Here is a 57671-nt window from a genome sequence, read left to right as displayed (position 1 = left end):
CGCTTCAGCGACGAGTCCTTCGTCTTCCGCACCGTGCGGGCGGCGGTGGAAAAGGCCCTGTTCACCGAACAGCAGAGGCCGGAGACGGCGGGGAGTTTCAACCCTCAAAACACGGGCTACCAGCCCTGGACCGGGCCGGAGAAGCCGGGCCAACTGCAGATACAGGAAGCCATGGCCCTGTTCTCCTCCGGAAATCCGGAGCAGGCCGGCCTTAAGAATCTGATGTCCATCCAGCCGGTGGTGGCCTACTGGCAGCTGCACCAGCGCTACATTCTGGCCGCCATCCGCGACGGCCTGGTGATGATAGACCAGCACGCGGCCCACGAGCGGATACTATACGAGGAACTGCTTGCCGCCCGGGACCACAGGCGGGCCCAGCAGCTTTTGTTCCCGGTGACGGTGGAGCTCTCTTCCCGTGAGATGCAGGTCTACCAGCAGTACCGCGAGGTCTTCGGCTCGCTGGGCTTTGATGTCAAGCAATTCAGCGGACAGACCCTGGTGATGGAAGGCCTGCCGGTCTCCTGGGAGCAGAGCGGCGACGAGGCGGCCCTGGTGCGGGGCATTCTGGCCGATCTGGCCGATACCTCGGACGTGAACCTGGAGCCGGCCCAGAGGCTGGCCCGCTCATTCGCCTGCCGGGCCGCTGTCAAGGCCGGAAAAGCGCTGAACCAGGAGGAGATGAACCACCTGGTGGACCGGCTGTTTGCCACCAGCTCGCCCTATCTGGATCCCCACGGACGCCCGTCGGTGATAAAATTCACCCTGGAAGACCTGGAACACCGGTTCGGCAGGATATGAAGCAGGACCAGAACAATGAAGTACTGGTGCTGGCCGGGCCGACTGCTGTGGGCAAAACAGCTGTCGGCCTTGTCTTGGCTCAAAGGCTGAAGGCCCACATTATCTCGGCCGATTCCCGGCAGATATATAAAGGCTTGGAGATCGGCACTGCCAAGCCCACGGCAGTGGAACTGCAGTCAGCGCCTCATCACATGACGGATATCCTGACGCCAGATCTGGCCTACAGCGCCGCAACCTTTGCCGCCGGGGCCCGGCGGGTGATGGATGAGTTGGATGAAAATGATCAGGCTTATATCATCGCCGGAGGCTCCGGCCTTTACCTGAAGGCCCTGACCGAAGGGCTGGTTGACATACCTTCGGCTGACCACAGCCTCCGCCGGGAACTAAAGGACTTTTCCCAAGCCAAAGGCAATCAGGCTTTGCTGCAAAGGCTGGACGAATGCGACCCGGAGACCGCCCAAAGGCTGAAGTTAAACGACGAAGTGCGGATCATCAGGGCTTTGGAGGTCTTCATGCTGACCGGAAAACCGTTAAGCCTATGGTTCCGGGAAAAACGCCGGGGAGACAACAGGAACTATAAGCTGATTGTGATGGACCTGGACCGGAAGACCCTCTATCAAAGGATCGATGACCGGGTAGAAGCGATGATGGCCCAGGGCCTGCTGGATGAAGTAAAAAAGCTTATGGAATGCGGGTACGGGCCCGATTCCCCAGGAATGCAGACGGTGGGATATCAGGAACTGATGGCTCATCTGGCGGGGAAAACAGACCTGGCGGAGGCGGTCCGGCTGATAAAAAGAAACACCAGGCATTACGCCAAACGACAGCTTACCTGGTTCCGCAAGATGAATTATCAGCAATGGATAAACTGCACTCCAAATGACGGCCCTGAAGATATTGTCAATAAATTATCGGTTTAACAATGGTTCCCTAACATTATACCGGCCTTGTGATTATTGATATTGACAGGGCCGTTTTTTCGTGTTAATATAAAAGTTATAACGATTCTGCCACAAAGACACCAAGGCACTAAATACAATTAACTATTTACAAATGGTTTGGTGCCACTTCGGCACCGCTCAGTGCAGGCTTAGTGTCTTGGTGGTGAAAAAATATTAAAATTCAATGAAGATACTGTTGATCGGTTCGGGCGGACGGGAACATGCCCTGGGCTGGAAGCTGACCCAAAGCCCTTTGGTAAAAAAAATATACTGCGCCCCGGGGAATCCCGGTCTGGCGGAACTGGGCGAATGCATTGATTTTAAGGCCAGCGACAACACCGGCCTGGCGGATTTCGCCCTGAAGCACAGCATTGACCTGACAGTGGTCGGTCCGGATGACTGTCTGGCCGCCGGAGTGGTTGATGTCTTTCAAAAAAAAGGCTTGAAGATATTCGGACCCACCCAAAAAGCCGCCCAGATAGAGACCTCCAAGGCCTTCTCCAAGGACCTGATGCGGAAGGCCGGTATACCCACCGCCGATTACGCTGTTTTTGAGGATCATAAAAAGGCCCTGGATCATCTTAACGGACAAAAATACCCTTTGGTCATCAAGGCCAGCGGCCTGGCTCTGGGCAAGGGCGTGATCATCTGTCAAAATAAGGAACAGGCCAAGGCCGCTTTGCAGACGGCCATGGTGGATAAAGCATTCGGGGCTTCCGGGAACCAGATCATAATTGAAGAATTCCTGGAAGGGCAGGAGATCTCCATCCATGCTTTCTGCGATGGCCAGAGGGCCGCATTGTTCCCGGCCTCACAGGACCACAAGCAGGCTTTAGACGGCGACCTGGGGCCAAACACCGGCGGCATGGGAAGCTATGTCCCGGTGGGCTGGGTGACCCCGGAGATGATGGCTGAGATAGATAATACCATCGTACTGCCGGTCTTGAAAACTCTCTCCGATCTTGGTGCGCCGTTCCAGGGCTGTCTTTTCCCGGGGTTGATCCGCACCTCTCAGGGCTTCAAAGTGCTGGAGTTTAACGCCCGTTTTGGCGACCCCGAGACCCAGAGCTATATGCGGCTTTTGGAGTCCGACCTGGCAGAGATACTGTTGTCCTGCGCCGAGGGACGCCTAAAGCCTGATGAGATCGAATGGTCCGCCCAAAGCGCCGCCTGCATCGTGGCCGCTTCCGGCGGATACCCCGGCAGTTACCAGAAAGGTTTTGAAATAACAGGGATGGAGAAATCTCTGCAAAATCTGGATATCAAAGTATTCCAGGCTGGGACGGCGCTCAAAGACAACAAACTTGTCACCGCCGGAGGCCGGGTTCTGGGGGTAACGGCAGTTGCTTCAAACCTGAAAGAAACATTGGAGAAGGGATACCAAGCTGTTTCTGAAATAAGATTTGAAGGTATGCAATACCGCCGGGACATAGGCGCCAAGGGGCTAAAACGCTAAGGCATCCACAAACAAACTCCGAAAATGAAATCATGTAAATCCTGTCTGTTCTCGTAGCGGCAAAAAATCCGGCAAGGGAGATTCAATTTTATCTGAGGTGATAAAATGAAAAAGTTCTTTCTGCTTCCCGCCGTCCTGGCTTTGCTTTGCTTGAACATCGGAGCCCAAACCAAAACCATGGTGGTGGCCACCGGAGATTATCCGCCCTTTGAGTTCAGGGATGAAAAAGGGGAACTGGCCGGTTACGATATTGAGCTGGGCCAGGAGATAGCCCGCCGGATGGAGGTAAGAATCAAATGGGTCCAGATGGATTTCAGCAAACTTCTGCCGGCCCTGGATGCCGGACAAGCCGATCTGGTGATAGCGGCCGTCCATGCTACTGAAGAACGCCGTCAGCGTTACGAGATGAGCCGGAAATACGTGAATTCGGGTCTGGTGATGGTGGTGAAAAAAGGGAATAAAAAAATAAATTCTTTAAGCCAATTAAAGGGCTGCCGGGTGGCGGTCAAGCAACGGGCCACCGGGGAAAAGTATGCCCGGGAAAATGCCGCCCAGCTGGGTTTTGAGTTTAAGAGTTTTTCCACCACCGATCAAAGCTTTGCCGCCCTGCACCGGGGGGAAGTGGATGCGGTTTTCAACGATTATTTATCTTCGCGGTTTTTCATCAAACAAAACCCTGAATACAAGATACCCATTGTTCCCTTTACCCCCTGCGGAATGGCGGTAGCCGCCGCCAAGGGCAGGAAGTCGTTGATCATGCAGGTCAACCAGATATTGGACGAGTTGGAACGCACGGGTTTCTTGAAACAATTATATCAAAAATGGCTGTTATAAAATATCAAGCATGAAACTATCACTTAAAATAGGCTTGATCACTGCCGCGGTGGCCGGATCCATTGCCGTGTCCATCTCCCTTAATCATACCTTTTGGGAGGGGCAGGCCTGGCGGACCGAGCTCAGGTCCCACGCCGCCACTGTGGCCGACATGCTGGCAGTCACCGTTCAGGAGTCGGTGCTGAAGAACGATTTTTTGGCGCTGGAACAGAATGTCATCAGGTTCAGCCAGCGTCCGGAAATTGCTTATGCGGTGGTATACGACAACGCCGCCACTCCTTTGGCTGCTACCGGCAGTCAGGCAGGGCGGCAGGCCATAGAATTGTATCAGGAAAACCCCAAAAAACATCAAAAGGACATTCACAAACACGTAATTGAGGGTCAGGATATTTACGAGCTTCTGATCCCGGTCAGCATTGACGGCAGGGATTGGGGTATGTTGCAGGTGGGTTTTTTTGAGAACAAAATACTGGCGATCTACCACCGGACCAACGTGTTCAATTATCTGATCCTGCTGCTGGGTTTGGGAGTCAGTTTAACCGCCGGCTGGCTGGTGGCCAGGTACCTGGGAAAACCGATCGAGGCCCTGATAGAGGGCACCGACCAACTGGTCAAAAACAATTACGACCACCGGATAAACATAACACGAAAAGATGAACTGGGGCGTCTGGTTTCGGCCTTTAACACCATGGCCGGCACCATCAGGCAGGACATGGTGGAACTGGGATCAAAGAACCGCCAGCTGCTGAAGGCCCAGGAACGTCAGGTGTGGCTGGCCCGGATTGCCGAGCAGGTGGGCGAAGGAGTGGCGGTCTGCGATTTGGAAGGGATATTGACCTTTGTCAATCATTCATGGGCCGCTATGCACGGTTATACCCCGGAGCAATTAGTGGGCAAGCACATCAGCATATTTCATTCTCACTCCCAGCTGGAGAGGGAACTGCTGCCTTTTAACCAAAAAGTCATTGCCCAGGGTCTCAATGCCGGGGTGGTGGGTCATATCAAAAAGGATCGTACAGTATTTTACGCTGAAACGACCACTACCATCTTAAAAAATGCCGACGGGGAAGCAGTCGGTTTCATCGGGGTGGCCAGGGATATCACCGGACAGAAGAAAGCCCAGGAGGATCTGAAAAAGGAAAGGGATGTCATCAAAAGCATCTTTGCCGCCACCCCGGATGCCGTAATCATCACCGATCTCAGCGGCAAATTTACCGAAGCCAATGACAAAGCCATCGAATTGCTGGAGCTTGATTCCCGGGACGAACTGATGGGCAAGAATTTTTCCCTTTTCATCGCCCCAGATGACCGGGGCCTGGCTCTGCATAATTTCCAAAAGACCTTGGATTACGGGGGAGTCAACAATGTCCAGGTGAATGTGATGACCGCCAGGAACGGCCAATTCCCGCTGGAATATTCCACCAGCCTGCTGCACAGCATTGAAGGGAGGCCAACCCATATTGTGTCGGTGGGGCGAAACATCATCCTTCGCAAACGATCTGAACTGGCCCTGGCCGAGAGCGAACAGCGTTACCGCGCTCTGGCCGAGTCTTCTCCGGACATCATATTCGTGGTGAACCGGGAAGGAACAATAAAATATGCCAACTCTAAAGCCGCGTCCATCGCCGGTCTGGCGGAGGGCCAGGCCAATGGCCGCAATATCACCGAATTCTTTGATCAATGCATCAACGAAAAACAAAAGGAACAATTGCTCAGCGTATTTCAGACCGGCCGCACCGCCCACTATGAACTGCCGACGCCCATCAGGGGGAGGGAACTGTGGCTGGAGACCTGGCTGGTCCCGCTGACCGGCCAGGACGGAACCGTGGCCGAGGTGATGGGGCTTTGCCGCGACCTGACCGAACGCCGACAGGCGGAGCTGGCGGTACGGGATGTGAACCAGCGGTTTGAGTACGCCCTGGGGGCCACCAAGACAGGATACGACATCATAGACACTGAATACAATATCCAGTACATTGATCCGGAATGGAAAAAATCTTATGGCGAGCCGGCCGGGCGCAAGTGCTATGAATATTTTATGGACCGGAAAGAAATTTGTCCTGCTTGCGGCATTACCAAGGCTCTTCGCGATAAACAGAGCGTGGTGACCGAAGAATATCTGGTAAAGGAAAAGCGCTGGGTGGAGGTTCACACCATTCCCTACCAAAACTCGTCCGGCCAGTGGCTGGTGGCTGAATTCAACATTGATATCAATGAACGTAAGCTGAATGAACAAAAACTGAAGATCTCCGAACAAAAATACCGGGAACTGGCCGATACCCTGCCCCAGACTGTGTTCGAGATGGACGATCAGGGCATTTTGGTATATGTCAATAACACGGGCCTCAGTCAGTTCGGCTATACCCAGGAAGAATCAAGAAGCGGCCTTAAGGTTCTATCCATGCTGGCGCCCCAGGATCGGGAGCGGGCCGGCCAGAACATAGTCCGAAGATTGAAAGGCAACCCAGCCGAGAATCAGGAATACCTGGCTTTACGCAAGGACGGCAGCACATTCCCCATCAGCATCTATGCCAGCCCGGTGTTAGAAGAAGGGCAGATAAGTGGTTTAAGGGGCGTGATAGTTGACATCAGCGAAAGAAAGAAGGGCGAACAGACTCTGAAGGAAAGCGAGACCAGGTTCAGGGCGCTGGCCGAGGCCAGCCCGGCCGGGATCTTTGCCTATCTGGAAAAATTCATCTATGCCAATCCAGCCTGCCAGGTTCTTACCGGGTACAGCCCGGAAGAATTGTTGAAGATGAATTTCTGGGAACTGGTCCACCCAGAACACAGGGAAATGGTTAAAAAAAGAGGCCTAGCCCGGCAAAAGGGGGTGAATGTTCCGGCCAATTACGAATTTAAGATTATCCGCAAGGACGGACAACTGCGCTGGGTGGATTTTGCTGGGACCCTGACCCAGTTTGACGGCCGGCAGTCCGGCCTGGGGATGATTTTGGACATAACCGAACGGAAGTCCATGGAAGAGATACTCCAGGCTTCCGAAGCCCAGTACCGCACCACCATAGATTCCATCGGCGACGCCATCCATGTGGTAGACAGCGGACTGAACATACTGCTGGCCAATGCCGTATTCAAAGCATGGTGCCGTCGCCTGGATCTGGCCGAAGATCCGGCCGGGCGAAATGTATTTGAAGTCTGTCCTTTCCTAAGTCCCCAGGTGCGGCAGGAATACCAGCAAGTGTTCGAGACCGGCCAGCCGGTGACCACCCAGGATGAAAACACCGTTTCGGGAAAAGTGCTGATCACGGAGACCAGGAAAATTCCCATATTTGAAGGCACCAAGGTAAGCAGGGTCATCACGGTGATCCGGGACATTACGGAGGAAAAGGAATCAGAGCGGAAGCTGGCGGAGTCGGAGCGCAAGTACAGCCAGATATTTGAAGACATCGTAGAGGGCATTTACCGCACCACGCCTTCCGGGCAGGTTTTGCTGGCCAATCCGGCCCTGGTAAGAATGCTGGGTTTTGAAAATCTGGAACAGTTGATATCATTGGATCTGAACAAATCAGGATATATGGATATCAGCAGCCGGAACCGTTTCAAAGAACTGATGGAGCGGGACGGCCAGGTGCTTGGGTTTGAGGCCCGTTGGAGACGTCCCGACGGCAAGATACTGATGATCAGCGAAAACGCCAGGGCGGTCAGGGACCAGCAGGGCAAAGTTCAATATTACGAAGGGACCATTGAGGACATCACCGAGAGGCAAAAAGCCGAAGAAGATCTGTTGAACGAAAAGAACAAACTGTCCGATCTGTTCCGGGTGAGCCTGCAGGTGGCCCGGGCCGGCGATATTCAGAAAAAGCTGGACCTGACCATGGAGGGAATAGCAGGCACCGGGCTGTTCTCCCGGGCGGTGCTGGTGCTTAAAAATGAGGAGGGACGTAACAGTCATATCGCCCATTTTGGCATGACCTCAAAGGAGATCGCAGCCATCCTCAAGGCCGGTCCGGCCCAGGCCGAAAAACTGGAGAAGATATTCAACAAAAAATACCGTTACAGCAGTTCATATTTCATCCCTCATGATGCTCCGGGGGTAGATTTTTCCATCAAATTGATAAACAAGCAGTATCAGCCCACCGGCGACTGGCATTCGGACGATGTTCTGCTTGTTCCGTTGATGGTCAAGGACAAGCATATCGGTTATTTAACGGTGGATGAACCTGTGGACGGTAGGATCCCCAGCCTGGAAACGGTCCGGCTGCTGGAGTTGTTCTGTTATCAGGTGGCGGTGGCCATAGACAATCTGAGGCTGTACAATGATCTGGAACAAAGTTATTACGGGACGCTCAAAGCCTTCGTGGCGGCCATGGACGCAAAAGATCCATATACCAAGGGTCATTCCGAGAATGTCCGTTTTCATGCTTTGAACATAGCCCGCCAGCTTAAACTGCCGGAGGAGCAGGTGAAGCTGATAGATTTCAGTTCGCTGCTGCACGACATAGGCAAGCTGGCCATCAGGGACGAGATACTGACCAAGCCCAGCCTGCTTTCCGACCACGAATATCAGGAAGTCAAACTGCATCCGGTTATCGGCAGTCACCTGGTGTCCGAGGTGGAGTCACTGCTGAAAGTGGCCCCCATCATCCACAGTCATCATGAACATTTCGATGGATCGGGATATCCCCAGGGCATCAAGGGCGATGAGATCCCGCTGGAGGCCAGGATCATCGCCGTGGCCGATGCCTTTGAGGCCATGACCTCGGACCGTCCCTACCGCAAGGCTTTTGACCTGAAAGTGGCCGTCAACCGGCTGCAGGAGGCGGCCGGAACCCAGTTTGACAAAGAGATCGTCAGGGTATTCATTAAACTTCACCAGGAAACCCATGGATAAGAACAAGAAGAACATATCCGGCCCAGGCCCCCGGCCAGGGCCGGCCGTAAGATCCAAGAACCAGCCTTCAGGCCTGCCGGTCAGGGCCAGCATTGCCCAGGTCCAGAACCTGGAGAAAAGACTGGAAGAAATCTCGGTGCTCAGCCAGATCGCCCAGTCCATGGCCCGGGTGATGGACATGGAGGAGCTTTGGCCCCGGCTGCACCGCGAGGTCAGCCGTTTGCTGGATGCCCGGAATTTTTACGTGGCTTTGTGGCACCGTCAGGAAAAAGAGGTGGAGTTCATTTACGAGGTGGAGGAAGGCAGGAAACAACCAAGGTCCAGAAAGCCCTGGGGTCAGGGATTGACCGAACAGGTGCTGGAATCAGGCAAACCATTGCTGTTGAAGAATAAGGAAAGAAATCTAAAAGGCCGGCCGGTAAAGGTGATAGGCAAGCCGGCTCTTTCCTGGCTGGGTGTACCCATCCGGCTGAGGGAGAATACTTTGGGAATGATTGCGGTCCAGAGCTACCGGAAGACAGAGGCCTATGATTCAGAACATCAGGAATTGTTGGTCTCCATAGCGGGATATGCGGCGGTGGCTTTGGAGAATTCCCGGCTGCATGCGGCCGCCCTGCAAAAAACCAAAGAAGCAGAAGCGCTTCACCAATTGAGCGAAGCCGCAGTGACCGAGACCGATCTGGACAAACTGCTCCAGAAGATACCCTTGTTGATCAAGGAGACCTTTGGTTTTTTGAATTGCGCCATTCTGCTTTCCGATCAGGAAAACAAATATCTCTATCTTAAAGCTGCAGTCGGATACCGGGCCGAAGTGATCCGTGATACCCGTTTGGCCATCGGCCGGGAGGGGATAACCGGCTGGGTGGCGGCCCAGGGGAAGACCCTGTATGTCCCCGACGTCAGCAAGGAAAAACGCTATGTGGAATCCGAGAGCGGCTGTCGTTCGGAAGCAGCCCTGCCGCTGAAGTTCCGGGATAAGGTGATAGGAGTGCTGGATATCGAAAGTTCCAGTTTGGACGGATTCAGCCCATATGATATCAGGCTTTTGGAGAATTTTGCCAATCAGGCGGCGGCCGTCATTCAGAAGATCAGGATGGAGCAGGTGGCCCAGCAGAAGATCAAGGAACTTTCCACACTTTATCAGATGAGCCAGGCCGTGATCAATGCCACCGACGAAAATGAAGTGATGTCGCTGGGTCTCAAGATCATCAGTGATATCATCAGCGCCGATGCCATATCCCTGATGCTGATCGACCCGGCCACCGGAGATCTGGTTATAAAAGCGTCCCTGGGCCTTTCCGAAGAAACAGAAAAACAGGCCAGGTTCAAACCGGGCCAGGGACTGGCCGGTTGGGTTACGGAATACATGGAGCCAGTGCTGACCTCCGACCTGGGAAACGACCCCAGGTTTACATCCTTGCCCCAGAAGGAGGACCTGGGCGCGGCTATCCTGGTTCCGCTGCAGGCCAAGGCCCAATTGCTGGGAGTTTTAAACATTAATAATTTTCGGGGCAACTTCCGCAGATTCACGAACGAACAATTACAGCTGGCTCAGATTTTGGCTAGCAGCATTGCCATGGCTCTGGAAAGGACCGAGCTGGTGCTGGCGTTGGACAGCCGGTCCTCGGCCCAGAAAGCATTGTTGGAAACCAGCGGACTTTTATTGGGCTCCCTGCAAATCGAAGATGTTCTGGCTAAAATCTCGCAGGAGATAGAGAGCCTGATCCCTTTTCACCGGCTGGCCATTTACAAAGTTGACTGGAAAACCAGGAGCCTTTCACCGATGCTGGCCTTGGGCCCTTATCAGAATGAGATAATGGCCGACCCCCCATTTTCCATGGACGAAGGGATTGTGGGCAGCATCGCCCAGACCGGCCGGGCGGAGATAATACCCGATACCGCCTGCGATTCAAGAACAGTGCACGTGGCCGGCACCAGCGATGATTCGGAGGCGGTGCTGGTGGCCCCCCTGGTTATTGACGGCCGCAGCGAAGCGGTCCTGATCATCGGGCGTAAGGTTTCCAGGGGATTTTATTCCAGGGAACTGGAGGTAGCTTCCCTGTTCGCCAACCAGGCGGCGGTGGCCTGGAAGAACGCCAGCATGTTTGAGGAGATCAACCGCAATCAGGGAGAACTTTCCGAAGCCAACAGCCGGCTCAATCTGGCGCTGAAACGTCAGATCGAGGTTAATACGGAGCTTTCCACCCTGCAGTATCTATCCAGCACTATCCTTTCTTCCCTTAAACTGGAGGAGATCCTTTCGGTGATAGTAGAGGGTATCCGTACCAGCTTAAGTTTTGACAGGGTACTGATCAGCAGCACCGAGCCTGACGGTCTCAATCTGATCCACCAAGCGGCTTCAGGGATCCCCCCGGAAGAATTTCAGGAAATGCAGTTAAAGAAAATGCCCCTGTCCGAGGTTTCTCCGCTGATGCGTTCCGACCTTCGGATCAGCAATTCCTTCCTGGTCCCGGCTATAGGACAGGATCAGGCCAAACCCCGGTCCGGAGGCACCACGGAAGATTCCGGTCTTTGGCAGCAGGGAAGCCGGATCCTGACCCCGCTTTATTCCAAGAGCCGCCGGCTGCTGGCCTTGATTCAGATCGAGCGGCCTTCAGACGGAAAGATCCCCGACAAGAAGAAGATCCGGTCTTTGGAAGCCTTTGCCAATACCGCGGTGCTGGCCATCGAGAACGCTACACTGTATCTGGACGCCCAGAATCGGATCACCGAACTTTCAGTGCTTTACGAGATCGGCACAATAATCTCCTCGGAGCTGGAAAAACAAAAGCTGCTGGAAAGCGTGGTCAACCTGATCAGGGAAAAACTGCATTATTTGAAAGTTGCCATCTTTGAAGTGGAGCCCATCACCGGCAGCCTGTTTGTGGGCGGGCAAAGCGGCTACGAGCACGAGTTGGAGCAGGTCCATTTTACGGTGGGAGGCAGCAGCGTGGTGGGATGGGTGGCCGAAAAGGGCCAGCCCCTGATAATACCGGATGTCCGCCGGGAGCCGCTTTACGTAGTGGGCGATCAGCGGGTTCTTTCGGAGATAGCCATCCCCATCAAACGCGAGGAACAGATACTGGGTGTGCTGAGCATTGAGGACGACAAGCTTGACGCTTTTGACCAGTCGGATGCCCAACTGTTGTCCACCCTGGCCAGCCAGGTGGCCGTGGCCATGGACAACGCCCGTCTTTACGGCCAGGCCAAGCACCTCTATCAGGAAGCCCAGCGCAACGTCCGCGACCTTTCGGCCCTGCACAACGTGGGCACTACCGTCAGTTCCACCCTGCAGCTTCAGGATCTGCTGAACCAGGTCTGCACCATCCTTAAAGACACATTCAGCTATCCCAAGATCGCTATCTTGTTGAGCGATTCCCTGCGGGGTGAACTGGAATTGATGGCCAGCCTGGGCTATCCCGAAAACGTAAAAGAGACCGGCCGCCGGGTGAAGATAGGCAGCGAAGGAATTACCGGCCGGGCCGGGTTGACCGGAGAGTCCATCATTGTCAATGACGTCAGCAAAGAACCTTCTTATATCTGCATTGACCAGCGCACCCGGTCGGAGATGGCGGTTCCCCTGAAACTAAAGGGCCGGGTGATCGGTGTGATCAATGTGGAGAGCGATGTCATAGGGGATTTCGACCGGATAGACCTGAACCTGCTGTCCACTCTGGCCACCCAGATATCGGTGGCGGTGGAAAACGCCAGGCTTTACCAGGAGACCGAACAGCTGGCGGTGACCGACGGTCTGACAGGGATCAACAACCACCGTTACTTCCAGAGCTTCTTTGAACGGGAACTCAACCGGGCCAAGCGTTACAAGCATCCCCTGGCTCTGATTATGCTGGACATAGACCATTTCAAGAAGTTCAACGACAAATTCGGGCATCCAGTGGGAGACCTGGTATTGAAGACTGTGACCGAGATACTTAAACAGCAGGCCCGGGAAGTGGACCTGGTGGCCCGTTACGGAGGTGAGGAGTTCATGCTGGTACTGCCGGAGACTCTTAAAAAGGATGCAGTATTACTGGCTGAACGGATCCGGCTGGCCGTTAAAAAACACGCGCTGATCGATGCTCAGAAAAATCCCTTACCAGGCATTACGGTCAGTTTGGGAGTCTCCAGCTACCCCGAGAACGGCTCGGAAAAGGACCAGTTGATAGACTATGCTGACAAGTGTCTGTATAAGGCCAAAGCCGGCGGGCGCGATCTGGTGAAGCATTAGAATTTTTCACGCAGATCTCAGTCCGCTGAACAATTAAGATAGTATCTCTGATCCGGATTAGTTCAGCCGTTTTAATTGCTTTAGTGCCAATCTTAGAGCCTTCAGGCCAGACACAGAACCAAATAAGGATACTGCCCAATGGCTTCTTTCATCAAACCGCATTCCCGCTGGTCCCAGGTGTGGCGGGCATATCTTTTTATTGGAGCGCTGCTGATGGTGGCAGCGTCTCTGGTCTACACGGTTGGGCTGATCAAAAGGCTGGAGTCAGAGCCCAGGATCATGTCCAGGGTGTTTGCCAGGTTCTGCATGACAGCCGCCCTGCCCGAACCGGCCGGGGAATCGCCCGAGACCGGAATAATATTTGAGGAGGTCATCCAGAACATCAACTTCCCGGTGATCGTGACAGACCGCCAGGGCCTGCCCATCGCCTGGCGGGGGATCGATGTCAAGGGAATGGAGTTCGACCAGCAGGTCATTCCACCCGAAGTGGCCGGACGCTGGGAGAAACTTGTTCCGGAAGAGCCTTTTTATCAGCTGAAAACGGCCATCGGGGAACTGGATCACCAGAACCAGCCTATCACCATGACCCTGGGGCAGGACTCCAGCAACGTGGTCACCGTTCATTACGGGAAACCCGGCGTTTTAAGGGAACTGCGGTTCATCCCCATTATTCAGCTGGTGGTGGTAGCCCTTTTTGTCTGGATCGGATTCATCGGCTTCCGCACCATCAAGATCAATGAAGAGCGGGCGGTGTGGGTGGGCCTGGCCAAGGAAGCAGCCCACCAACTTGGCACGCCCATCTCCTCGCTGATGGGATGGCTGACCCTGCTCAAAGACGGAGGGCATCCGCCGGCCGATGTGGTTCCCGAGATGGAAAAGGACCTGGCTCACCTTAACAAGGTGCTGGCCCGTTTCAACCAGATCGGATCCATTCCCAAATTGCAGCCGGTGGAAGTTACCAGGTTGACTACAGAAGCGGTGGATTATTTCCGGCGCCGGGTGGCCAACATGGGCAAGGATATTTCATTTGAGGAAGATTATCAGCAGACCTGCGAAGCAGCCTTAAACAACGAGCTTTTCCTGTGGGCGGTGGAGAACCTGGTAAAGAACGCAATTGATGCCATTGAAGGGCCTGGCGGCCTGATCAAGATCAAGGTCAGCCGCAACGGCTCAAAATTGGAGATCACAGTGGAAGACAACGGCCGGGGGATCAATCCCAAGAACCAGCCCAAAATATTCCGGCCCGGGTTCACCACCAAGTCGGTGGGCTGGGGGCTGGGGCTTTCCCTGGTCAAAAGGATAATCGAGGATTACCACGGGGGAAGGATCAAACTGCTGTACAGCCGGCCGGGAGCAGGCACCGCTTTTGTAATCAACCTGCCCCTGCCCTCAAATACTAAATCGCTTTAAGGGATGGTGATGGAACGACCGTATAAAATACTTTGGGTGGACGATGAAATTGAGCTGTTGAAATCCCAGATCCTGCTGTTGCAGAACAAGGGCTTTATTGTGATCCCGGCAGCTTCGGGGGAGGAAGCGCTGGTCCGGGTCAAGGAAAATGATATTGACCTGGTGCTGCTGGACGAGATGATGCCGGGAATGGACGGACTGGCCACCTTAAACGCTCTGCGCCACCTGTGGCCGGAGCTTCCGGCCATCATGGCTACCAAGAACGAAAAGGAAGAACTGGTGGAACAGGCCCTGGGCCAGAAGATCGATGACTTTTTGCTGAAGCCCCTGAATCCGGCCCAGGTGCTGGCTTCCTGCCGGAGAGTGTTGGAATCACGGCATTTGGTGGAAGGGCAGGCCAGCAAAGAATATCTTTCCCAGTTGAATGGCCTGCGAAATTTCGATTATCCTTCGCTGGACTGGCAGGGCTGGTGCCAGCATTATCAGATGCTAACCGAATGGGATCTGCGGTTGTCCGAACTGCCCGACCAGGGACTGCACCAGAGTCACGAAGACATCACGAAGGAGGCCAATCTGGAGTTCGGCCGGTTCATCGAAGAAAATTACATTCATTGGATGCACGGTGCTTCCCGTCCGATCCTATCCCCCGACCTGGTGGAGCGGTATCTGCTTTCGTCTTTGAAGAGTAACCAGAAATGTCTATTACTGGTATTGGACTGCATGAGGCTTGATCAGTGGCTGCTGCTGGAACCCTATTTAAAGGAGTGGTTCGATATCAAGCGGGAGCATTATTATTCCATCCTGCCCACCGCCACGCCGTATTCCCGCAACGCCATTTTCAGCGGGTTGTACCCGTCACAGCTGGCCCGGAATTATCCCCAGTTCTGGGAAAAAGGCGGGCACGCCGGCGAAGCCAGCCTGAACCGGCATGAGCATCAGCTTTTGGAACTGCAGCTGCAAAGACTGAAGGTTCCCCACCCGGCGGATTTCCGCTATTCAAAAATATACAATATTGACGAAGGACGGGAGTTGAAAAAGGTGTTCGGCTCCTGGCAGAATGTTTCGTTGGCGGCAGTGGTGGTAAATTTCATGGATATTCTGGTTCACTCCCGGGCCGAATCACTGGTACTGCAGGAGATCGCCCCGGACGAAAAGGCCTTCCGTTCCCTGACCCGCACCTGGTTCGCCAATTCCGACGTGCTGAATATCCTGCAGCAGGCAGCCAAACAAAAAAGGCAGGTGATAGTGACCACCGATCACGGATCGCTGCAGGGCAGGCGGGCCACCATCATTCAGGCCGGCCGGGACACCAGCGCCAATCTTCGCTACAAGTCGGGCACCAACATCTCATGCGATCCCCGCCAGGTGTTGTGGATCAAGAAGCCGCTGGAATACATGCTGCCCGAGGATTTTACCGGCCTGCAGTATCTGGTGGCCAAGGAGGATTATTATCTGGTCTATCCTACCAAATACGAAGAATACCGCAAGCGGTATGAGGGGACATTCCAGCACGGCGGGATTTCGATGGAAGAGATGATCCTGCCGGTGTGCCGGCTGACCCCGAAATGAAGCCAGCAATAAATTCAGAGCATATATGACTTCCGGGAAACATCCTTTTAATATTACCACCAACTCCGCCGAACAGACCCAAACCTTTGGTCAAAACTTGGCCGTCCATTTATTGCCCGGAGATGTGGTCTGCCTGTGGGGCGATCTGGGCAGCGGCAAGACCACCCTGACCCAGGGCATCTGCCGGGGCCTGCAGTCAAAGGAGATCGCGGTCAGCCCCAGTTACGGTCTGATCCACGAGTACCAGGGGATCTGCGATATCTATCACCTGGACCTGTACCGGCTGGAATACTCAGCCCAAGCCGAGGAGATCGGCATCACGGAATATCTTTACGGCCGGGGAATATCCATCCTGGAATGGCCGGAGCGGATCCGTGATATCCTGCCGGAAAACCGGCTGGATATTCATTTGACCAGGCTGGACCAGCAGACCCGGAAAATTGAGATCAAAATATCAGGAAATAACTGGAATGACAGGTTTAATAATTGACACCAGCGGCCCCTGGCTGAACATGGCCGTTTGCCGGGAGGATGATATTTTGGCTTCGATATCACAGGATGCTGGCAGTCAGCAGGCCGAGAGGCTTTCTTTTGAACTGGGCAACATCCTGGCCAAGGCAAAGGTGAAGCTATCTGAAACGGACTGGCTGGCGGTCACTGTGGGACCTGGATCCTTTACCGGCCTGCGAGTGGGGATCTCCTTTGCCCAGGGTCTGGCCATGGGTTCCGGCATCCGGCTTTTGCCTCTCAACACGCTGGATGCCATGGCCTGCCTGCCGGAGGGTTTTTCCGGTGAATTGTCTCCGCTGCTGGACGCCAAAAAGGGCCAGGTCTACACGGCCTTATACCGGTCTGAAAACGGGGCCAGCGAGCCGGTCTCAGCATACCAGGTGATAGAACCCCAAGCCTGGCTTTCCCAATTGTCTCCCCGGACAAAAGTATTCGGCAGCGGAGCTTATGCCTACCGGGAGATGATATCACTATCATACCCGGAACTGATGCTGGATGAAGCATATGTCAACGGCCCTGAGATCAGCGGCCTGGTCAGGCTGGCTTTAAAAGAAATGAATCAAAACAAATTTGTACCGGCCGAAGAGCTGGATGCGTTTTACATCCGTCCCTCTGATGCTGTGGTCAAGCGGCATGCCTGAGATCAGGGTAGAATTAGAGAGAATGACGGAAGGCCATCTGCCCGAAGTATTGGCCATAGAGCAGGCCAGCTTTTCCGATCCCTGGAGCGAAGCGATGTTCCGGCAGGAACTGGAGGATGACCCCGGAAAGTACCCGGTTGTCCTGACCATGAATTCTCAGGTGATCGGCTACGGCCTGGGCTGGATCGTGCTGGACGAGTTTCATCTGGGCAACCTGGCGGTCCGGCCGGACCTTAAGGGGCGGGGGTACGGAAGCCTGATACTGGACCGCATGCTCAAACTGGTTAAAAGCAAGGGCTGCCGGACCGCTTCGCTGGAGGTCTGGGCCTCCAACGTCACCGCCATCAGCCTCTATCATAAATTCAATTTCAAAGAAATAGCCGTCCGCAAAAAGTATTATCAGGATGAAGATGCACTGGTGCTGCTGGCCCGGCTGGATGAGGAAAAAGCATGCTAAAAAAGGGGGATATCATTGAACTGGGGCTGGACAGCATGGCTTGCGGCGGGGATGCGGTAGGGCGGCATCTGGGACAAACGGTATTCGTGCCCTACGGGCTGCCCGGCGACCAGGTGCGGGTCCGGGTATTTGACGCCCACCAGAAATACTGCCGGGCCGCGATAGTATCCATCGTCAACCATAGTCCCCAGCGGATCAAGCCAGCCTGCCTCTATTTCGGGGACTGTGGCAGCTGCCAGTGGCAGATGATGGATCATCCCCGCCAGCTGGAGCACAAAAAAACAATCCTGGAACAGACCTTGGCCAGGATCGGCGGCATCAAGGATGCCGGGATCGAGGTCCTGTCAGAAGGCTCCCCCTGGCATTACCGCAACAAGGCCCAGTACCCGGTTTCCCAGTCCAAAGGCAAACTAGTCATCGGCTATTACCGGCAGGGCAGCCACCAGGTGGTTCCGATCGACGAATGCCCCATCATCCAGCCCGGTTTAAACCGGGTTTTCCAGCAAGCCCGGGAGATCCTGTTGACCGCAAAGGTGCCGGGATATGATGAACTGACCAACAATGGGATATTGAGGCACTTGGTCCTTCGTTACGGCCAGTATCAGGATAAAATATCATTGACCCTGGTCTGTACCAAGGACAAAATATATCCGGAAGTGATAGAATCGTTGTCCGCCATTTCCGGAGTTGTTTCGGTATGGTTGAATCTGAATGCCGAGCCTGGCAACACCATCCTGGGAAAAAAATGGAAACTGTTGTCCGGAGAAAACCAGATGGAAGAAGAACTGGACGGGATCAGGTACAAGCTCTCGGCCGGATCTTTCTGGCAGGTGAACCAGCTTACGGCCGGAGTGCTGTACCGCCGGATAAAAGATGAACTGCAGTTGACCGGCCGGCAGCAGGCGGTTGATCTTTATTGCGGGGCCGGAGCCATCTCCCTGCAGCTGGCTGCAGCGGCTGGCAAGGTGCTGGGAATAGAGTCTTCGACCCAGGCGGTGGATGACGCCAGGGACAGCGCCAGAATGAACGGGATCACCAATGCCGAGTTCATGGCCGGCCCGGCCGAAGTGCTTTTGGGAAAAGTTCAGCAGGCCGACGCAGTGGTCTGCGATCCGCCCCGCAGCGGTCTGCGGCCGGAAGTGATCCGGGAACTGACCAGGCTCAAGCCCCAAAAGATAGCTTATCTTTCCTGCGATCCGGCCACTTTGGCCCGTGATCTGAAGGAGATCATCAAATCGGATTATCTGTTAACCGGGATATGTCTGGCCGATATGTTTCCTCAGACCTATCATATAGAAACTTTGGCTTTTTTGCAAAGGAAATAGATGAAAGTCGGAAATAAAAAAACGCCACCCCGCGGCCTGATGTTTTGGCCGGGATGGCTTTTGTTGCTTGGCTTGTCCGGTTGTTACTCTTTTCACAGCGGCCGGCTGCCCTTCAAAACAATGGGGGTGCCGGTGGCCGCCAATGCCACCGGAGATTACCGGCTGCCGGACCTGATAACCAAGTCGGTGATGACCGCCATTACCAGGGACGGATCGGTGAAGTTGGCGGAGCCCGAGAAGTCCGAAGGGGTGATGGACATAGAAATCAAAAGCTACAGCAGGGATCCCCTTAAATACAGCGCCCAGGAAGTGGTCTCGGAATACAAGATCACCATTACGGCGGCGGTGACCGTTAAAAATGACCAAGGCAAGGTCCTCTGGGAGAACCTTGCCTTAAGCGCCTGGAGCACTTACCTTCCGGATCAGGAAGAGGAAAGAGTGGGGATCGGGAAGGCCTCGGATAAGCTGGCCGAGGAAATAATCAGGCAGGCTTTTGAGAATTGGTGATTGTTTACTGGGTGTTGAATAACTGTATCCGGTGATTGTCGCAATCTACGATGTACAGGTTCCCGCTATCGTCTAAAGTAATTCCCTGGGGATTATAGAACTGATTGGGTTCGCTGCCGCTGCCTCCGCCGGTGCTTTGAAAAACGCCTTCCAGCGAAAATTCCTGAAAACGGTCATTGCCCGAATCGGTGACGAAGATCTGCCCGCTGGCACTAAGGGCGATGCCGGAGGGCGAATCAAATTCTCCTTCATTTTCGCCGTAGGTCCCCCAGCTGGAAAGATATTCTCCCTGGGGAGAGAAGACGCAAATCCGGTTATTGCCGGTGTCAACCACATAAAGACGGCCTTCACCGTCAAAGACCAGGCCCCGGGGTTTGCGCAGCTGACCGGGCTGGCTGCCTGGCTGTCCGATCGTTTCCAGCAGCAGTCCTTCGGGGCTCAAGATGTAGATCATGTCCTGCGCTTGGTCGCTGAGATAGATATTGCCGTTGGCGGCGATGACGATCCCGTAACAGCGGGATGAATCTGGGAGGGGCAGCTGGTACAATAGGCCGCCTTCCTGGCCGGATACCAGTATCCGGCGGTTGCCGCTGTCCACCGTGTAGATGTTGCCGTCGGGGGCAATGGTCAGCGAGACCGGGTCGTCAAAATCAGCCGAGTCCTGTCCAAAACGGCCCCAGCTTTGCAGAGGCTCAAGCTCGGGGCTGAATTTTTGGATCCGGTCATTGCCCAGCTCCGTTACATAGATGTGGCCCTGTCCGTCCAGCGCCACCCCGGTGGGGAAGGAATATTCGCCGGGGTTGTCTCCGAAATCGGCTCGGGCCCAAACCGGCAACAACAACAGCAGGGCCAAATAATATTTCAATATGTCATTCATCACTACCAAGCATAAAATAAAATCATCGTTTTGTCAAGTGCCAATTTAAAATACGCCGAAGTGGCTCTGCCGCTGCCTGGAAGCCGTCCCTTTACTTATGAGGTCCCGGAGAAAATGTCTGACAGCATTTGCCCGGGGATGCGGGTGCGGGTTCCTTTGGGCAGCCGGGAGATGATGGGCTATGTGGTAGCTCTGTCCGGAAACACCAATCACAAAGCCAAACTTATATTGGAAATCCCTGATCAGGAGCCAGTATTAACTCCAGGCCTGCTGGAACTTACCGGCTGGGCCGCTTCTTATTACGGCTGCGCCTGGGGCGAGGCCATCCGGGCCGCCCTGCCTCCGGGGCTGGCTGCCAGGCAAAAGGCGCTGATCTCCCTTAGGGAAAAGGCAGTGAGCGGTGATGAAGAGTTGGAAGACTTGGGCCTGTTGAATCTGCTAAAGGAACGGGGAGAGACTGCTGAATATTATCTCCTTCAGCGTTTTGGTTTCGGGATCAAACAGGTGATCAACCGGCTGGCGGCCAAAGGAACTCTGGAAAAAAGGCTGGCCTGGCAAAAAACAGTTATGGCCAAAAAACAAAGATGGCTGGTTTTCAACGCTCTGGCAGAACTCCCGGCCCGGGCTCTCAAACAAAGAGCGCTGCTGGAAAAGTTAAGCCGGGAAAAGGAAATACACCCGGCCGGGATTTTAAACGGCCAGACCGCAGCCGCAGCATTGGTAAAAAAAGGTTTGGCCCGCTGGGAGAGCCGCCAGTCGTTCAGGTTGCCCCTGACTGACTATGCTGAAACAACCAAAGCCGAACCAGTCCTGACCGGTGAACAATCCCAGGCTCTGGAACTGATCAGCCGGGATCTGGAACAAAGAAAATTCAGGGTGAACCTGATTCACGGCGTTACCGGTAGCGGCAAGACAGAACTCTACCTTCAGGCTGCCCGGCAGGCAATCAAATCGGGACTTTCGGTGCTGATACTGGTTCCGGAGATAGGGCTGACATCGCAGATGATATCCCGGGCCCAGTCCAAGCTGGGGCAGGTGGCTCTGTGGCACAGCGGGATGAGCCAGGGCGAAAGGCTGGATACTTGGGAAATGGTAAGGCAGGGAAAAGTGCGGGTGGTGGTGGGAACACGTTCGGCGGTCTTTGCCCCGCTAAAATACCTGGGCCTGATAGTGGTGGACGAGGAGCACGATCCTTCGTACAAACAATCGGACGCCCGGCCGTATTATCACGCCAGGGACCTGGCCATTGTAAGGGCCAAGGCCGAAGAGGCCACGGTAATACTGGGCTCGGCCACCCCCTCGGTGGAAAGCTATCACAAAGCAGTAGCCGGAAAATTCAGACTGTTCAGTTGGGAAAAGAGGGCGGGAAAGTCAAAACTGCCGCAAGTTGTCTTGGTAGACCTGAAATCCCAGCTATCGGGGTCGGGCCTTATTTCGGCTCAATTGGAACAGGCCATCGGGGAGACTTTAAATAATAAAAATCAGGTGATGCTGCTTTTAAACCGGAGGGGTTTTGCTCCTTATGTCCAGTGCCGCCGCTGCGGGCAGATCGTCAATTGTCCCAATTGCAGCATCAGCCTGACCTATCATCTTAAGGGTCCCAAGATGCTCTGTCATTACTGCGGATATACCCGTAGACCAGTGGATGCATGTCCGGCCTGCCATTCTGGTGATTTTGTTTTCAACGCCAAAGGGGTTCAGGGGCTGGAAGAGGAGCTTGAGAAAAAGTTTCCCAAAGCCGGAGTGCTGCGGATGGACGCCGATACCACAGTGCGCAGAGGGGCGCATCAACGTTTGCTGCAGAGCTTCTACAATAAGGAAGCCATGATCCTGCTGGGAACCCAGATGATAGCCAAGGGGCATGATTTTCCAGGGGTCTCGCTGGTGGGCATTATCAACGTGGACGACATATTGGGCCTGCCCGATTTCAGGTCGCAGGAAAGGGCCTTTCAACTGGTCTCCCAGATGGCCGGCCGGGCCGGCCGGGGCGAACAGTCAGGGCTGGTGATGGTTCAGACCAGGCTTCCCGATAATCCGGTGATGGTCTGGGCCAAAGATCACGACTATCTCGGATTTTGGAAACAGGAGACCAAGGACCGTATGGAACACTGCTATCCACCGTTCTCCCATCTGGCCTTGATAACGGTCTCGGCCGGCCAGGAACAGCAGGGGATGAGCTTTGCCGGTGAGATGGGTAAGCAGGCGCAGGGCTTCAAAGGCGAGGCCGAATTGCTGGGACCGGCCCCTTCCCCGGTGTTCCGCCTTAAGGGAAGGTACCGCTGGCAGCTTCTGATTAAAGCTCCCCGGCCCTCGGCCCTGCAGTCTGCGATAAGGTGCCTGGATCTCCCGTTGCCCCCCGGCGTCAGAATCAGCGTAGAGATTGATCCAGTGTCGTTGTTTTAAAATATTTAAAATATTTCAAAAAAAGTCTTGACGGCAAATGGCGTAAATGCTATACTAATAGCGTTAACGAAAACAACAGTTCTAATTTTATAAAGCGAAAGGAGGGATATCAGTAATGAATAAATCGGAGTTAATCGAGATTGTCGCAAAAGAAACTTGCACCAAGGTCGAGGCAGCCAAAGCCGTCAGCGGCGTGTTTGATGCCATCGCCAAAGCTTTGAAGAAAGGCGACACGGTTACTTTGGTGGGATTCGGAACTTTCTCGGTCAAGAAAAGAAAGGCCAGGATCGGACGCAATCCCCAGACCGGCAAAGAGATCAAGATCGCTGCCAAGAAGGTCCCGGCTTTCAAGGCCGGCAAAGAACTAAAGGACACCGTGAGATAATTTCTCCAAAATAAAAAGCCCTCCCGCAATGGCGGGAGGGCTTTTTATTTTACAATGCTGCCGTCAGCAGAGTTCTATTTTATCAGTTTTTTGGTGACCAGGGCCGAGACCAGGCTCAAGGCCAGCAGGGACATCACCACTATGATTATGACGTTGACGAATTGCTTGGCCTGGGCGCCGAAGAAAATACCCAGGCAGAACAGCAGCCCATACCACAGGGCGATCCCGGGCAGGCCGTAAAGCAATACCTTTTTAAAACTGTAGCCGGTCAATCCAGCAATCAAAAACCCGAAGGAGCGGCCGCCTACCACGGCCCGGTTCAGAGCCAGGATCAGGTTTCCGTATCTGGCAAAATGACCTTCCATCAGGATAAGCCTGGAGGGCGAAAGAAAGGGGCGGGGCTTGGATAGAAAATAGTCCCGGCCTTTTTTAATTCCGATCCAATAAACCAAAAGGGCGCCCAGCGATCCCCCCAGAAAAGCCGACAGGAATCCGGGAAACCAGTGAAGCTGATTCTGGCCCACCAGTATGGCGCAAAAGATGACCACCACATCGCTGGGGGCGGGAGGAAAAACGCCTTCCAGAAAGGTGGCAGTAAAAATGGTCAGATAGGCCCACCAGCCGCCCTGGGAGGCCAGAGTATTGGCCAGTTGCTCCATGCTCATTTGATCGTCTCCAGCAGGCAGACCGCCTGGGCCCAGATGCCCCGGCCTTTCCCGATGTCGTCCAGTCCTTCGTTGGTAGTGGCTTTTACCGAGACCTGCGATGACCTTAGCTTCAGGGCGGAGGCAAGGTTTCTCCGCATGGCCGTGATGTGGGGAGCCAGCCTGGGCGCTTCGGCCGCGATCATGCAGTCAATGTTATTGATGGTATAACCTGCCTTTCGGGTCAGTATTAAAACATACTTTAATAATATCAGGCTGGAGATATCCTTGTAGCGCTTGTCGGTGTTGGGGAAATGCTGTCCGATGTCGCCCAGGGCCGCTGCTCCCAGCAGGCTGTCGGCAATGGCATGGCACAGCAAATCGGCGTCGGAGTGCCCCAAAAGCCCCTTGGGATAAGGGATGGTTACCCCGCCCAAGGTCAGCTTGCGGCCTTTGACCAGGCGGTGGATGTCGTAACCAAGTCCTATTCTCATTTTTTCTTTTTTAACAGCCATGACGCGATCTCCAGGTCTAAAGGTGTTGTTACTTTGATATTTCCATCGTTTCCGGGGACGATGCGGACCTTTACCTTGATCATTTCCACCAACTGACTGTCGTCGGTGGCGGGGATATTTTTCCGGTTAAAATGGGATCTTTGCAGAACCGGCATTTTAAACCCCTGGGGGGTCTGAGCCCGCCATAATTGGGAGCGGTCCACCGTACCGGTGATCCTGCCGCCGCTGGTTTTCTTGATGGTGTCGGTGACCGGGGCGGCCAGGATAGCGGCCCCGTGCTTTTCGGCGGCCCTGGCCACGGCTGTTATCTGCTCCGCCCGGATAAGGGGCCGGGCGGCGTCGTGGATCAAAATGACCCTTAACCCCGGGGCAACCATGTTCAAACCGGACCGGACCGAGTCCAGCCGTTCTTTGCCGCCGGATACGATGGCCGAAAGTTTGGAGTATTTGCCGAAATACCTCAAACCGTTGATCTGATAGAAGGCCGGTTTCACCAGAATGATCTCCGCAACGCTTTGGCATTCCTGAAAGGCCTGCAGGGAATATTCCACCATCGGTTGTCCGTTCAACCTGACAAAAGCCTTGGGAACCCCAGCCCCCAGCCTTACTCCGCTGCCGGCGGCCACGATGATGGCAGATACATAAGGCATTTAGATGTGATCTCCGTTTCTTTTGGTAAGATACAAGATGTCATTGTGGACCTTATATCCCATCTTCTGGGCCAGCTTCAGCGAAGCGGTGTTGTACTCGTGGATCAGCAGTCCGAATATCTTGATGCCGCGTTTTCTCAATGCCTTTTCTCCGGCCATGGTCAGTTTTTGGGCCAGGCCATGGCGGCGGTAGTCGGGATCCACCGCGATCCGGTTCAGCCAGCCCTTGCGGCCGTCATGGGAAGCGATGATGGCGCCGGTCATCATGTCCTGCTCAAAGGCTCCTATGAAAAAATCGGGGTTGCAGGCCATCTCTTTGGCGATATGGGCCCGGCTGTCGCGGCCTTTGGGCTTGGCGGGCAGTTTGGCCCGGTCCCAAAGACGGATCAGCTCGGGATAGTCTTTGATGGTAAGTTTTCTGATCTTCATTCAGTCCTCTCATTAAATAACATTCTGTTATGCCACAGAGATATTGCGGCACAGAGGAAAACTAAAATCAACGTCAATAATTATTTGCTAAGAACATGGACGAAATATTTGTATAAGTGTCAGGCCAGCGTTTATGCTATCAGCGCCTGCAGGGCTTCGGAAAGAAAGCGGACCTCGATCAGCTGGATCCTGGAATTTCCGGCGGCCCGCTGGTTATGGGCCGGGATGATCATCCTTTTGAAACCAAGTTTCTGGGCTTCATTGATCCTTTTGCCCAGCTGGCTGACGCTCCGGATCTCTCCGCCCAGTCCTATCTCGCCGACCACCGCGGTATCGGGGTCGGCGTTCTTGTTCTTGAAGGCCGAGGCCACGGCGGCGGCGATACCCAGATCCACGGCCGGCTCCTCCAGTTTTAAGCCCCCGGCGATGTTGGCAAAGACATCGTGCATTCCCAGATTCAACCCGGCCCGGCGCTCCAGCACCGCCAGAAGCATGGACAGTCTTCTATGATTGAATCCGGTGGGAACCCGCTGGGGATTGCCGTAGGAGGCCGGAGACACCAGGGCCTGGATCTCCACCAGCAGGGGGCGGGTGCCCTCCAGCGAGCAGACCACGGTTGATCCCGGTATTTCCCGGGTGCGCTCCGACAGAAATACTTTTGAGGGATTGGAAACTTCCACCATTCCTGTTTCCTGCATCTCGAAGACTCCGATCTCGTTGGTGGAACCAAAACGGTTCTTGACCGAACGCAGGATCCGGTAGGCGTGGTGCCGTTCGCCCTCCAGATAAAGCACGGTGTCCACCATGTGCTCCAGGGTCCGGGGCCCGGCGATGACGCCCTCTTTGGTGACATGGCCGATCAGAATGGTGGCCACGTTATCCGTTTTGGCCAGCCTCATCAGCTCGGCCCCGCATTCCCGGACCTGCCCCACCGAACCGGGAGCCGAATCCAGGTCGGTCCGGTAGATGGTCTGGATGGAATCCATCACCAAAATATCGGGGGAGAGCTTGCGGACCGTTTCCAGCACGTTCTCCAGAACGGTCTCGGACAACAATAACAAATTGTCCGAGTTGACCTGCAAACGCTGGGCCCTCAGTTTGATCTGGGCCAAAGATTCCTCGCCGGAGACGTAAAGCACTTTTTGGCCGGAAGCGGCCAACTTGTCCACCAGTTGTAAAGTGAGGGTGGACTTGCCGATGCCGGGATCTCCGCCGATCAGGGTCAACGAGCCTGATACCAGCCCGCCGCCGGTGACCCGGTCGAATTCCGAGATGCCGGAGAGCAGGCGCTGGCCGTCCTTCAGCTCGATCTGACTCAGGGTCTGGGGGAGTGAAGGGGCCAGCTGCCGGAAAGCCTTGTTCTTGGCAGGACGGAGGTCGGCCCGCTTGAGCTCTTCCACAAAGGTGTTCCAGCCCTGGCAGGACGGGCACTTGCCGATCCATTTGGAGCTTTCGAACCCGCAGGACTGGCAGACGAAATTGGTTTTGGGGGTGAGCTTGTTTTTCATTTATCGTGTTTCTTTTTATCGGGGCGGGTCTTAGACCCACCCTTACTTTTTCGGGGGTCATAGATCTGAGAGGCTTTTTAGCTTGGCCAGACCGTTAAGGGTAAAATAGGAACCGGGGTCTTCAGTACCGCCGGGATCCACTGCCGTGTTTGTTGCTTTTTCATCCAAACGGCTCAGGCTGTATTGTATGGCTTCGTAATTGACTGACCGCGGCTTTATTCCGGCTTTTAGCAGCCGCCGGAGCAGGTCGAAATATGTCCGGCCGGGGCCGGCCAGTCCCTGGTCATAACCATTGACCCGGTAGAAGTCGCCTTTGAACAGGGAAAAATCGTGATCGTTTGCAAGCGGTTTATCGCCGGCTCCAAGGATATTGGCGCCGCAGGAAAGAGCTAAATTTAACAACCGGTTTATAAAAGGGCTGTAGGAACCGTATTTTACCGTGGAGGGATCGCATTGCCCCTGCCGGAAACACTCATTTTCCAAAGATCTGGAGATAACGGCTTCATTGGTTAATTTGTTTGCCGCCTCTTCCGTTAAGGCGACGGGGCTGCTCCATAAAAAAACGCCTGGTTTGCGCCGGGCATGATGGCGCTCAATGAAACGGTGGTGGAGTATCCGGTCCCCGTTAAGAAAGACCAGATAGTCTCCGCGCGCCATTCTGGCCGCCTGGTTGGCCAAAGCTCCGGTATTGCTGCCGGGGATGCCGGGAACGGTTTGGATGGGGTGTTTGAACGATCTGCGGTATTGATCGGCCAAGCTTTGATATCCCGGTTCTGCTCCGTCGCTGAAATATATGATCTCAAAATCCTGTTCTGATTGACCCTTAAGGCTCAGCAGGGTCTTTTCAAAATAACCGGGCCGGCCTTTGGCGGCAATTATGACCGACACCAGGGGACGCCTCAGGTAATACAGGTCGGGGGCCGTGTAATGCTCGGCCACGTCAGCCAATCTGTTCCAGGTTTCAACCTGCTTGTCTTTGACCCTGGTGGTGGCCTTGATGAAGTGATGGATGAACACGTCGCCCGCCACCGCCGAGGCCTGCACCCGGCCGGTCTCAACCTGGCTCTTGCCGGAACGGATCAGCAGGTCGTAGTCGGCGGAGCTGACCTGCTCATTCCACCTACCGATGATGTCAAAGAACCTCCGGTTGGTAAGGATGGCATTCCCGGCAATACCGGGATAGATGAAACGTTTGAATTTAAGCGCCCGCCTGGCCGTGAATTTGTCCCAGTCGCCGTACATATTCCGGATCAGGGTCCGCAGGTCATTCTTTGTGTAGGCCAATCCCAAATGCGTTTTAAAACGCTGGATCAGATTTACCCGCCGCCATTTCCGCATATAGGCTTTGGTGGCCCTGGCGGTCTCCATGTTCTCGATCCCCACCGGGGAGATGATGTCCAAACCGTATTGTTCCAGGTAATCGATCAGTTTTTTATCCCAGTGTTTTGACAGATACAGGTCGTTGTTCAGAAAGGCCAGATACTGGCCGGTGGATACGTCCAGGCCCATGTTCTGCGCCTTGGAGTAGGCCACGTTTTCCTGGTTGTCGATGACTATGGCGTTGTGATCTTTAAAATACTTGCCGGAGCCGTCGGTGGAATTGTTGTTTATGATGATCAGCTCAAAGGGGTGGAAGGTGTTTTTTATGAGCGATTCATAGAACAGTTTGTTGTATGCCAGTTGATCGTGTATGGCCGTGATGATAGATAATTTCATCTTACATTGCATTAGATATAATATTTCCATAGCCCAGCCCTTAAGGGCTGGGCTATGGATCGTTATTTAGAATATCTCCACCGTCAAATACTTCTTGGGATTGGCCTTGATATCCGCTATCAGATCCTGCAGCTGCTTGTTGGTCTTCTTCATGTCCTCGTATAACTCTTTATTATTCACCAGCTGTCCGGCGGTGCCCTGGCCGGAGTTTATCTTATACGAAATGGAATCCAGGTTGGCGCTGGCCCGGGACAGGCTCTGGATGGTGCTGTCCAGCTTGGCCTTGTTGGGCGAGATCAGCTTGTTTACGTCCTGTACCGTCTGGGTAAGGGCCTGGCGGTTCTGGGAAGCCATCAGGCTAAGCTGCTGGGAGGCCTGGTCCAAATTCTTTAAGGTGGAAGAAACGTTTTTGATGTTCTCCGGAGTGGCCAGGTCGTTTTTCATCCTGCCTATCAGCTGGGCGGCTTCGTTGGCCAGGTAGCCCATCTTGACCATGGTCTCCATCAGGCCGGGGTTGCGGAAGCCGTCGTGGATCTGGGTGATGTCGTAGGGCTGGTCCGAGGTCCCGGGGTAGATGGAGATCTGCTTGTCACCCATCAGGCTGGCGTCGGTCAGCCAGAACTGGGCGTCCTTCTTCAGTTCTACGTCGCTGTCCAGCATCAATGTGGCGATGATGCCGGGCTTGGCCTTGTTGAGGGCGATATCCTTGACCTTTCCCTTGCTGAAGCCGGAGACGGTCACCGGGTCGCCGTTGCGCATGCCGCCGGCGTCCTCAAAGGCGATCTTCACCAGGTAATTATTCCGGCCCACGTCAATGCGGTTGAACCAGAGCAGGGCGGCTATCAGTAGGGCGATGGCGGATAGGACCACCACACCTACTATGATTTCGTTACGGCGATTGGACATTGTCTTTCCCCTAAAAATCAAAAATTAAAAATAGAAAATAAAATAATTAGTATAGACCGATGTAAGAATCATCAATTGTGAAACAGTTCGTTTGTTCGTCAAAGTATAGTACTTCTCGGCGACTCCACTCCCATCCAGTATGAGTTAGTAACATCACCAAATGCCCAGCATTATCGTAATAAAGGCCTTCACATTCAATATTGTGTCCCATCATTTCTGGTTTGCTATACCACTCGTTTAGCCATAGAGAGGTATACTTACCATTAGTATTTTTGCCAAACATTAACATACCAAAAGATCTTATACCTGAAACAGTAAAAAACCAGGCCATATCAGCTAATATCAATTGGGTGTTTGTGCTACTATTTTTTATTTTATAATAATTAATTTCTTTGTTAAAGGTAAACTTGAAAGTATCAGGGTAATGTTGCTTGGATTCTTCATCAAGGTTTACACGAAATGTATCAATCCATATTTTACTCATTCGCGGGTATAGATCATTAGAAATATTCTCAAATAATAAAGAATCACTATTGCTAATAGAGTCTTGAGATAGAATTGCGTATATATTCTTTATTGGTGGAGTATTGTAAATCAAAACGGGGGTATATTGTTTTTTAGAAAAGTTATCCGGTAAGTTTACTGGTTTCGCAGAATATTCAATAAAGTTTCTTTCCGGGTCACCATCATTTAATACGAAAATTATTGAATCAACAATTGAGGTGATAAAATATCCTTCAGGCAAACAAGTCCACACGGTGTCACCAATTGAAAGGGGTGATTGTTCAATTAAATTGGGGTAGAAAACAGCAGTGTTTGTATCTAAAGGTATTTTATCGGATGGTATGTATGCCGAAGCTCTGAAATATAGCTTACCAATGTGCAAACTACCAATCCAGTTGTTGTTCCCTCCACTAATAAATATGATGTTATCTGAATCAGTATTATTTGACGGCAAGTTTTGATTTGAGGTACCTGTATTCGAAGTCAACCTTTTAACTGGTTGGAAAACATACGGTGTAAAGTTTTCTTCAGGTTTAATCGTTTTATATAGAAAATATGTAATAATAAGCAGCAATATTGCTGACGTTATATAAATCAATTTTTTCATTCCAAACACCCGCGTTCTGTTATTGGTTGAGTTTAGAATTACTGTGCAGTATTGCTGTCGGGCGGGGCGGGACTTTCATCCTTATTAAACTTCTTTTGCAGCCAGGTGTCAAACTCGAAATCCAATATCCCCTTCCTGAAATGCAGCACCAGCTTGGCCGTGGCAAAGCCTATGGCCGCGCCGGCCAGGACATCAGACGGATAGTGTCTTCCCAAATAAACCCGGGACAAGGCTACTCCCGCGGCCGCAGTGTAACAGGGTATGGCTATCCTGGGATACTGGTGGGCAAAGACCGTGGCCAGGGCAAAGGCCCCGGTGGAGTGTCCGGAGGGGAAGGAGGAATTGGAGCGCTCGGTAGGCCCTTCGGGCCGCGGCCGGTTGACTGCGTTCTTCATGCCATATACTAGCAGGGCCGAGGCCAGGTCAGCGGTCAGGGCCAGCTTGGCGCTCTGCCGGACCTTCTCACCGCCGAACAGGCCCACCCCGGCGCAGAGGGCAATGCCGATCTCGGCCTCGCCGGCATCGGTCAACAGTTCCATCGGTTTGTCCAGCCAATCCCGCTGCCAGCGTTCATGGATCTGGGTGAACAGCCTCTGGTCTATGCTCTGGGCGATGCCGGGGTCAGAAGAAACAAGCAATAACAACAAGCAAAATGATACTGTTGTTATCTTTGATTTTTTATTTTTCATTTTTTATCTTTTAGAACCTGGTCAGGTCCACGTGTCCCAAGGCTCCCAGCATGGTCACCGCCTTCTGGGGGCAGACCTCGAAGCACAGCCCGCAGCCGATGCACTGGCCCCGGATCACCTTGTGGTGCTCGTTCTTTTTGCCGATGATGCAGTCGGTGGGGCAGACCGGTTTGCATTGTCCGCAGCCGTCGCACTGCAGTCCGATGAAGGCGGTGGGCCGGATGGGTATCCGGTCGATGTAGCTCTTGGGAGGGCACTTGATGACGCAGATGGAGCAGGAGCGGCAGCGCTGGTAGTCGATCTTGGGCAGCGAGCCCTCCCAGCTGACGGCCCCGTAGGGGCAGGCCTCCAGGCAGACCCCGCAGGTGGTGCAGCCGCTCTGGCAGGCTCCGGTGAAGCCTTCGTGCTTGGACTGGTTGCTGCAGGCCAAAAATATCTGCTGGCTCTTGGGCGACAGCTTGAATATCTGCTTGGGGCAGGCCTTGGCGCAGCGGCCGCAGCCCCGGCATTTGGTGAAGTCCACCTTGGGCAGGCCCTGCTTGCCCAGCGAGATGGCCCCGTAGGGGCAGGCGGCCACGCAGTCCCCGAAACGAAGGCAGCCGTAAAGGCACTGGCGGGGACCGCCGAAGGTCAGCATGGCTGCCCGGCAGGTGGAGATGCCTTGATGCTCAAACCGGTCGGCGGACTTGTGGGAATCGCCCTGGCAGATCAGGAAGGAGACCTCGGCTTGCATCCCGGCGTTCTTCTCGGCCCAGAATTCCAGCAGTTTTGAGCGCAGGCTCTCTCCGCCGGGAAGGCACAGACCCAGGTCGGGCTCGCCCTGCTCCAGCCGTCGGGCGTAGCCCAGGCAGCCCTGGTAAGAGCCGCACAGCCCGCAGTTCAAGCCTGGCAAGAGATCAAGTATTATTTGGGAGGTTCCCATAGAAATATTAGAGGTCTCAGTGTTCATGTTGAATGTGCATTAAATGATTATCCACTTTGTTCAGGTAAACATCTCAAAAGTATTCGATCCGCAGATTTCACAGATTTTCACAGATTTATTTATTTAAGCTAATATTTAAATTCAAATAGAATCGTTACCATCATTCGGCTAATGCTCACGACAGCGTCTGCGTTAATAGTTCGGTTGCCACTCACTACAACGTTTGCGGATAAAGGTTCCTGAGTAAGTTGGATAATCAGTTCATATTATTTGATCAGCATCAAAAGGCCTTGAAAGGCGATCCATAAGATGCCCGACGCCAGCAGGAAGGTGGGCCAGCCTTTCAACGGTTTTAGGAACAGCCCGGTCTCCAGCCGGGTCCGCAAGTGCGAAACCAGCACCAGGGAAACCAGGAAACTGGCCGACATTCCCAGCAGGGTCAGGGCCATCAATCCGAACGATTCCGGCGGATATTGCAGCAGCACCAGGGCCGCCGCCAGGGCCGGAAAATTCAAATGGAACACGGGCAGGTTCTGTTCCAGCCGGGGCCAGGGTTTCAACAATCTGGCTAAAGCCAAGTTGAGCCCCGGCATCATCAGCAACAGCAAAGGCAGTTCAAAGGCCGCCATGTTTAACGGGGCGATAACCCGGAAATGCAGCAGCCAGGCCAGCAGGCCGTATGCCAGCATGGTCAAGGCCCCCAGCAGTCCGTAGTAAAAGGCCTGGCGGTGGTTCAGGCTGGCGCCCTGGGCGGCGGTGGGGATCAGCCCCTGGCTGATCCAGGGATTAAGAGCCAGCAGTCCGGTCAGGAATGATAAGGCGAAAGGTGCGGTCATTTTTTGTTTTTAACAAGCAGGTTGAAGATCGCCAGCAGGATCCCGGTCAAGAGGATCCCGCCGAACAGTGTATTGAGCAGGGGCCAGGGGGCCGGGGGGAAAACTCTGAAACCGGCCAGGCGGCCCTGTCCGATCGTTTCCCGGATCAGGGCTATGAACAGCATAACGGCCAGGGTTCCCACCCCGGTTCCGGCGGCATCAAACATGGCCCTGTCAATTGTGGTGTTGTAGGACAGAAGCTGGGCCCGCGAGTACACCAGAGGCGAGGCCGCCAGCAGGGCATACAATATCCGGGTGTTATCCGGCAGGGAGGCAAAGGCCCCGGACAGAAAAACCGCCAGGCCCGACAGCAATATTGAGGAGAGGATCACCTGGGGCCAGAGGGGGACCTTTTTCTGGAACAGCTCGCCCACCGCCGATGAGACCAGGCTGTTGAACAGCAGTAAAAGAAGGACGATGGCTCCCAGAAAAAATGCCTGGCTGACAGTGGCGGTACCGGCCACAGCCAAAAATATGCCGAGTCCGGAGAACATCACCGGATTCTCGGACCAGAGATTTTTCAGGAAAAGCTGTTGTTTGGATTCTGAAGGAAGGCGCATAGAAAATCAGTTTTAAATTTTGTGTAATTAAAATCACAATCGGCTAACCGGCAAAGGATTAAAACTTAAGTATAATTTCTTTGACGGACAAAGTCAAGAGAAAAGCCTTGACAGGACAGGTTTTATTTTAGTATGATAGTCGGCCTTGTTCGTAAAGGGAACGGATTTTTGGGAAATGATCGTAGGAACGGATGGCAGGGGACAGTCATTAATCAAACGCTGAACGTCAAACGCCAAACACTCAAAAGTAAACTGCAGCATTGTAAATAGAAAATATTTTGTATGGCAAAAAATCTCGTCATCGTTGAATCACCGGCCAAGGCCAAGACCATCGGCAAATACCTGGGCCGCGATTACGCCGTCATCTCCTCCATGGGCCACGTCCGGGACCTGCCGCCCAGCAAGCTGGGGGTGGACCTGGCCAAGGACTTTGAGCCCCAGTACGTGGTCATCAAGGGCAAGGCCAAATTAGTGGCCCAGATCAAGGCCAAGGCCAAGGAAGCCGAAAACATATATCTGGCCTGCGATCCCGACCGCGAGGGGGAGGCCATAGCCTGGCACATCGCCGCCGAGATCAAGGAAGGCAAGAAGAAGAAGGTCCACCGGATCATGTTCTACGAGATCACCAAGGAAAGCATCAAGAGCGGCATCGCCCATCCCGGCAAGATCGACAACAACAAGGTGGAGGCCCAACAGGCCCGGCGGATACTGGACCGGATAGTGGGCTACAAGGTCAGCCCCTATCTGTGGACCACCGTCAGGCGGGGGCTCTCGGCCGGGCGGGTGCAGACCGTGGCTTTGCGGCTGATCTGCGAACGGGAGGACGAGATCAAGGCCTTTAAACCCCAGGAATACTGGTCTTTAGCCGCTCGACTCCAAGGCAAGGAGGGCGGATCGTTCGAGGCCCTGCTGTTCAAAATCGACGGCAAGAAGGCCGCCATCAACGACCAGGCCGCCATGGACAAGGTGCTGGCCGGGCTTAAGGCAGGCCAGTTCACGGTGGAGAACCTGGAGTCCAAGGACAAGAAACGCAACACCTATCCGCCCTTCATCACCAGCACCTTGCAGCAGGCGGCCTTCAGGGCCTTCGGCTATTCGGCCAAGAAGACCATGATGCTGGCCCAGCAACTGTACGAGGGCATCGAGCTGGGAGACGAGGGCGCCACCGGACTGATCACTTACATGCGGACCGACGCGGTGCGGCTGGCCCCGGAGGCCATCGCCGCCGCCCGGGAATACATCAGGGAAAAATTCGGGGCCGGGTACCTGCCGGCGGAACCGCTGCACTACAAATCGCGCAAGGGGGCCCAGGAGGGCCACGAGGCTATCCGGCCCTCGGCGGTGGAGCGCCACCCCGACAAGATCAAGGGTTACCTGACCCCGGAACAGCACAAGGTCTACGGCCTGATCTACAGCCGGTTCCTGGCCTGCCAGATGAACCCGGCCGTCTACCTGGCCTCCACCGCCGACATCGCCTGCGGCAAATACCTATTCCGGGTCTCGGGCAACACCCTTAAGTTCAACGGCTTTTTGGCGGCCTACGGGATAGAGGAGGACGACTCGGCAGAATACGGCGACAGCAAGAGCCTGCCGCCCCTGACCAAGGGCGAGGTCCTAAAGCTGGCCGAGCTTCTGCCCAAACAGCATTTTACCGAGCCGCCACCGCGCTATAACGTGGGCAGCCTGATCAAGGTGCTGGAAGCCCAGGGCATCGGGCGGCCTTCCACTTACGCCACCATCGTCAGCACTCTGGTGGACCGGGAGTACATCCTGCAGGAATCGGGCCGGTTCTCGCCCACCGAGCTGGGAGGAGTGGTCAGCCGGATACTGGTCGAAAAGTTCCCCGACATCTTCGAGGTCCAGTTCACCGCCGATATGGAGACCGAGCTGGACAAGATTGAGCAGGGCAAGCTGGACCGCCTGCAGGTGCTGAAGGATTTCTACGCCCCGTTCTCCAAGGACCTGAAGGCGGCCGAGGCCGGCCAGGCCGAGATGAAGAAATCCCTGGAAGAAAAAACGGACATGAAATGTCCCAACTGCCAGGCGCCGATGATCATCAAATGGGGCCGGTTCGGCAAGTTTTACGCCTGCTCCAATTATCCCGAGTGCAAGACCACCAAACCCCTGGAGGAGGATGATGACCAGAAGATAGACGCCGGGACATGCGACAAATGCGGCAGTCCCATGGCGGTCAAGCGGGGCCGGTTCGGGAAATTTTTAGCCTGCTCCAATTATCCCAAGTGCGAGAACATAAAATCCATCACCACCGGAGTGCCCTGCCCCGAGCCGGGCTGCACCGGTGAGCTGACTGAGCGCCGCAGCAAACGGGGCAAAAATTTCTACTCCTGCAGCCGCTATCCCGACTGCAAGTACGCCAGCTGGAACAAGCCGGTGAACCAGGCCTGCCCCAGCTGCGGTTTCGGCCACCTGTCCCAGAAGTACAGCAAGGCCAAGGGCAATTTCGTGGCCTGTTCAAAGTGCAAGTACGAGCCGGAGGAGAAAAAAGATGGAGAGTCCAAGGAATAGCCGGTTTCAAAGCGGCCCGCCGTCAGGCGGGCCGCTTTTTTTCTTGACTTTTGTAACCGGCTTTGTTATAAATACAAGGATATACCACCTGAATAATTTAGGAGGGTTGGTCATGCGAAGAATCTCTGTCCGGTTATTTCTAACAACGGCGGGCCTATGGCTGGCAGCGGCGGGGATCGTCCGGGCCCAGACCCCTGTTCCGGGAACGATTGTGGGGGTGATCAAGGACCGGGAATCCGGAGCTCCCATGAAAGGGATGATCACTTTCCCCGGCCTGGACCTGGCGGCTTTGGTAAGCGACAGCGCCGGAAATTACAAGGTGGATCTGGCGCCCGGTGAGTATAAGATGCATATCTACGCCAACGGCTACCGCTGGATAGAGCGCAAACTGACGGTAACTTCCGGCAAGACCGAACAATGGGACCTTACCCTCAAACGCAAGGAGGCGGTGATTACGGGAACTGTACAGGACTCGGCTACGGCCGTTCCCATCAAAGCTCATATAACCAACCTGGGATCAATACCGATTGACCTATACAGCGACGCCGCCGGAAAGTTTCAATTAACGGTCAAGCCGGGAGCCTATCAGTTCAGTTTTGCCGCTCAGGGCTATAAGTCAGACGTCAAGAACCTCAGCCTGAAGGACAAGGCCCAAAGCCAGCTTGATGTCAAACTGGCCAGGGCAGGATCTTCAGCTTCCGGAAAATGGCAGGCGATGCTGGGGGGCGGGGTGACCAAACTAATGGGAGGGGTGCTCCCGGAGGCCAGCTACGGTTACATGATGAAACTGGGGGCCGGTTATAATCTGAATGAAAAATTCGCTTTTTGCTTCAATGGGGGATACGGCAGCAACAAGATCAAGGGTATATTATGGGACCCCAATTACCAGCTTTACCAGACGAATTACATCGACGCCGAAGTCGATGCCCGCTACAAGTTCAATTTTTGGGAAAAGATCACACCGTATCTGATGGCCGGAGGAGGGATACTTTACTGGGAGAATGTTTATAACGGGGCCTTGTACAAAGACCCGGCAACAGGTGTGGACCAGACCGCGGTCAGTCCCATCATCGCCGGGGGCGCCGGGATGGAATACCAGATCACTCCGGCTATATTCCTGTGGGCTCAGGGCAAGGGCGGGATGTTCTTGACAGGTGACAAGATCACCACCGGCTATCTGATCAAGGACAACCTGATAGCTGAAGGGTCCCTGGGCGCGGGTTATAAGTTTTAAATATCACCGTATTCCCCCCAGGAATGAAATGGTTTAAAAGATTCCTTATTCCAAAAAGAATTGCAGAACTGGCTTCAGAAGTTTGAATGTCTTCAAAAACCTCCCAGCTGTCACAGTGCAGATTCAGGGAGGTTTTAAATTCTGAAGCAGAAATGATCGGTTACACATTTATGGCCGGTTAGAAATATAATGTCAATTTCACTGAATATGTATGAAGCATAACACCGGCGTTAATGCCAAACCGCGCTGTCCCAGATGCCGGCTGCACATAGAACTATGCATCTGCGGAGTGGCCCCGTTCTTTGACCTGGCCACCAAGTCGGTGGTGATAATGCATTACGCCGAGGAACGGCGCAAAAGCAACAGCGGCCGCCTGGCCGGGCTGGTGCTTAAGAACTCCGGGATATTCTTAAGGGGATTGCAGGGAGGACCGGCAACTCCGGAACCTTCGGAAAAATACCCGAACCCTTTGGTGCTTTTCCCCGGAGCCGGTTCGCAGGAATTGAATGCCGGGTTTCTTAAAACCATTCCCCGGCCCATAACTTTGATCCTGGCCGACGGCAACTGGAACCAGGCCGGGCACATGGTCAAGCGCGAGGCTCTGATGAAGGAGGCGATCAAGGTCCACCTGCCGCCGGGAGCTCCGACCCGTTACCGCCTGCGCAGCGCTCAGGAAGCGGAGGGCCGGATCTGCACCTTCGAAGCGTTGAGCCGGGCGCTGGGCATAATAGAAGGGCCGGAGGTGGAGCAAAAACTGAGCGAGTTCTTTTATCTTTGGGTCTCCCGTAATCTTAAAATGAGGGGCCAGGGAGGGGATGTGTAAATCAGTGGCGGCCAGTTAACAATGAGGATCCATGTTTGAAATAACTGAAAGCGGCATGCTGGCCATAAAGAGCTGGTGCCAGAACCCCGAGGAGGGAGTGTTATCGCAGGCCAAGAACCTGGCCCGACGGCCGTTCGCCTTCAAACATGTCTGTTTGATGTCCGATGCCCATCAGGGTTACGGGATGCCCATCGGCGGAGTGCTGGCCACGATGGACAACGTCATTCCCAATGCGGTGGGGGTGGATATAGGCTGCGGGATGTGTGCGGTCCGGACCTCCCTGGCGGAGATCGACCGGGAAAAATTGAAAAGCATATTAGGGCAGATCAGAACGGCCGTGCCGGTGGGCTTTACCCACCACAAACAGAAACAGGACCCCGGCCTGTTGCCCGGCCTTAAGGACGGCCAGCTCATTGTGGGCCGCGAATACGAAAAGGCCAGAAGCCAGATCGGAACGTTGGGCGGGGGAAACCACTTCATTGAGATACAGCAGGGCGACGACGGCCGCATCTGGATCATGATCCATTCCGGGTCCAGGAACATCGGCAAACAGGTGGCCGACCATTACAACAAGGCTGCGATCAATCTGAATGAGAAAAGCGGCGGAAAGATACCCAAACAGTGGGAACTGGCCTTTTTGCCGGTGGACAGCGACCAGGGGCGTCAATATCTCTCGGAAATGCAGTACTGCGTGGACTTCGCTCTGGCCAACCGGCGGCTGATGATGGAAAGGATAAAGGAAATAGTATCGGGATCAACCGGAGCCGCTTTCGAATCGATGATAAACATCGCCCACAATTACGCCCGGATGGAGAACCATTTTGGCAAGGAAGTGCTGGTTCACCGCAAAGGGGCCACCTCGGCCCGGGCCGGCGAGATCGGGATCATTCCCGGGTCGCAGGGCACTCCTAGTTACATAGTGAAAGGGCTGGGTAACCGGGACAGTTTTAGCAGCTGCTCCCATGGAGCCGGGCGCCGGATGGGCAGGAATGAGGCCCGGCGCAGCCTTGATTTGGAAAAAGAACGGGAAAAACTTGAAAAGCAAGGGATCCTCCATTCCCTCAGGACCAGAGAGGATCTGGAAGAGGCCAGCAGGGCCTATAAGGACATCGAGCGGGTGATCAAGGAGCAACTGGACCTGATCCAGCCGGTGATCAAGCTGGAACCGCTGGCCGTGGTAAAAGGATAAGAACTATTCCAGTCTGTTGCAGCCCAGCCTCAAAATAAACCCCGCCAGCGGCGGGGTTTATTTTGCCTTGATTTTATAACAGTTTTGGTGTATCCTTAAAAATACATGACAGACTTAAAGACAATATCCATCATCGGCGGGGGGCTGGCCGGATGCGAGGCGGCCTACCAGGCCGCCAAGCGCGGGCATCAGGTCCACTTGTACGAGATGCGTTTTACCGGAAAAGCAGAGAAACCGGCCCTAACCACCCCGGCCCACCAGACAGGACTGTTGGCCGAGCTGGTCTGCAGCAATTCTCTTAAATCCACCGAGCCGGGAAATGCCCACGGACTGCTTAAGGCTGAGTTGGCTTTACTTGATTCATTGCTGCTGAAATGCGCTAATAAAGTTTCGGTGCCCGCCGGCAAGGCTTTGGCGGTGGACCGGGACCAGTTCGCTTTGGCGGTGACCCGGGAGATCGCGAACCTTACCAACATAACGGTGATTTCCCAGGAACAGTCTTCCATCCCGGAAGGCCCAGTGATCATCGCCTCCGGGCCGCTGACCTCGGATAAATTATCCCGGGCATTGGCCGGTGTGCTGGGCGAGCAGGGGCTGTTTTTCTTCGACGCCATCGCCCCTATCGTGGAAGCCGGGTCGCTGGACCATTCTAAAATGTTCAAGGCTTCGCGCTATTCAGACGAAGAAGGCCAGTACTGGAACGCGCCGCTGACCAAGGACCAGTACTTAAGTTTTGTTGACGAACTGGTAAAGGCCCAGCGCCACAGGCCCCATGATTTTGAGGCCGGGCATTACTACGAAGGCTGTCTGCCGGTGGAGGCCATGGCCGAGAGGAATGTCAATTCCCTGCGCTTTGGGATGATGAAGCCCGTAGGGCTTTTCAACCCCCATGAGGGGCGCCGGCCCTATGCAGTTCTCCAGTTAAGGCAGGAGAACCTGAAAGGCACCATGTTCAACCTGGTGGGTTTTCAGACCCAGCTTAAGATCTCCGAGCAGCAAAGGGTGTTCCGGATGATCCCCGGCCTGGAGAAGGCGGAATTCCTGCGCTACGGCAGCATGCACCGCAACACCTATCTCAACGGGCCAAAACACATCCAAAACAGCATGCAGTCCAAGATCAGGAAAGACCTGTTCTTTGCCGGACAGATCACCGGAGTGGAGGGCTACGTGGAATCCATCGCTACCGGGCTGCTGGCAGGCATCAACATGTGCCGTCAGCTGGATGGTCTGCCGCTGCTGGTTCCCCCGCCGCTGACCATGCTGGGCGCTTTGTGCAAGTATGTTTCCGAAGGAGGGACCGGGAAAAGCTTTCAGCCCATGAACGTCAATTTCGGCCTGCTGCCGCCGCTGGAGAATTCCGTTCACTCCAAGAAGCTGAGGTATGAGGCTTATTCGCAGAGAGCGCTGGAGGCTATGGGGGAATTTGTTACCCAATTTTAAGCGATAGCCTGAAGACTATCGCTACAAGCCATCAAGGCTTGTGCTGAGCGGTGTCGAAGTGCCTCTGGCGAGGCCTACTAAAACAGCCCGATTTATCGGGGTTGATGATCAGTAGCGATGTCATTCATGGCATCGCTCTGAACCCAGCCTCATAACCCCACCCTGCCCTCCCCTCGAGGGGAGGGGAAGGGAGAGGTTAAAAAAGTACGATCCAAAACCCCAAGGAGACTTTCAAAATGGATTACACCAAGATAATCAAGGATTCCTGGAGCATGTCCATCAGGCACCGCTACCTGTGGGTTTTTGGGGTGTTTGCCGGGATGGGCGGTGGGATGTCGTATCCCGGGGACATGAAGGAGGCCCAAAATAACGAATATTTTTCCGCCGGCTGGTCCTGGCTGTGGCAGCACCCGGCCATAGCCGTCATGATAGCGTTAGGCCTTGGGATACTGCTTTTGATCCACTTCATCCTGGCCTTCGTCTCCTACGGGGCTCTGATCAAGGGCGCGGCCCAGGTGGAGCAGGAGGGGAAAAGCAGTTTCGACAGTGCCCTAAATGCCGGGCTTAAATATTTTTGGCCCAACGTGGGGATCTCCCTGATGATCGGCCTGATGATGCTGGGAGTGATCGCATTGGCCATGCTGCCGTTCATCGTGATGCTGGTGGCCGGGGGCGACGGCCTTAAAATTGTGGCCGTGATCTGGCTGATACTGTGCATCCTGCCAATATTACTGGCCGTCTTCGTACTGGTGCTGGTGGCGGCCCTGGCCGCCAGGATCTGTGTGCTGGAAGACAAAGGGGTCATGGATTCTTTAAAACTGGCCTGGCAGATGAGCAAAACTAATGTCTCCGAATCGGCCACGTTGGGGGCAATCGCAATCGCCTTGGGAATAGGGATCTCCATAGCCATAACGGTCGGGGTGATAGCCCTGGCCATTCCCTTCATAATATTGGGGGTGATAAATATCTGGCTGGGATTGGTGCTCGGCGGGCTGGTGGGCATTGTTCTGATACTGCTGCTGGCCTGCGTTTACGGGGTCTTTACCTCGGCCTACTGGACGCTGGGCTACCTGCAGATCAAGGCCAAGAACGCCCCCGCTCCCCAGGTGGTCACTCCTGTCATTCCGGCGGTTGAAGTTGTCTGAACCACAGAAAATATTAGTGGTCCGCCAGGACCGGCTGGGCGATGCCCTCAGCGCCGTGCCTCTTTTAAAAGCGCTTAAGGCGGCCAGGCCGGGGGCGCACATCACTTTTATGGTGACCAAGCCTTTGGCGGAGCTGTTCTTTGACCAGCCCTTTTTGGACGAGGTGATCATCTGGACAAACGGCCTTTGGCCTTTGATCAAAACATTGCGCCGGGGACGTTACGATGTCCTGTTGATGCTGCATCCTTCAAAGCTTTTGGCCTGGGCGGCGCTGTTTGCCGGTGTTAAACAGAAGGCCGGACTGGGCTTCAGGCCCTATTATGTTTTGACGGGCTTCAAGCATTCGCACAGGGGCCGGAAGTTGAGTGCTCCGCCTGGCTTCGATACTGCCTGCGGCAACTCAGCCAACGGCGGAGCGTATCGAAACGACGGCCGGGTCATTCACGAGACCGAATACAACTTTTCCGTGGCCCGCAGTTTGTTTGAACTCCCAGAAGAGATCGAGCCACCGAAGATATTTTTGAACGACAAGGAAATTGCTGAAGCCAAAAATGTCCTTTTGTCCATCAATGTCAACAACCCCATCGCCATTCTCCCCGCCAACCGGGGTTCCTCGGCCAACTGGCCGCCGGAGAGATGGGGCGGACTGGTCCGGAAATTGGTGAAAGCCAAACAGGAAGTGCTGATACTGGGCGGGCCGGGGGAGGAAGAGATACTGAATAAAGTAAAAGGCGATACCAATGTGCCCATTGCCGGGCCACAGCTGACATTGCGGCTGCTGGCTGCAATTTTGGCAAATTGCCGGCAGGTGGCGGGCAGCAGCACCGGCACCCTGCACCTGGCCGCGGCGGCGGGGGCCAAAACGGTGGGGCTGTTCTGCCCGGCGCCGGCCAGCCGCCCGGAACGCTGGAGGCCGCTGGGGGAGGGGCATGTTCAGTTGGTGCCGGAGGATGAATTCTGTAGGAACTGCCAACCAAGCACCAAGTGTTCTTTAGGGGGCATTGAAGTGGAAAAAGTTTTAAGTCATCTTCTGTAACACAAATAAGAATTGTGGAGACGAAAAATGAAGCGGATATCATTGTTGATGATAAGCTTAATGTTTTACGTTGCCGTGCACGCCCAAAAAGCGCCGACAGATTCTATGACCAAGGCGATAAAAAATAATATGCATACCGTGCAGCTTGCTGTGGAGGATTATGCAAGCCGCAATAATGGTCTATATCCCAAAAAAGTGACTGATTTTTGGACAACATTTCCAAACATTAAGAATCCGGTTGATTCGAAATTAGCAGTAGTTGTAGATAACTTTTCAGATAAGCCCGGTCAAGTTATTTTCAAGAAACTTGAAACAGGGTATGAAGTAACGGGGAATGATGCTAAAGGTGATCTAATGTCTATAAGATTGGTGGGGAACGAAAATGTTTCAAAAAGAAAAACCAATCTTGAGCATAGTGGTAAATATACTAGAGCCCAACAAAGAAAAACCACTGAAAACCCTGATGAAGTGCAGAGATGGTTGAATGAAGAAAGAGAAAAGGCACGTAAACGTTTACCGGAGATAATTGGAAGAGCAGAAGACGGCATAACAGATCATACATTATACTCGCCGGATCATGAAGATATGACAATCATGTATATGTGCCGTGCCAATGACCGCCGTGCAGTACCAGTACTATGTAAAATAATTGAAACATATGACGTAGTCGAAGCTCGAATTGATGCCATACATGCCCTACATGTAATTAATGACAGGAAAGCAGAGCCTACATTAATTAAAGCCCTAAATGATATCAATCTGTTTGTAAGATGGAATGCTTCGTTACTGTTAATTGAGTGGGGACAAATTAATCCACAAGTGTTAGTTGTATTAAAAAAAATAGCATGCCCTGACGATAGTACCTCTTGGACGCGGGATATTCGCAAAGCCATAGAAAGTAAATATGGCGTAGATCCAAAACGAGAACAATTAATTAATGATAATATAAAATACATTAAAAATCATGCTGCCATTAATGCGCTTGTCGTCTTGAATAAAACTGCCACTGTTGAAGCGTTTTCAATCATTAAATATACTGCCGACAATAGTAAGGACGAAGAAATTAAAAAGATGGCAGAAGATTTTCTTGTCAAGAAATGAAGAATAAATACCTTCTCATTCGTCTGGGCGCCATCGGCGACATTGTGCTGGCCACCGCCGCCATAGAGGCCATCTCACAAGCCGAGCCCGACTCGCAGATAGACCTCGCCTGCAAAGCCAGGTTTGCCGGGCTTTTAAAGCGCCACCCCAAACTGGCCAACGTTCACGGCTTCGACGAAACTGGCCGGCACAAGGGCCTGCGGGGTTTGCTGTTGTTCATTCACGAACTCAGTACCAAGAAATACAGCTTCATCATAGACCTGCAGAACAACCCGCGCAGCCGGATGATCACCCTTTGCCTTAACGGCGGAAAAAAGATCCACTGGCCCAAGGACACCTGGCGCCGCCGGATGCTGGTCTGGGGGCAGGGCAGGGGCAAAACTTTCAAAACTGTGATCCAACGATATCTGGCTGCGGTGGAGAAGGCCGGGGTCAAACAGCCCGAATCCAAGCCCAAGCTGTATCCGGTGGCCGATCCATCCATCAAACTGCCGCAGGGAGAATTTATTGCTATAGCGCCGGGGGCACATTGGCCGACCAAGCGCTGGTCGGGATACTCGGAGCTGATCACTAAAATAGGAAATGGGAAATGGGAAATAGTTATTGTAGGGGATAAGAACGACAGGGCAGTCGCTGAAGAGATCGTAAAAACATCGGGAGCAAATGCCACCAACCTTTGCGGGCAGTTGGACCTGGCACAATTGACTTACGTTCTGTCCAAAGCAAAACTGCTGGTCACCAACGATACCGGGGCCATGCACATAGCCGAGGCGGCGGGCACGCCGGTGGCGGCCATCTTCGGGCCCACGGTCAGACAATTCGGCTTTGCGCCCTGGCGCAAGGAAAGCAGGATCATTGAAACCGAATTGGACTGCCGGCCCTGCGCCCTGCACGGTTCAAAGAAATGCCCCAAGGGCCATTTCAACTGCATGAAACTTATCACTGCCGACCAAGTGCTTACAGAAATCAAAGAACATATAGGATAATATTAGCCACCAAGACACCAAGGCACCAAAATGACCAAATTGGAAATGGGAAATCGGAAATGGTTTTGTGTCTTTGTGCACATTCGACAGGCTCAGTGCACGTTCTTTGTGGCAAGAAAATGAACATGAATACTGAAAATACTAAGATACTTATCCGCGTACCCAACTGGATAGGCGACGCCGTGGTCTCCACCGCTTTCGTGGCGGCCTGCGCCAAGGCGCATCCCGGGGCGTCAATCACCGTGCTGGCCCATCCCCGGGTGTCGGCGCTGTTCGAGAACGATCCCGATATCCAAAGCATCATCAAACTTTCTCCCGAAAGATTCCTCTGGAAGACCGCCCGGGAACTGAAAAAAGAAAAGTTTGACATTGCTTACATCCTGCCGATCTCTTTTTCCTCGGCCCTGATGACTTTCTTAGCCGGCATCCCCCGGCGCATCGGCTACAGCACCGAGGCCCGGGGCTTTATGCTGACCCAAAAACTCAGATACAGTCAAAAGGATTTCCGCAGCCGGCATATAATCCTGGGATTCATGAAACTGCTGGGCAGGGAGGAGGCCGTCAATGCGCCCGGGATATTCCTATCACCGGAAGAGATGAAGTGGGCCGGGGAATTCCTGGCTTCCAACAATCTTCAGACCGGAAATATCACCGGCTTTGGCCCGGGCGCCACCTTCGGCCCGGCCAAGCGCTGGCCCCAGGAGAACTGGGTGGAACTGGGGAAAGAACTGGTAAATAGGGGGCACCAGATCCTGATCTTCGGATCTGGCGAGGAGATAGAACTCTGCGGACAGATAGCCCGGGACATCGGCCCAAAAGCGCTGAGTCTGGCAGGAACGGCAACCCTGCGGCAGAGCGCGGCCCTGCTTTCGCTTTGCTCAAACTTCATCACAAATGATACCGGGGTGATGCACCTGGCAGCGGCGGCGGGAACAAGGGTAACGGCCATCTTCGGCTCCACCAATCCGGTCTGGACAAAACCCTGGGGGGAAAAGCACCGGGTGATATATAATGGTGAACCCTGCAGCCCCTGCTACCAAAGGGAGTGCCGGTACGGGCATTATGATTGTTTGGAGAAGATATCGGTCAAAGATATATTGGACACTGATCGCTGCCAATAAATTGTTTGTGAATATTGGTTGGTTTTATCCATAGCCACGTCCTTAAGGGCGAGGCTATGGATAATTGTTTTTATATCCGGTTTACCCTTGACATAAAAAACGTTTTGGTGTAAAATAAAACGTCTTTACTTAAAATTTTTTACAAAATATATAGGAGTTCATATGGGCTGGGAATTTTCGGTTTGGGCCACGGTGCTGATCCCGCTTTTGGGGAGCTTTACCCTTCCCCTTTTCGGCCTGGTCTCCAAGCCCTTGCGCAACGCGGTGGCGGTGTTGCTGGGTCTGGCGGCCACTTTTTTTGCGCTGAACCTGCTGCCGGCCGCCTTTTCGGGTGAAGTTCACGTCTTTAACCTGGCGCTGGGGCTGGGGGTCAACGCCACACTGGTGGTGGACGGGCTGTCGGTCTTCATGGCCATCGCCGCCTCGCTGATCAGCACCCTGATCATCGTCTACTCGCTGGGATACATCAAGGACTACCATTATCAGCAGGAATACTTCATGATGGTGGTCCTTTTCCTTGGCGCTATGATGGGGCTGGTCTTCTCGGCCAACCTGATCTTCATGTACGTCTTCTGGGAGATCACCGGCATCTGCTCCTGGCGCCTGATCGGCTTCTTCCGCGACCGGCCCACCGTGCTCAAGGCCGACAAGGCCTTTTTGATGACCTTCGGCGGCGCGGTGTTCATGCTGCTGGGCTTTGCCCTGGTCTACGCCCAGAGCGGCACCTTTAACATGCTGGAGATGCGCGGCCTGCCGATCTCCGGGCTGGCCATCGCCCTGATCACCATGGGCATCTTCGCCAAATCGGCCACTTTGCCTTTCCACACCTGGCTGCCCGATGCCGGCGTGGCCCCCACCCCGGTCACGGCCCTGCTGCATGCGGCGGTGCTGGTCAAGATCGGCGTCTACGCCTTCGCCCGGATATTCAACTTCACCTTCGCCGTCCCGGTTGACTGGCAGACCATTTTAATGACCGTGGGCCTGCTTTCGGCCATGGTCTCGGCCGCGGCCGCCCTCTGGGACACCAACATCAAGCGGATCCTGGCCTATTCCACCGTCAGCCAGATCGGATACATCTTCATGGGCCTGGCGGCCTTCAATACCATCGGGGTGGCCGGGGCGCTGCTCTTCATCCTGATGCACGGCCTGGCCAAGGGCGGGCTGTTCCTGGCGGCCGGGGTGATAGAACACGGCACCGGCACCAAGGACATCACCAAGATGGGAGGGCTGTTCAAGGCCATGCCCATCACTGCGGTGGCCTTCATCATGTGCATCTTCTCCATCGTGGGGATCCCGCCCTTCGGCGGATTCTTCTCCAAGTTCATGGTCATTCAGGGCATCATCAAGTCGGGCAACGTGGTCATCGGCTCGCTGGCCATCTTCACTGCGGTTTTAACCCTGGTCTACCTGCTGCGGCTTTTCAACCTGGTCTTTTTGGGTGAGGCCCGGGACCACAGCATCCACGCCCATAAGGAGGGCACCCCCACCATGGTCTGGGTGGTGGCTTCGCTGGCCTTCCTGTCGCTGGCCGCCGGGATCCTGGTGAAATACCCGATGGACCTGATCAACATCGCGGTGCGGGACATCATGGGCAACCCGGCCATCCACGACATCATCGGCCTGGTGCGCTAGCCACCGAGTATTATTTTTGACAGGATTTACATGATTTTTTCATTATTCAGGCAATAAATTTTAACCAGGTTAATCTTGTAGCTCTAGTCTTTTCGCACCAGAAAATATTTATCTAATAGGGACCCTTGACAGGATTAACAGGATTTCTTAAATACTCAGGCATTATAAGTTAATCCAGTAAATCATGTAAATCCTGTCTTTCCCCGGTAAAACCCAAATACAATTTTAAATACCGAGTTTAAAGATGAATCCCAACATTCTTTTAATACCGATCCTGCTGCCGGTGCTGGCCGGGCTGGCAGTATTGATACTGCCCAAGGGCCTCAAATGGCTCAAGGAAGGGCTGGCCGTGGCGGTGGCCGCCGTGGCCCTGTATTATGCGGCCCTGATCTTTAAAAGCGGGGGAGAGGGCTTAAGGCTGTTCGTGCCCTGGACCTCTTTCGGCATAAACTTTGACCTTTACGCCTATCATCTGCCGCGCTTCATACTGCTGGCCGCCGCCGGGTTCGAGGTCCTGCTGGCCCTGTACTCGGCCGCCTTCATGCACGACAAATGGCGGGCCCGGGAATACTTCGCCTATTTCCTGATCACCGCCGGGCTGGCCAACGGGGCCATTCTGGCCAACAATTTCATGGTGCTGCTGTTCTTCTGGGAGGGCCTGCTGGTAACCCTCTACGGCATGATCACCCTGGGCCACAAGCAGTCGCACATCACCGCCACCAAGGCCCTGATCATTTCCGGACTGGCCGACTTCGCCATGATCCTGGGCATCATCTTCCTGTGGTCCATCACCGGGACCATGACCATGTCCGAGGTCCGCTACCTGGAGCCCGCCGGTCTGGCCGGGGCGGCCTTCATATTGATGGCCCTGGGCGCCATGGCCAAGGCCGGCGCCATGCCCTTCCACACCTGGATCCCGGACGCCGCCATCGACGCCCCGCTGCCCTTCATGGCCTATCTGCCGGCGGCCCTGGAGAAACTGCTGGGGATCTACCTGCTGGCCAGGATCTCGCTGGAGTTCTTCACCATCCACATGAACAGCGCCATGTCCATCTTCCTGATGACCATCGGAGCCGTAACCATAGTCCTGGCGGTGATGATGGCCCTGGTGCAGAAGGACTATAAAAAACTGCTTTCGTTCCACGCCATCAGCCAGGTGGGCTACATGATCCTGGGGATCGGCACCGGGGTGCCCATCGGCATCGCCGGAGGCATCTTCCACATGCTGAACCACGCCATGTACAAGTGCACCCTGTTTTTAACCGGCGGGGCGGTGGAGAAGGAGGCCGGCACCACCGAACTGAAGAAGCTGGGCGGGCTGTTCAAGCTGATGCCCATCACCAGCGTGGCCTTCTGGATCGCGGCCTTCTCCATCTCCGGCGTGCCGCCCTTCAACGGCTTCGTCTCCAAGGAAATGGTGTTCCACGGGGCTTTTGAGACCGGGCACATCATCTTCCCCATAGCCGCCTGGATCGGGGCCATCTTCACCTTTGCTTCGTTCCTCAAACTCGGGCACTCCACCTACTTCGGTAAACGCAGCCCGGAGGCCCCCGTCCAGAACGTCAAGGAGACCAACTGGGCCATGATCATCCCGATGGCCACCATTGCCCTGGGTTGCGTGGTGTTCGGGGTGTTCAACAAGCTGCCGTTGAAATACCTGATCACCCCCATCCTGGAGGGCAAGCCCATAGTGGAGGAGGGGGCCAACCTGGAATTCTGGCACCATTCGTTCGCCATGAACTGGATCGTGGGCGTGTCCATGGCCTGTCTGGTGATCGCCTTCCTGATCCACCAGTACGGCGTCAAAAAAGGGCAGGGCAAGGCCTATCTGGCCTCCGAGCCCATCCATCACCTGCCGGTGCTGAACACCCTCTACGATCTTGCCGAGGCCCGGGTGTTCGACCTCTACCACTGGTTCGTCAACGGGCTGGTCAAGGGCGGGGCCTGGGCAGTGTGGAAGGTGATAGACCGGGGCATCGATGCTGTTTACGAGAACCTGCTGACCTTTGCCGGCAACTTCTCCATCAAGGTCCTCAAGGAATACCACAACGGGGTCTATGCCAACTACCTTAGCTGGGTGGTGGGCGGATTCGCGTTGCTGGTGATCTACTTGGCGGTCCTGGTCAAGTAACTTTATTTATTGCCGCTATTTTCGTTGCTGTTAAACTCTAAAATTGGAGGATACAAAAATGATAAAAAGAATTACTATCATACTAATATCATTTTTTGCTTTTATCTCAATTGCAGGGTTAAACGGGCAAGAGAAAAAGCAATATAAATATGCTGATGAAGGGTTAAAAGAAAAAAGCGGACACCGGTTACTAAAAGAATCGTGGAAAAAAGTATATACTGGCGATATTATTGATAGATCATGCAAAATAGTTATTGGCACTGTGATTGACGTTAAAGACACACCGGATGACGATTATTACTTCCATCAAGCCACCATTAAAGTTGAAAGGACTTTAATGGGCGATACAACCGAAAAAGAAATTATTGTTAAATACATATACCCAGTCGGGATGTCAAAAGAAAGATTCTTGCGCAGCCGGAATTGGGAAAATTACATTAGAAAAGTAGTAAAAATGGATCCACAGGAATATTTAATTAAACTGAACAAAGGTGAATTAGGTGTTCCTGGTCAGTCGATTGAGCCAAACTTTAGTTTCACAAAAAGCGAGAGAGTTCTGCTGTATCTCTCGGATATTCCTGCTAACATACATTCATTTTATGACGGAACATATGATGATGTAACAGGATTATATTGGGGGTTGGCAGATTTTTTCCCTTATACAGAAGAAAAATTTTATGAATTGCAACATTGTGATGGATATTATGAGGTGTCCAAGTATCGCATTACAGAGGGTAACCTAGTTCATAGGGATTATGTCCCACGAAAAGATGCGGCGCCATTAGATAGCGTTATAAAAACCATTGTAAAAAAGGTGAAAGATAACAATAATAGGGGGATAAGATGAAAACCAAGCCTATTATTATAGCCCTCATTGCCTTTGTTTTACTGGTATGCAACGCTTATTCATATATTTGGTCTGGTAAATATTGGGAAAGGGATTTGGAGCATCCGGTATTCTTTAATATTAAAGATCAGCGTAGTTTTCCAGAGTCAGGCGTTAAAAAACAATGGTGGAGCCATATTAAATCTGCCGCAAAAACATGGAATGAAGCAAACGCGAATTTTAAATTTGAATTTAACAGGTATACCACCGAAGGTATGGTACAAACTGGGCATTTATGGGGTAATCCTGACTTAGCAGCGTTTGTCCAAGTCGATTCCATGGTGGGTTACCCTAATATACTAGTTATGGCGACAACAACTTTTAATTTGGCTTGCGTCTACACTTTTTCAACAAATCCGAGATCAGGTGAGATAGATGTTCAATCCATAGCGTTACATGAATTTGGTCACTGGTTGAAATTATTGGACGACAGCGTAGTTGTCACAAATAGAATGTATTATGAAACTTTCCCAGATTCTATACGCCGCGATCTTTCTGCCGATGATAGTTTAGGCATTAAATGGATTTACCCTTTCAGTGCTTGGGTGAGTTGTTCAGCCAACGTAGTAGGTACTGACTTACCCTATGAAGTAGTCACTGGCGGCTCATATTTGCTTGGTCCTGTCAGCAATGGCAGTACGTGGCTATGGAACGGCAAATTATATGATGTTCCTGAATTGACCTCGCTTTATATGGGGATGTTTGATTCACACCCATGGTATGGTCTTGTAGGTATACCGTCAGTTACACCTCTTTCTGTTGGTTCTGTGCAAATTGCAGTTGACGGTTCTATTGTTTTTACCGCACAGGGTATCTATTCATATAGATATACTCCTATTGGTGGTGACCATTACTACAACATAGTCGAAACACCACAAGCATCTTTAACTAACTTAAAACTACCGAATTACCCACAAGAAGTAATAGTAAAGTGGATTGCGCCTACATGGCCATATCAGATACCTTCAGGGGACACTACTTTATCGCTTATATCAGTGCAACAAGATTTACACTACCATACGGAATGTTACCATCCTTTAAATGTATTTTGCCGTTCAAAATTGATAAATTATAACCCAACCGTTTTGGACAGTAAGATAGTAAATGCAAGTGATCAGTTCTTTAGTTCAAAGGAAACTGATAGCAAAATAACTGAAGAAGAGGAAATCAATTTTATAAATTACCCTAATCCATTTTATAGTAAAACTGAATTCTCGTATTACTTGCCTAGTTCACAAAGTGTAAACAGTGTGCTATTGAACATTTACAATGTATTAGGCCAAAAGGTGAAAACTATCATTGATGGGAATAAACTGCATGGTAAACACATAGTAGTATGGGATAGGTTAACAGATAAAGGCGAATTAGCTGGTAATGGAATTTATATCTGCCGGTTGCAGATAGGAGAAAATTCATATACTAAAAAGATAGTAATTTTAAAATAGTCGCATAATCGGTAATAATACTTTGGAGCAATCATAAAAATGCTGCTTTTATTCATCATCGTTCCCCTGGCGGTGGCCGCCCTGATGCCGCTGCTGGCCCGGATCTGGAAAGGCCTGCCCGATGTGCTGGGCACGGTGACCATGGCCTTTACCCTGGGGCTGGGGCTGTATCACATCCGGATGGTGGCCGCCGGGCACCGCTATTTCTGGGACACCGGCTCGCTGGGCCTGCCCCTTAAGCTCAGCCTGGCCATGGACGGGTTCTCGCTGCTGCTGCTGATCATCATCAGCCTGATCTCGCTGTTCGCCTGCATCTACTCGGTCAACTACATGGAGCACTACGGGGCCAAAGGCTCATACTACGCCCTGTTCATGCTGATGGTGGCCGGGATGAACGGCCTGGTGCTGACCACCGACCTGTTCAACATGTACGTTTTTCTGGAAGTGGCGGCGGTGGCCAGTTACGCCCTGGTGGCCTTCGGCCAGAAACACGATGAGGTGGAGGCGGCCTTCAAATACCTGATGCTCTCGGTTGTCGCCACCACCGGCATTCTTTTAGCAATGTCCTTCGTCTATTTGATGACCGGCACCTTCGGCATCACCGACCTGGCCTACGCGGTCAAGAACGGTATGAACGCCCAGCTGATCGGCCTGTGCCTGGCCCTGTTCCTGATGGGCTTCGGCCTGAAATCGGCCATGGTGCCGTTCCATGCCTGGCTGCCGGACGCCCATCCCTCGGCCCCGGCCCCGATCTCGGCCATGCTGTCCGGGGTGCTGATCAAGGTCTCCGGCATCTACGCCCTGGTCAGGGTCATTTACAACATCTTCGGCCTGCCGGCCCAGGTCTCCTCGGCCCTGATGGTGCTGGGCGTGCTCTCCATGGTCATCGGCGCGGTGGTGGCCTTGGGACAGCACGATTACAAGAGGATGCTGGCCTATTCCTCAATTTCTCAGATCGGCTACATAGTGGTGGGGCTGGCCATCGGTTCGCCCCTGGGGATCATGGGCGCCCTGTTCCACCTGTTCAATCACGCCACTTTCAAGAGCCTGCTGTTCCTTAACGCCGGGGCCACCGAATACGCCACCGGCACCAGGGACCTGACCAAGCTGGGAGGGGTCAACAACAAACTGCCCATCACCGGGTTCACCAACACCATCGGCACCTTCTCCATCGCCGGAGTGCCGCCCTTCAACGGATTCTGGAGCAAGCTGATCATCATCGTGGCCCTGGTGGAAGCCAAGTATATCGGAGTGGCGGCCATCGCGGTGGCCACCAGCATCATCACCCTGTGGTACTTTTTGCAGATGCAGCGCCAGGCCTTTTTCGGCAAGCTGGCGGTTGGCCTGGAGAAGGTCAAGGAAGTGCCGTTCTACATGGCTTTGGCCACCATCTGCCTGGCGGCCCTGTGTCTGCTGGGCGGGCTGTTCTACCCCTGGATCACCGCCAATCTGATCCAGCCGGGTGTCACTTCGCTATCCAACGCCATCGGGGTGAACAGCTTCATCAACCTGGGACAATAATCTGAAAATGCAAAAGGCAAAATTTAAATTGTAAATTGCATATTTCTAAAGTGCTAATTCCAGATTACTCTAATACTTTTCTACGTTACTACTTTACTACTTAGTTATTATAAACTTTAAGGATACAAAGATGGATCTCCTAAACCTCATATTACTGCTGATGCTGGCCGGGTTCGCCATGATGGCGGTGTTTCTTAAGGACCTGCTTAAGGCGGCCATCTCCCTGGCTTTCATGAGCGCCCTGCTGGCGGTGCTGTTGTACCGCTTGAACTCGCCGTTCGCCGCGGTGTTCGAACTATCAGTGGTGGCCGGGCTGATCACGGTGCTGTTCGTATCGGTGATAGCCATGACCAAGGAAGAGGAGCAGGCCAAGGAAGCCCGCTGGCCGGCTTATGTCTTTCCCCTGGTGCTGGTGGTGTTCGGCCTGATAGACATCAAAGTGATGCACTCCCTCTTCGCCAATACTCCCCAGGGCTTCGGCAATCCCGAGGCCAGTTTCGGGGCCACACTGTGGGGCGTGCGCTCGCTGGACATCCTGGGCCAGATCGCGGTGATCTTCGGCGGGGTGTTCGGGGTGCTGGCCCTGCTCAGGGAAAAGCCCCTGACCGTCAAGCAAAAGGAAGATGCCATCATCGCCAAGGACGGCGGAAAGGAGAAATTATGGTAGTCACCTATTTTATCTTCGTGGGCCTGCTGTTCTTCATAGGGCTGTACTGCCTGCTGACCAGCCGTAACCTGATCAAGCTCTTGATCGGGCTGGAGATCATGGCCAAGTCGGCGGTGCTGTCATTCATCGTGGCCGGATGGGCCCGGGGCGAAAGTTTCGTCTCCCAGAGCGTGGTCATTACCTTCATAGTTATCGAGGTCTCCATCGTGGCGGTGGCCCTGGCCCTGGTGATAAATGTCTTCAAGAACACCGGCAGTCTGGACATCCGCAATCTGGCCAAACTAAAGGGATAAGATAATCACCCTAATCAAACAAACCAATACTTCAATCTGGTGAACAATATGAATATAACCCTGCTGAATCCCTGGAACATGATCCTAACCCCCTTTGTGGGTTTCTTCGCCTTCCTGGCCATTTCTTACTTCATCTACCGGATGGGCGACGTGATGGCCCCCAAGCTCAAGAGCCAGGGCGCCAAGCTTTCCCAGTATGCCTGCGGCGAGGTGTTCGAGGCCAAGAAGATACAAGTAGGATACAAACTGTTCTTCTACGCCGCGCTGTTCTTTACCATGATGCACGTGGCGGCCCTGGTGATCGCCACCATTCCCGGGGGCAGCCTGGCCTACGCCATGCTGGGGATCGTCTATCTGCTGATGATCACCCTTTCGGTGGTGGCCCTTCTCCTCAAGTGAATTTTTTGCCACAAAAAACGTGCACTGAGCCTATAGAATGTGCACAGAAGACACAAAACAATTTCCAATTTTCTATTTCCTATTTTGGTTAGTTTGGTGTCTTAGTGCCTTGGCGGTGATAAAAAGAAATATTATATTAAGGATATATTTATGGCTTTAGAAAAACTGGTCAAGTGGTCCCGGGTCTCGTCGCCCTGGATACTGCATTTCAACAGCGGGGCCTGCAACGGCTGCGACATCGAAACTTTGGCGGCCCTGATGCCGCGCTTTGACCTGGAGCGCTTCGGGGTGATCCTGAAGTCCACTCCCCGCCATGCCGATGTGCTGGTCTGCACCGGGGCGGTGACCCGCCAGCAGGCCGACCGCTTGAAGCGGATCTACGAACAGATGCCCGAGCCCAAGTTCGTGGTGGCGGTGGGGGCCTGCGCCTGTTCCGGCAACGTGTTCCGGGACTGTTACAGCGTGCTGGAGGGGGTCGACAAGGTGATCCCGGTCAACGCCTACATCCCCGGCTGCGCGGTGCGTCCCGATGCGGTGATAGACGGAGTGGCCAAGCTTTTGGGCGCCCTAAAAAAAGGCTGATAGGAAACAATTACCGGATACTGGATACAGTATACCGTATACAGAATACAGGAGAGAAAATGACCGCTGAAGAGATCAAAAAAATATTAGAGGACAGCCTGGGTTCCAAGATCAAGGAGCTCACCGCTCCGGCTCCCAGGAGGATGTTCCTTTGGGTGGACAAGGAGAACCTGGTGGAAGCTTGCCGGGTGGCCAAGGAAAAGGCCGGGTTCTACCACATTTCCACCATCACCCCGCGGGATACCGGGGACAAGCTGGAGGCCCTGTATCACGTGGCCCAGGCCGGGATGGTTCTGACCATCAGGGCCCAGACCGACCGCAATAATCCCATGCTTCCCACTGTGATCCCGGTCTATCCCGGGGCTGTGTTTTACGAGAGGGAGGTTCACGACCTGCTGGGCATCGGCATAGAGGGGCACCCCGACCTGCGTCCCCTGGTGCTGCCCGAGGACTGGCCGGCCAACGTATTCCCGCTGCGCAAGGATTGGCAGTATAACCGGGAGAAAGGAGTGATAGAATAATGGGTACATTTATTTTGCCGGTGGGGCCGCAACATCCGGCCTTAAAGGAACCAACCTCTTTCCGCTTTTTGGTGGACGGCGAGACCGTGGTGGATGCCGATCTCCGCTTGGGCTACAACCACCGGGGGATCGAAAAGGGCGCCGAGAGCCGGACCTACATCCAGAATTTGTATCTGCTGGAGAGGGTCTGCGGGATCTGCTCCAACGCCCATATGACCTGCTTTGCCCAGGGGGTGGAAAAACTGATGGGTCTGGAGCCGCCCAAGCGCGGCCTGTTCATCCGCTGTCTTATGGGCGAGCTGGAGAGGGTGCACTCCCACCTGTTATGGCTGGGGGTGGCCGGGCACGAAGTGGGCTTCGACACCTTCTTCATGTACACCTGGCGCGACCGCGAGGTGGTCCAGGACATGCTGGAGATGATCTCCGGCAACCGGGTCAACTACGGAATGCAGACCTTCGGCGGGGTGCGCCGCGATCTGGACGAAATGCAGATCAAGAACCTGCTGGAAGGCATCGCCGCCCTTAAGGCCCGGACCCCATATTACCTGAACCTGGGCGCTTCGGAACCGACCCTGGTGGCCAGGATCTCCGGAGTGGGCAGGCTGCCGCTGGAGAAGGCGGTGGAGCTGAACGCGGTGGGCCCGACCGCCCGGGCCTCCGGCTGGAAGAGCGACGTCCGCCAGGACGATCCCTATGCCGGCTTCGGGGAATTCATTCCCTTCAACATCGTCACCGACAACGGCGGCGACGTGCTGGCCCGGGTGGTGGTGCGGGCCAAGGAACTGATGGAGACCTATAACATCTGCGAATACATCTTAAAGAACCTGCCGGCCGGCGAGATCCGGGTCAAGGCTCCCCGCAAGGTGCCCGAGGGCGAAGTGGTCAGCCGGGTGGAGGCCCAGCGGGGTGAGGATGTCCACTATGTCCGTTCCAACGGCACCGACAAGCCGGACCGGGTCAAGGTGCGGGCCCCAACCCTGGCCAACTGGCCTTCCACCCTGTACATGCTGAGGGGCGGTTATGTGGCCGACATTCCGATCGTGATGGCGGCCATCGACCCCTGCCTGTCCTGCACCGACCGGATGGCGATCATCACCGACGTCAAGCGCGGCTCGGAAAAGGTGATGGACTGGGAGACGCTGCGGCAGCACGGAATTGAATTTTACCGCAAACGCGGGATCAAGTTGTAAACATTGAGGTAGCAAATGGACATCTTAAAAGTATTCCTGTATATCCTGGTCTATCCCGGCCTGCTGTTCCTGTTCGTCTATTCCACCT

50 protein-coding genes (2 of these 50 cut by a window edge) are annotated in these 57671 nt (G+C 53.9%); 37 read left to right on the top strand and 13 right to left on the bottom strand.

Annotated elements, in window-relative coordinates:
• The 13 genes from mutL to HZA73_04395 all read left to right on the top strand — a co-directional run.
• Nucleotides 1–798 carry the 3' portion of a DNA mismatch repair endonuclease MutL gene (gene mutL / locus HZA73_04455; protein ID MBI5805279.1) on the top strand. The gene continues 909 nt to the left of window position 1, outside the view, so 798 of the gene's 1707 nt are visible here — the last part of the coding sequence; the start codon falls outside the window, past its left edge; it ends in the stop codon at nucleotides 796–798.
• Entirely contained in the window at nucleotides 795–1718 is a 924-nt protein-coding gene (miaA, locus tag HZA73_04450) for a tRNA (adenosine(37)-N6)-dimethylallyltransferase MiaA (GenBank protein ID MBI5805278.1), read from the top strand. Before mutL ends, miaA begins: the two co-directional genes overlap by 4 nt.
• 205 nt (nucleotides 1719–1923) lie before the next feature.
• Complete coding sequence (gene purD / locus HZA73_04445) at nucleotides 1924–3195, top strand: phosphoribosylamine--glycine ligase (GenBank protein ID MBI5805277.1); 1272 nt, start codon at nucleotides 1924–1926, stop codon at nucleotides 3193–3195.
• A gap of 105 nt (nucleotides 3196–3300) precedes the next feature.
• On the top strand, nucleotides 3301–4029 hold the full coding sequence (locus HZA73_04440) for an amino acid ABC transporter substrate-binding protein (GenBank protein MBI5805276.1): 729 nt from the start codon (nucleotides 3301–3303) through the stop codon (nucleotides 4027–4029).
• A 10-nt stretch (nucleotides 4030–4039) separates the two neighbouring features.
• A complete protein-coding gene (locus tag HZA73_04435) occupies nucleotides 4040–8878 on the top strand; it encodes a PAS domain S-box protein (GenBank protein MBI5805275.1) in 4839 nt (1612 codons plus the stop codon).
• Nucleotides 8871–13106, top strand: a complete 4236-nt coding sequence (locus HZA73_04430) for a GAF domain-containing protein (GenBank protein MBI5805274.1) — start codon at nucleotides 8871–8873, stop codon at nucleotides 13104–13106. Before HZA73_04435 ends, HZA73_04430 begins: the two co-directional genes overlap by 8 nt.
• A 138-nt stretch (nucleotides 13107–13244) precedes the next feature.
• Nucleotides 13245–14516, top strand: a complete 1272-nt coding sequence (locus tag HZA73_04425; protein ID MBI5805273.1) for a HAMP domain-containing histidine kinase — start codon at nucleotides 13245–13247, stop codon at nucleotides 14514–14516.
• Nucleotides 14517–14525: 9 nt separating this feature from the next.
• The gene (locus HZA73_04420; GenBank protein ID MBI5805272.1) at nucleotides 14526–16085 is read left to right on the top strand and encodes a response regulator; all 1560 of its coding nucleotides are present in this window, start codon (nucleotides 14526–14528) and stop codon (nucleotides 16083–16085) included.
• A 25-nt stretch (nucleotides 16086–16110) separates the two neighbouring features.
• Nucleotides 16111–16575, top strand: a complete 465-nt coding sequence (gene tsaE / locus HZA73_04415) for a tRNA (adenosine(37)-N6)-threonylcarbamoyltransferase complex ATPase subunit type 1 TsaE (GenBank protein ID MBI5805271.1) — start codon at nucleotides 16111–16113, stop codon at nucleotides 16573–16575.
• Nucleotides 16556–17236 (top strand): tRNA (adenosine(37)-N6)-threonylcarbamoyltransferase complex dimerization subunit type 1 TsaB, encoded by a 681-nt coding sequence (gene tsaB / locus HZA73_04410; protein MBI5805270.1) that lies wholly within the window; start codon nucleotides 16556–16558, stop codon nucleotides 17234–17236. Before tsaE ends, tsaB begins: the two co-directional genes overlap by 20 nt.
• A gap of 22 nt (nucleotides 17237–17258) precedes the next feature.
• Nucleotides 17259–17693 (top strand): ribosomal protein S18-alanine N-acetyltransferase, encoded by a 435-nt coding sequence (rimI, locus tag HZA73_04405; GenBank protein MBI5805269.1) that lies wholly within the window; start codon nucleotides 17259–17261, stop codon nucleotides 17691–17693.
• Complete coding sequence (gene rlmD / locus HZA73_04400) at nucleotides 17687–19018, top strand: 23S rRNA (uracil(1939)-C(5))-methyltransferase RlmD (GenBank protein ID MBI5805268.1); 1332 nt, start codon at nucleotides 17687–17689, stop codon at nucleotides 19016–19018. Before rimI ends, rlmD begins: the two co-directional genes overlap by 7 nt.
• Nucleotides 19019–19525, top strand: a complete 507-nt coding sequence (locus HZA73_04395; GenBank protein ID MBI5805267.1) for an LptE family protein — start codon at nucleotides 19019–19021, stop codon at nucleotides 19523–19525. It begins immediately after the preceding gene.
• A 4-nt stretch (nucleotides 19526–19529) separates the two neighbouring features.
• Here the strand turns inward: HZA73_04395 and HZA73_04390 are convergent, their stop codons facing one another.
• Entirely contained in the window at nucleotides 19530–20402 is an 873-nt protein-coding gene (locus HZA73_04390; protein ID MBI5805266.1) for an NHL repeat-containing protein, read from the bottom strand.
• Between the two features lie 30 nt (nucleotides 20403–20432).
• On the opposite strand from HZA73_04390, the gene priA reads away from it, so the two are divergent.
• Both priA and HZA73_04380 read left to right on the top strand, forming a co-directional pair.
• Nucleotides 20433–22805, top strand: a complete 2373-nt coding sequence (priA, locus tag HZA73_04385) for a primosomal protein N' (GenBank protein ID MBI5805265.1) — start codon at nucleotides 20433–20435, stop codon at nucleotides 22803–22805.
• Nucleotides 22806–22920: 115 nt separating this feature from the next.
• Complete coding sequence (locus HZA73_04380) at nucleotides 22921–23190, top strand: HU family DNA-binding protein (protein MBI5805264.1); 270 nt, start codon at nucleotides 22921–22923, stop codon at nucleotides 23188–23190.
• Between the two features lie 74 nt (nucleotides 23191–23264).
• Here the strand turns inward: HZA73_04380 and HZA73_04375 are convergent, their stop codons facing one another.
• From HZA73_04375 to HZA73_04320, 12 genes are all read right to left on the bottom strand, one after another.
• Complete coding sequence (locus HZA73_04375; GenBank protein ID MBI5805263.1) at nucleotides 23265–23855, bottom strand: DedA family protein; 591 nt, start codon at nucleotides 23853–23855, stop codon at nucleotides 23265–23267.
• Nucleotides 23852–24328, bottom strand: a complete 477-nt coding sequence (locus tag HZA73_04370) for a 2-C-methyl-D-erythritol 2,4-cyclodiphosphate synthase (GenBank protein ID MBI5805262.1) — start codon at nucleotides 24326–24328, stop codon at nucleotides 23852–23854. Before HZA73_04370 ends, HZA73_04375 begins: the two co-directional genes overlap by 4 nt.
• Nucleotides 24325–24999, bottom strand: coding sequence for a 2-C-methyl-D-erythritol 4-phosphate cytidylyltransferase (ispD, locus tag HZA73_04365; GenBank protein ID MBI5805261.1), 675 nt, complete (start codon nucleotides 24997–24999; stop codon nucleotides 24325–24327). The genes HZA73_04370 and ispD overlap by 4 nt, the downstream gene beginning before the upstream one ends.
• Entirely contained in the window at nucleotides 25000–25428 is a 429-nt protein-coding gene (locus HZA73_04360; GenBank protein MBI5805260.1) for a GNAT family N-acetyltransferase, read from the bottom strand.
• 131 nt (nucleotides 25429–25559) lie between these two features.
• Complete coding sequence (gene radA, locus HZA73_04355; protein MBI5805259.1) at nucleotides 25560–26936, bottom strand: DNA repair protein RadA; 1377 nt, start codon at nucleotides 26934–26936, stop codon at nucleotides 25560–25562.
• A 57-nt stretch (nucleotides 26937–26993) separates the two neighbouring features.
• On the bottom strand, nucleotides 26994–28652 hold the full coding sequence (locus HZA73_04350) for a glycosyltransferase (protein ID MBI5805258.1): 1659 nt from the start codon (nucleotides 28650–28652) through the stop codon (nucleotides 26994–26996).
• A gap of 66 nt (nucleotides 28653–28718) precedes the next feature.
• Nucleotides 28719–29558 (bottom strand): MCE family protein, encoded by an 840-nt coding sequence (locus HZA73_04345; protein MBI5805257.1) that lies wholly within the window; start codon nucleotides 29556–29558, stop codon nucleotides 28719–28721.
• A gap of 46 nt (nucleotides 29559–29604) precedes the next feature.
• The gene (locus HZA73_04340) at nucleotides 29605–30669 is read right to left on the bottom strand and encodes a hypothetical protein (protein MBI5805256.1); all 1065 of its coding nucleotides are present in this window, start codon (nucleotides 30667–30669) and stop codon (nucleotides 29605–29607) included.
• 38 nt (nucleotides 30670–30707) lie between these two features.
• A complete protein-coding gene (locus tag HZA73_04335; GenBank protein ID MBI5805255.1) occupies nucleotides 30708–31358 on the bottom strand; it encodes a phosphatase PAP2 family protein in 651 nt (216 codons plus the stop codon).
• A gap of 10 nt (nucleotides 31359–31368) precedes the next feature.
• Entirely contained in the window at nucleotides 31369–32280 is a 912-nt protein-coding gene (locus HZA73_04330) for a 4Fe-4S binding protein (GenBank protein MBI5805254.1), read from the bottom strand.
• Between the two features lie 266 nt (nucleotides 32281–32546).
• Nucleotides 32547–33116, bottom strand: a complete 570-nt coding sequence (locus tag HZA73_04325; GenBank protein MBI5805253.1) for a hypothetical protein — start codon at nucleotides 33114–33116, stop codon at nucleotides 32547–32549.
• Nucleotides 33113–33715, bottom strand: coding sequence for a hypothetical protein (locus tag HZA73_04320; protein ID MBI5805252.1), 603 nt, complete (start codon nucleotides 33713–33715; stop codon nucleotides 33113–33115). Before HZA73_04320 ends, HZA73_04325 begins: the two co-directional genes overlap by 4 nt.
• 282 nt (nucleotides 33716–33997) lie before the next feature.
• Between HZA73_04320 and topA the strand changes: the two genes are divergently transcribed.
• The 22 genes from topA to HZA73_04210 all read left to right on the top strand — a co-directional run.
• Nucleotides 33998–36241 (top strand): type I DNA topoisomerase, encoded by a 2244-nt coding sequence (gene topA, locus HZA73_04315; GenBank protein ID MBI5805251.1) that lies wholly within the window; start codon nucleotides 33998–34000, stop codon nucleotides 36239–36241.
• Between the two features lie 112 nt (nucleotides 36242–36353).
• Nucleotides 36354–37475 (top strand): carboxypeptidase regulatory-like domain-containing protein, encoded by a 1122-nt coding sequence (locus HZA73_04310; protein ID MBI5805250.1) that lies wholly within the window; start codon nucleotides 36354–36356, stop codon nucleotides 37473–37475.
• Between the two features lie 211 nt (nucleotides 37476–37686).
• Entirely contained in the window at nucleotides 37687–38298 is a 612-nt protein-coding gene (locus HZA73_04305; protein MBI5805249.1) for a DTW domain-containing protein, read from the top strand.
• A 31-nt stretch (nucleotides 38299–38329) separates the two neighbouring features.
• Complete coding sequence (locus HZA73_04300; protein MBI5805248.1) at nucleotides 38330–39487, top strand: RtcB family protein; 1158 nt, start codon at nucleotides 38330–38332, stop codon at nucleotides 39485–39487.
• Between the two features lie 105 nt (nucleotides 39488–39592).
• Nucleotides 39593–40927: a methylenetetrahydrofolate--tRNA-(uracil(54)-C(5))-methyltransferase (FADH(2)-oxidizing) TrmFO gene (trmFO, locus tag HZA73_04295; protein MBI5805247.1), complete on the top strand. Its 1335-nt coding sequence runs from the start codon at nucleotides 39593–39595 to the stop codon at nucleotides 40925–40927.
• A gap of 236 nt (nucleotides 40928–41163) precedes the next feature.
• Nucleotides 41164–42072, top strand: a complete 909-nt coding sequence (locus HZA73_04290; protein ID MBI5805246.1) for a hypothetical protein — start codon at nucleotides 41164–41166, stop codon at nucleotides 42070–42072.
• Complete coding sequence (locus tag HZA73_04285) at nucleotides 42065–43108, top strand: glycosyltransferase family 9 protein (GenBank protein MBI5805245.1); 1044 nt, start codon at nucleotides 42065–42067, stop codon at nucleotides 43106–43108. The genes HZA73_04290 and HZA73_04285 overlap by 8 nt, the downstream gene beginning before the upstream one ends.
• Before the next feature lie 27 nt (nucleotides 43109–43135).
• A complete protein-coding gene (locus HZA73_04280) occupies nucleotides 43136–44209 on the top strand; it encodes a HEAT repeat domain-containing protein (GenBank protein MBI5805244.1) in 1074 nt (357 codons plus the stop codon).
• On the top strand, nucleotides 44206–45195 hold the full coding sequence (locus HZA73_04275; protein MBI5805243.1) for a glycosyltransferase family 9 protein: 990 nt from the start codon (nucleotides 44206–44208) through the stop codon (nucleotides 45193–45195). The genes HZA73_04280 and HZA73_04275 overlap by 4 nt, the downstream gene beginning before the upstream one ends.
• Nucleotides 45196–45320: 125 nt before the next feature.
• Nucleotides 45321–46316 (top strand): lipopolysaccharide heptosyltransferase II, encoded by a 996-nt coding sequence (gene waaF, locus HZA73_04270; protein ID MBI5805242.1) that lies wholly within the window; start codon nucleotides 45321–45323, stop codon nucleotides 46314–46316.
• A 162-nt stretch (nucleotides 46317–46478) separates the two neighbouring features.
• On the top strand, nucleotides 46479–47948 hold the full coding sequence (locus tag HZA73_04265; protein ID MBI5805241.1) for an NADH-quinone oxidoreductase subunit L: 1470 nt from the start codon (nucleotides 46479–46481) through the stop codon (nucleotides 47946–47948).
• 244 nt (nucleotides 47949–48192) lie between these two features.
• Nucleotides 48193–50079, top strand: a complete 1887-nt coding sequence (locus tag HZA73_04260) for an NADH-quinone oxidoreductase subunit L (protein ID MBI5805240.1) — start codon at nucleotides 48193–48195, stop codon at nucleotides 50077–50079.
• A gap of 58 nt (nucleotides 50080–50137) precedes the next feature.
• Nucleotides 50138–50926, top strand: coding sequence for a hypothetical protein (locus tag HZA73_04255; protein ID MBI5805239.1), 789 nt, complete (start codon nucleotides 50138–50140; stop codon nucleotides 50924–50926).
• On the top strand, nucleotides 50923–52410 hold the full coding sequence (locus HZA73_04250) for a T9SS type A sorting domain-containing protein (GenBank protein MBI5805238.1): 1488 nt from the start codon (nucleotides 50923–50925) through the stop codon (nucleotides 52408–52410). The genes HZA73_04255 and HZA73_04250 overlap by 4 nt, the downstream gene beginning before the upstream one ends.
• Before the next feature lie 39 nt (nucleotides 52411–52449).
• Complete coding sequence (locus tag HZA73_04245) at nucleotides 52450–53931, top strand: NADH/ubiquinone/plastoquinone (complex I) (GenBank protein ID MBI5805237.1); 1482 nt, start codon at nucleotides 52450–52452, stop codon at nucleotides 53929–53931.
• A gap of 130 nt (nucleotides 53932–54061) precedes the next feature.
• Nucleotides 54062–54598 carry an NADH-quinone oxidoreductase subunit J gene (locus tag HZA73_04240; protein ID MBI5805236.1) on the top strand — a complete coding sequence of 179 codons (537 nt, stop codon included), beginning with the start codon at nucleotides 54062–54064 and terminating at the stop codon, nucleotides 54596–54598.
• Entirely contained in the window at nucleotides 54592–54891 is a 300-nt protein-coding gene (locus HZA73_04235) for an NADH-quinone oxidoreductase subunit K (protein ID MBI5805235.1), read from the top strand. Before HZA73_04240 ends, HZA73_04235 begins: the two co-directional genes overlap by 7 nt.
• A 48-nt stretch (nucleotides 54892–54939) precedes the next feature.
• Entirely contained in the window at nucleotides 54940–55290 is a 351-nt protein-coding gene (locus HZA73_04230) for a hypothetical protein (GenBank protein MBI5805234.1), read from the top strand.
• Nucleotides 55291–55440: 150 nt separating this feature from the next.
• Entirely contained in the window at nucleotides 55441–55872 is a 432-nt protein-coding gene (locus HZA73_04225) for an NADH-quinone oxidoreductase subunit B family protein (GenBank protein MBI5805233.1), read from the top strand.
• A gap of 59 nt (nucleotides 55873–55931) precedes the next feature.
• Nucleotides 55932–56393: an NADH-quinone oxidoreductase subunit C gene (locus HZA73_04220; protein MBI5805232.1), complete on the top strand. Its 462-nt coding sequence runs from the start codon at nucleotides 55932–55934 to the stop codon at nucleotides 56391–56393.
• Entirely contained in the window at nucleotides 56393–57583 is a 1191-nt protein-coding gene (locus tag HZA73_04215) for a nickel-dependent hydrogenase large subunit (GenBank protein ID MBI5805231.1), read from the top strand. The genes HZA73_04220 and HZA73_04215 overlap by 1 nt, the downstream gene beginning before the upstream one ends.
• 15 nt (nucleotides 57584–57598) lie before the next feature.
• Nucleotides 57599–57671: the 5' end (the start) of an NADH-quinone oxidoreductase subunit H gene (locus HZA73_04210; protein MBI5805230.1), read on the top strand. Its footprint extends 899 nt past the window's final position; only the first 73 of its 972 coding nucleotides appear in the window; the start codon lies at nucleotides 57599–57601; the stop codon falls past the right edge of the window.

This window comes from candidate division TA06 bacterium, from assembly GCA_016235665.1.
Taxonomy (GTDB): domain Bacteria; phylum Edwardsbacteria; class AC1; order AC1; family EtOH8; genus UBA5202.
Note: the sequence above shows the minus strand (reverse complement) of the source record. Positions and strands in the feature narration are given on the sequence as shown.

Excerpts from the sequence above, each read along its gene's own strand:
- tsaE (MBI5805271.1), top strand. The coding sequence starts at position 16,111 with ATGACTTCCGGGAAACATCCTTTTAATATTACCACCAACTCCGCCGAA.
- HZA73_04380 (MBI5805264.1), top strand. The coding sequence starts at position 22,921 with ATGAATAAATCGGAGTTAATCGAGATTGTCGCAAAAGAAACTTGCACC.
- HZA73_04220 (MBI5805232.1), top strand. The coding sequence starts at position 55,932 with ATGACCGCTGAAGAGATCAAAAAAATATTAGAGGACAGCCTGGGTTCC.
- HZA73_04310 (MBI5805250.1), top strand. The coding sequence starts at position 36,354 with ATGCGAAGAATCTCTGTCCGGTTATTTCTAACAACGGCGGGCCTATGG.
- HZA73_04260 (MBI5805240.1), top strand. The coding sequence starts at position 48,193 with ATGAATCCCAACATTCTTTTAATACCGATCCTGCTGCCGGTGCTGGCC.
- HZA73_04425 (MBI5805273.1), top strand. The coding sequence starts at position 13,245 with ATGGCTTCTTTCATCAAACCGCATTCCCGCTGGTCCCAGGTGTGGCGG.
- HZA73_04335 (MBI5805255.1), bottom strand. The coding sequence starts at position 31,358 with ATGAAAAATAAAAAATCAAAGATAACAACAGTATCATTTTGCTTGTTG.
- radA (MBI5805259.1), bottom strand. The coding sequence starts at position 26,936 with ATGAAAAACAAGCTCACCCCCAAAACCAATTTCGTCTGCCAGTCCTGC.
- HZA73_04250 (MBI5805238.1), top strand. The coding sequence starts at position 50,923 with ATGAAAACCAAGCCTATTATTATAGCCCTCATTGCCTTTGTTTTACTG.
- HZA73_04345 (MBI5805257.1), bottom strand. The coding sequence starts at position 29,558 with ATGTCCAATCGCCGTAACGAAATCATAGTAGGTGTGGTGGTCCTATCC.
- HZA73_04230 (MBI5805234.1), top strand. The coding sequence starts at position 54,940 with ATGAATATAACCCTGCTGAATCCCTGGAACATGATCCTAACCCCCTTT.
- HZA73_04330 (MBI5805254.1), bottom strand. The coding sequence starts at position 32,280 with ATGGGAACCTCCCAAATAATACTTGATCTCTTGCCAGGCTTGAACTGC.
- HZA73_04320 (MBI5805252.1), bottom strand. The coding sequence starts at position 33,715 with ATGCGCCTTCCTTCAGAATCCAAACAACAGCTTTTCCTGAAAAATCTC.
- HZA73_04275 (MBI5805243.1), top strand. The coding sequence starts at position 44,206 with ATGAAGAATAAATACCTTCTCATTCGTCTGGGCGCCATCGGCGACATT.
- HZA73_04350 (MBI5805258.1), bottom strand. The coding sequence starts at position 28,652 with ATGAAATTATCTATCATCACGGCCATACACGATCAACTGGCATACAAC.
- topA (MBI5805251.1), top strand. The coding sequence starts at position 33,998 with ATGGCAAAAAATCTCGTCATCGTTGAATCACCGGCCAAGGCCAAGACC.
- HZA73_04255 (MBI5805239.1), top strand. The coding sequence starts at position 50,138 with ATGATAAAAAGAATTACTATCATACTAATATCATTTTTTGCTTTTATC.
- purD (MBI5805277.1), top strand. The coding sequence starts at position 1,924 with ATGAAGATACTGTTGATCGGTTCGGGCGGACGGGAACATGCCCTGGGC.
- HZA73_04325 (MBI5805253.1), bottom strand. The coding sequence starts at position 33,116 with ATGACCGCACCTTTCGCCTTATCATTCCTGACCGGACTGCTGGCTCTT.
- HZA73_04360 (MBI5805260.1), bottom strand. The coding sequence starts at position 25,428 with ATGAAGATCAGAAAACTTACCATCAAAGACTATCCCGAGCTGATCCGT.
- HZA73_04235 (MBI5805235.1), top strand. The coding sequence starts at position 54,592 with ATGGTAGTCACCTATTTTATCTTCGTGGGCCTGCTGTTCTTCATAGGG.
- HZA73_04300 (MBI5805248.1), top strand. The coding sequence starts at position 38,330 with ATGTTTGAAATAACTGAAAGCGGCATGCTGGCCATAAAGAGCTGGTGC.
- HZA73_04305 (MBI5805249.1), top strand. The coding sequence starts at position 37,687 with ATGAAGCATAACACCGGCGTTAATGCCAAACCGCGCTGTCCCAGATGC.
- HZA73_04435 (MBI5805275.1), top strand. The coding sequence starts at position 4,040 with ATGAAACTATCACTTAAAATAGGCTTGATCACTGCCGCGGTGGCCGGA.
- HZA73_04420 (MBI5805272.1), top strand. The coding sequence starts at position 14,526 with ATGGAACGACCGTATAAAATACTTTGGGTGGACGATGAAATTGAGCTG.
- HZA73_04390 (MBI5805266.1), bottom strand. The coding sequence starts at position 20,402 with ATGAATGACATATTGAAATATTATTTGGCCCTGCTGTTGTTGTTGCCG.
- waaF (MBI5805242.1), top strand. The coding sequence starts at position 45,321 with ATGAATACTGAAAATACTAAGATACTTATCCGCGTACCCAACTGGATA.
- HZA73_04440 (MBI5805276.1), top strand. The coding sequence starts at position 3,301 with ATGAAAAAGTTCTTTCTGCTTCCCGCCGTCCTGGCTTTGCTTTGCTTG.
- miaA (MBI5805278.1), top strand. The coding sequence starts at position 795 with ATGAAGCAGGACCAGAACAATGAAGTACTGGTGCTGGCCGGGCCGACT.
- HZA73_04340 (MBI5805256.1), bottom strand. The coding sequence starts at position 30,669 with ATGAAAAAATTGATTTATATAACGTCAGCAATATTGCTGCTTATTATT.
- HZA73_04430 (MBI5805274.1), top strand. The coding sequence starts at position 8,871 with ATGGATAAGAACAAGAAGAACATATCCGGCCCAGGCCCCCGGCCAGGG.
- HZA73_04395 (MBI5805267.1), top strand. The coding sequence starts at position 19,019 with ATGAAAGTCGGAAATAAAAAAACGCCACCCCGCGGCCTGATGTTTTGG.
- HZA73_04240 (MBI5805236.1), top strand. The coding sequence starts at position 54,062 with ATGGATCTCCTAAACCTCATATTACTGCTGATGCTGGCCGGGTTCGCC.
- HZA73_04245 (MBI5805237.1), top strand. The coding sequence starts at position 52,450 with ATGCTGCTTTTATTCATCATCGTTCCCCTGGCGGTGGCCGCCCTGATG.
- HZA73_04290 (MBI5805246.1), top strand. The coding sequence starts at position 41,164 with ATGGATTACACCAAGATAATCAAGGATTCCTGGAGCATGTCCATCAGG.
- HZA73_04375 (MBI5805263.1), bottom strand. The coding sequence starts at position 23,855 with ATGAGCATGGAGCAACTGGCCAATACTCTGGCCTCCCAGGGCGGCTGG.
- rimI (MBI5805269.1), top strand. The coding sequence starts at position 17,259 with ATGACGGAAGGCCATCTGCCCGAAGTATTGGCCATAGAGCAGGCCAGC.
- trmFO (MBI5805247.1), top strand. The coding sequence starts at position 39,593 with ATGACAGACTTAAAGACAATATCCATCATCGGCGGGGGGCTGGCCGGA.
- HZA73_04215 (MBI5805231.1), top strand. The coding sequence starts at position 56,393 with ATGGGTACATTTATTTTGCCGGTGGGGCCGCAACATCCGGCCTTAAAG.
- HZA73_04225 (MBI5805233.1), top strand. The coding sequence starts at position 55,441 with ATGGCTTTAGAAAAACTGGTCAAGTGGTCCCGGGTCTCGTCGCCCTGG.
- HZA73_04265 (MBI5805241.1), top strand. The coding sequence starts at position 46,479 with ATGGGCTGGGAATTTTCGGTTTGGGCCACGGTGCTGATCCCGCTTTTG.
- ispD (MBI5805261.1), bottom strand. The coding sequence starts at position 24,999 with ATGCCTTATGTATCTGCCATCATCGTGGCCGCCGGCAGCGGAGTAAGG.
- tsaB (MBI5805270.1), top strand. The coding sequence starts at position 16,556 with ATGACAGGTTTAATAATTGACACCAGCGGCCCCTGGCTGAACATGGCC.
- HZA73_04370 (MBI5805262.1), bottom strand. The coding sequence starts at position 24,328 with ATGAGAATAGGACTTGGTTACGACATCCACCGCCTGGTCAAAGGCCGC.
- rlmD (MBI5805268.1), top strand. The coding sequence starts at position 17,687 with ATGCTAAAAAAGGGGGATATCATTGAACTGGGGCTGGACAGCATGGCT.
- HZA73_04280 (MBI5805244.1), top strand. The coding sequence starts at position 43,136 with ATGAAGCGGATATCATTGTTGATGATAAGCTTAATGTTTTACGTTGCC.